Here is a 56,624-nt window from a genome sequence, read left to right as displayed (position 1 = left end):
CAAGAGCACATTGAAAGCCATTGTTCGGTCGACCCTGCAATGTTTCATCCTGCCGCAGATTACTTGTTGCGGGTTAATGGGATGAGCATGAAGAACATAGGGATCATGGATGGTGATCTACTTGCAGTACACCGTACTCAGGTTGTGAATAACGGGCAGGTTGTCGTTGCACGAGTTGAGGAAGATGTAACAGTTAAACGCTTTGAAAAGCTTGGTAAGAAAGTATACTTGCACGCTGAAAATGAAGACTTTTCTCCTATCGAAGTTGACTTAGAGCAACAGAATTTCTCTGTCGAAGGTTTGGCTGTCGGCGTGATACGCAGCGATATTTAAATATTTCCTACCGCCCGGCGTGATACATGCCGGGCGAATTTTACTTCTTGTAAACACTTATATGTAGCCACTCCAAGTGGTTCAGCGTATGAGTGACTCCTAACAAACAGCTATTTTTCAACTATTTCCCTACCCTAGAAAACAAAATCAGCGCCAGATAAAAACTTGCTAAACGGTTAAATTTTGACTAGTTGTTAAATGGTCGTGCAGTACGCATGGGTTTACCCAGGTGAAATGACAGTCATCCGATAATAAGAACCGTTGCTTCTCACTCCTGAGGCAATCGAGGGAGACGTCTAATGAAAATAGCGAAACTCATCACAGTTGCGATGTGTTTACTCCTCAGTACGCTCGTGTTCGCAAGCGACTACAATATGCGTACGGGGGTTACAGACATCAGTAACCAAGTTTATCAGTTACACATGACCATATTCTGGATCTGTTGCGTAATTGGGCTGATAGTATTTTCAGTCATGTTTTGGGCATTGATCCACCACCGGCGCTCTAAAGGTGCAGAGCCTGCACAATTTCATGAAAGTACTAAGGTCGAAATCCTTTGGACAGCCATTCCGTTTTTAATTTTGGTGGCCATGGCCGTGCCTGCAACAAAAACTTTGATTGCGATGGAAGACACTGACAAGGCAGACCTGACAATCAAAGTAACGGGGTCGCAGTGGAAATGGCATTACGAATATCTTGGCCATGACGTCGACTTTTACTCTCTGATGTCTACACCAAGAGCGCAGATAGACAATATGGAGAGTAAAACAGAGAACTATCTGCTTGAAGTCGACAAGCCGCTGGTCATCCCAACTGGCAAGAAAGTGCGGTTTTTACTTACATCTGACGACGTGATTCACTCCTGGTGGGTGCCCGATTTCGCGGTTAAAAAGGATGCCAATCCTGGGTTTATTAACGAAGCATGGACGAATGTGAATGAACCGGGAACATATCGAGGTCAATGCGCGGAACTGTGTGGCAAAGACCATGGCTTCATGCCTGTTGTCGTAGAAGCAAAGCCGGAAGCTGAGTTTCAGGCTTGGCTTGCTAACGAAAAGGCGCAAAGAGCGCTTGCTGCGCAGCAAGAAGCCGCACTATTAGATCAGACGCTTAGCAAAGAAGAGCTGATGGCAACTGGGGAGCGCGTCTATATGGCTTATTGTGCTGCTTGCCATCAGCCTACGGGCTTAGGTTTGCAGGGGGTGTTTCCTGCCTTGAAAGGCAGCGCTATGGTCACTGGAGACTTGCAAGCACACATAGCAATTATTATGGATGGGCGTCCAGGTACTGCGATGCAGGCTTTTGCCAAGCAACTCTCATTAAAAGAAGTAGCCGGAGTTATCACCTACAAAAGAAACAGCTGGGGGAATGATACCGGGGAAGTTATCCAACCCAGTCAAATACAAGCTTACCTTGACGGAAAACAGGAGGAAGCCAAATGACTTCGAGCACACAGCAAGCTGAACACGAGCACGATCATGCGCACCACGGTCCGGCAACCGGTATCAAGCGTTGGCTTTTCACAACGAATCATAAAGACATAGGGTCATTATATTTGCTGTTCTCTTTGTTGATGTTTCTGATCGGCGGTGGGATGGCTATGGTGATCCGGGCTGAGCTGTTCCAACCTGGGCTTCAGCTTGTAGATCCCCATTTCTTCAATCAAATGACCACAGTACATGGTTTGATCATGGTGTTTGGTGCCGTAATGCCAGCCTTTACGGGCCTGGCAAACTGGATGGTACCCATGATGATTGGTGCGCCCGATATGGCGCTACCACGGATGAATAACTGGAGCTTTTGGATCTTGCCATTTGCTTTTCTGATATTGCTGGCCTCGCTCTTTATGGAAGGCGGTGGCCCAGCGTTTGGCTGGACCTTCTATGCGCCTTTGTCCACCACTTACAGTAACGACAATACTGCTTTATTCGTTTTTGCTGTTCATATCATGGGTGTCAGCTCAATAATGGGGGCAATTAATGTCATCGTGACCATAGTCAATATGCGCGCGCCGGGAATGACATGGATGAAGTTACCTTTGTTTGTGTGGACCTGGCTGATCACCGCATTTCTGTTGATTGCGGTAATGCCTGTGCTGGCTGGAGCGGTAACTATGGTGTTGACGGATAAGTATTTTGGAACGAGCTTCTTTGATGCTGCCGGCGGGGGGGATCCCGTGATGTTCCAGCATATTTTCTGGTTCTTTGGTCATCCGGAAGTATACATCATGATATTACCGGCTTTTGGGGTGATCTCTACGATAGTGCCGACTTTCTCAAGGAAAAAGCTGTTTGGATATGCATCTATGGTATATGCCACCTCATCCATCGCCTTGTTGTCTTTTATAGTGTGGGCACATCATATGTTTACTACCGGTATGCCTTTGGCCGGTGAACTCTTTTTTATGTATGCGACTATGCTTATCTCTGTACCAACCGGCGTCAAAGTTTTTAACTGGGTAGCCACAATGTGGCGCGGTTCAATCAGTTTTGAAGTGCCGATGTTATTTGCTATCGCGTTTATTGTACTGTTTACGCTCGGGGGCTTTTCGGGCTTGATGCTGGCGATTACGCCTGCCGATTTTCAGTATCACGATACTTACTTTGTCGTTGCTCATTTCCATTACGTGCTAGTCACAGGGGCTGTCTTTTCGATTATGGCAGCAGCTTACTACTGGCTGCCTAAGTGGACGGGCTATATGTACAGCGAGATCTTGGCTAAATGGCACTTTTGGTTGTCATTGGTCAGCGTTAATATCTTATTCTTTCCGATGCATTTTGTTGGGCTCGCAGGAATGCCACGACGGATCCCCGATTACGCACTGCAATTCGCAGACTTCAATGCTTTGATAAGTATTGGCGGTTTTGCCTTTGGTTTATCTCAGCTGCTGTTTGTGGCTGTGGTATTCAAGTGCATAGCAGGCGGGCAGCGTGCGCCAGCCAAGGTGTGGGATGGTGCAGAAGGGTTGGAGTGGGATGTTGCGTCACCTGCACCTTATCATACTTTTAGTACACCTCCTGAGGTGAAGTAATGCATGCCCCGTTACTGAGAAAGCTTTTGTTATTGGTGCTGGGTATGTTTGCATTTGCGTTTGCCCTGGTGCCGCTTTACGACGTGTTCTGCGACATCACGGGGCTCAATGGCAAAGTAGAGCTGACAGCCGCGGAGGCAAGCGAAGAGCAAGATTTAGCGCGCAAAGTAGATGTGAGTTTCACAACGCATACGCAAGGACAGGCACCCTTTAAGGTGCAGGCCGAGACCTATCAAGTGACTGTTACGCCTGGCACGTTAACAGAAGTCAGTTTTACGGCCGAAAATCTGAGCGTTGATGCTCGCATAATGCAAGCTATTCCATCTGTTTCTCCTGGTATGGCGGCAAAGTATCTGCATAAGCTCGCTTGCTTTTGCTTTGATCAACAAAGTATGCAGGCAAGGCAGAAAATGTCTTTTACCTTACGGTTCTATGTCGACACAGAGCTACCTACTGACATTGCAGAGCTGACGCTCGCATACACGTTGTATGACATCACAGACAGAAATGCGGCTGTTTCTAGTATGCCTCAGTACCCAGCAATAAAGCAGTTTGATGATTTCGAGCGTGACGCGGTTGGTAAAGGGTACGTCTACAGTATACAAGCCGCTGTGTATCAACAAATACGAGGATTAAGTCATGGCTAGTGGTTACGAAAAATACTATGTACCTGAGCAAAGCCCTTGGCCCATAGTGGGGGCCGTAGCCCTGTTTGGAGTTGCTGTAGGGGGAGGGTTAACTGTAATGAAAAGCCCTGCTGGCCAGTTTATTTTATATGCCGGGATTGGCTTACTGTTGTTTATGTTAGCCGGGTGGTTTCGGCATGTTATTCGGGAGTCGCAAGGCGGTTTATATTCACAGCAAATGGATCGTTCATTTCGACAGGGGATGGCCTGGTTTATTTTTTCTGAAGTGATGTTTTTTGCTGCATTTTTTGGTGCTTTATTCTATGCGCGTATGTTTGCGGTGCCCTGGCTGGGTGGTGCAAGCAATAACGCTATGACACACGAGTTACTGTGGCCTAGCTTTGAAGCAGTATGGCCTTTACTGAACACACCAAGTGGTGACACAACACAAGCCATGGGGTGGCAAGGTCTGCCGCTGATAAACACCATCATTCTTTTGATTTCATCTGTCACCCTGCATTTTGCGCACGCTGCCATGGAGCAGGGCCAAAGAAACAAAGTAAAGGTGTTTTTAGGGCTAACTATTTTGCTGGGGTTTGCCTTTTTGGCTCTGCAAGTTGAGGAATATGTGTATGCCTATCAGGATTTGGGGCTTACTTTAGAGTCAGGTATTTATGGTAATACCTTCTTTATGCTGACTGGATTTCACGGTATGCATGTCACGCTTGGCGCTATTATTTTAGCAGTCGTTTGGCTGCGGGTAATGAAGGGGCATTTTAGCGCACATAACCATTTTGCATTTCAGGCAGGTGCCTGGTACTGGCATTTTGTTGATGTGGTCTGGCTGTGCTTGTTTGTGTTTGTTTATGTGTTGTAGCGCCCGGTGCTGGGTTGAAGTTAAGCCAGCCCAGTCCTTTCGCAATGAGAATAAGCAGCAAAACACTTGCTGAGAAAAACACTCTTTTACCCAACAGCCGAGACATTGACTCACCTGACTGAGTCCCTTTGAGCATGATGAACAAAGCTCGAAACAGGTTATAGATGATGCTGAAAAGCAAAACAATAATAATTAATTTGAGTAGCATGACATATGACGCAGGTAAACATAAGTAGATCAAAGGTTAGCGCATATTGCTCAGTTTTGGCAGTGGGTGTTGTGGTATGCACTTGCCTGGCTCTTTCTGTATGGCAGTGGCAAAGAGCGGCGCAAAAGACCCACCTGATTGAGAAGCGACAAAGCGATCAGTCACCGCTCGAGTTTAATGCGCTTGCTGACCTGCAAAACCCAAGTGCCCTGGAAGGAAAGCTGTTTAGGGTGAGGGGATATTTTGATACGTCACGTTTCTGGCTGCTCGACAATCAGATATTAAATGGCGCACCTGGCTATGATGTAGTTACCTTATTTCGTCCCGTTTACGGCGAATCTTGGTTGGTTGTCAATCTTGGCTTCATCCCGGCAACACACAGCCGTGCCGTTTTACCTGAGATTTCACTCCCCAGCGAATTACAAACCGTTGACGTAGAGTTCAAAATCGGTAAGTGGGCAGGTTTTACGTTAGCTGCGCAGCCTGATTTGAATGTGACCCAGCCCGAGCTGCTCCAGTACCTTGATCATGCCTTTTTTGTTGCGCAGACACGGCGTCCGATAGCATCTGCCTTAGCGTATGCTTCACGCCCAGTTGTGAGCAACATACAGCCCCACTATGAAGCGGTTGTTATGGGGCCAGAGAAACATCGGGCTTATGCACTGCAATGGCTGTTGTTGGCAGTTGCTGCAGTGGTTGTTCCCTATTTTGCTTATAAAAGGAAGAATGATGAATAAGGTAGCCGGATTATTTTTAGCCTGTTGTATGTTACCTCTGATCGCTGCATGGGTGGTGCTCTGGTCGGGTTGGCAACCAGATAGCACGACCAATCAGGGTAACTTTTTGAATCAGGAGGTTATCCTGGATGTGCCAGAGCAAGGCCACAAGGCCTGGTTTATCGCTTTGAATCAGCCAGCTAGTTGTGCTCAGTTATGTCAGAGCCAGATTGCTTTGATGGAGCAACTCACTGTTGCACTGGGTAAGCATCGTCAGCAAGTGGGCTTGCTCTTGTTGGGGGAGGGACAAAGCGAACAAGCGAGCGTGCTGCCAGAGGTTGCAAGTTTATCACCGGGGGCTTTTTATCTGGTCGATAAGCATGGTCTGGTGGTGCTGGAGTATTTGCCGCAGCCAGACCAAACCGCAAACAGGGTACTGCTGAAAGGCCTGCTGAAGGATTTAAAAAAGCTACTGTCTTACGAGCGAAGCAGTGCGGGAGGTAAGCAATGACGCAAGGGTTTAGAAGATTAGTATTCATGTCAGCCTTGCTGGCAGCATTGGTGGTCACTTTGGGGGCCTATACCCGATTGAGTAATGCCGGTCTTGGCTGCCCGGACTGGCCAGGTTGCTACGGCTTTTTAACGGTGCCTAACGAATCTCATGAATTAGTGTCGGCGCAGCAGAAGTTTCCCGGTGCAGAAGTACACCAAAAAAAAGCGTGGATCGAAATGATACACAGGTATTTTGCTGGCAGTTTAGGCTTGATAGTCGCAGCGATTTTTTTTATGGCACTGCGCCACTCAAGCGCCCACAAAAATGTAAAAGGGTTGTCGGGGTTATTGGTCGTATTAATCATATTTCAGGCACTGCTGGGTATGTGGACCGTGACGATGAACTTACAGCCTTTGGTGGTGATGGGGCACCTGCTGGGTGGGTTTACCATACTGAGCCTGTTGACGTTATTATGGCTCAAAGCCCGTCAGCCAGCTGCTGTCCCCATTGCTCATATTGCCGGTTTGAGGTTTTTGACCCTGGCTGTGTTGTTGATATTGATACTGCAAATTGCATTGGGCGGGTGGCTGGCTGCCAACTATGCTGCGCCTCATTGTCGTGGCTTGCCGTTATGTGAAAATGGCGAGCTGTTCTCACTGAGTAGTCTGTTTCAGTTGCCACATTCTTCCGCCAGTTATGAGTTCGGTGTACTACCGTTTGAAACCCGGCTTTCCATTCACCTGGTTCATCGGATTTGGGCCATGGTGACGCTGTGTGCCATCTTGTTGTTAAGCTGGCGTTTGTACCGGGGCATTCCCGACAAGCGTGTGCGACCTGTCATTATGTTGCCGGCTATCCTTGTATTATGCCAGGTGCTATTGGGCGGGGCGATTGTACATTGGCAGTTCCCGCTGTTGCTGACGCTATTTCACAATGTGATGGCGGCGCTTTTACTGCTGAGCATGGTTCGGGTGTGTTATCTGCTGTTTTATCAAACTAAGGAGTAAGTTATGGCTATGAGCGTACATCAACTCGGATCAGCACTGCCCGATTTCTACGCGGGTATCAAGCCCTATCTGGCGATCACCAAAGCTAAGGTGGTCATGATGCTGGTGCTTACTGCCTGGGTAGGCCTTGCGCTTGCACCGGATACAGGGCGCACTGTGGTACAACAACTAATGAGTTTACTGTCAATTGGTCTTATCTCTGCGGCGGCTGCGGCGGTTAATCATGTGGTTGACCGAAACAGAGACAGTAAAATGGCACGAACGCGCCACCGCCCCCTGGCGAGGCAACAACTTTGTGTATCAAAGGCGCTGTTGTTTGCCGCTTGTTTGGCTATTATCGGAACCACAGGTTTATTGGTGTTCAGTAATTGGCTATGCACCGTGTTAACCCTATTGGCTTTGCTCGGATATGCGGTTGTGTACACTATGTTCCTCAAGCATATGACGCCGCAAAATATCGTGATAGGTGGACTTGCAGGCGCCTTACCGCCGCTGCTGGGCTGGGTAAGCGAAACGGGCAGTATGGCGGCCGAGCCTTGGTTATTGGTGATGATCATTTTTGCCTGGACGCCTCCGCATTTTTGGGCGCTGGCGATAGCGCGCGAAGCGGATTATGCCAGAGCAGGCACACCTATGCTGCCTGTGACTCATGGGATCCAGTTCACTAAATTGTGTATCGTCGTATATACACTGTTGTTGTCAGTGACCTGCGTGCTTCCTTATCTGATAGGTATGGTGGGCTATGTGTATTTGGCCACGGCCAGTGTACTCAATGGATTGTTTATCTTTTTGGTTGTACGTTTGTATATTCATCATACAGGTCAACAGGCGATGGGGGTTTTTCGTTTTTCTATCTGGTATTTGCTGTTACTCTTTGTCTCACTATTCGTTGACAGAGCGCTGATATGAAAAAAATTTTTGTTCTTCTATGTACGACTGCACTGCTCCTTGGGTGCCAGCCTGCCCCCAAACTGTCAGAGTTTGCCGTACATTATGAACAGCCAAGGACGCTCAAGCCCTTTAAGCTGGAAGATCAACATGGCAGGCCGGTTACAACCGAGCAATTGAAAGGGCAATGGAGCTTGTTGTTTCTCGGTTACACACACTGCCCAGATATATGCCCAATGACTTTGGCCAAACTCACCAATATAGCTGAGCAGTTAAAGCCTTACCAAAATGTCAATGTCTGGTTTGTCGCGGTAGATCCACAGCGCGATACGCAAGAAAAACGAAAGCAATATATTGATTACTTTAATCCTGATTTTGTCGCAGCATCAGCCCCTCATAACATCTTGTTCCCATTTGTACGGGACATTGGTTTGATCTATGCCATTAATAACAGCGACCAGCCAGAGTATTATGTCGACCATAGTGCATCGATTGCATTAGTTAATCCGCAAGCGCAATTGGCCGCCATATTCAAGCCCGAGTTTAAGGCCGGTGAGGTGCCCGTGATTAATGAGTCTCAGCTGATTGAAGACTTTAAGGTGATAGTCCCAGGTCAGTAGTAGGCTGCGTAAAGTGACTGAATTTAATAATTAATTATTTCTTTTAAGTTATAAATATGGCAATTTCACGGTCACGGTCTAATCTATTCATATCAATAAGATTTGCAAGGAATGTGCAAGGCACATGATTAAACTTCCCCCGGAGCTGGTCATAAACCAGGTTGAAGAATTACATCAGCAGCTGGTGCTTGAGCTGGATGCAGGCCATGCGATTTCTTTAGACATCAGTGAGATTGTGCGTGCAGACACCGCTTCAATCCAACTGCTGTGCGCGTTGCAAAAATATTTGTTGGATATAGGGCAACACATTTCCTGGGTAGGCGAAAGTGCCGCGTTGTCTTCATCTGTTGAGAAACTAGGGTTAACCGAACTTTTATCTATCAGTAGTACGAATTAAGAGGTCATTATGAAAAAGATTTTAGCTGTGGATGATTCTGCTTCAATGCGTCAGATGGTTGGCTTTACATTAAAGAAAGCGGGCTTTGACGTGGTCGAGGCAAAGGATGGCAGTGAAGCACTCAATCTGGCTAAACAACAAGGGTTTGATGCAGTGATCTCGGATGTGAATATGCCCGTTATGGATGGTATTACCCTAATTCGAGAATTGAGAAACTTGCCTGATTACAAGTTTACCCCCTTGCTGATGCTCACCACCGAGTCGGGCCTGGATAAGAAAAGCGAAGGTAAAGCTGCGGGCGCTACGGGCTGGATTGTGAAACCATTTAACCCCGAACAATTGCTGGCTGTACTGAAAAAAGTCATTCGTTAATCCTCGCGAGGTGCTGCCATGAGTATCGACTTAAGTCAGTTTTTCGATGTGTTTTTTGAAGAAAGCTTCGAAGGGCTCGATGCGATGGAGTCTGAGTTACTGAACCTTGAACCAGGTAAAGAAGATCAGGAAACCATCAATACTATTTTTCGTGCTGCACATTCGATAAAAGGTGGAAGTGGAACTTTTGGCTTTACAGCAGTTTCTGACTTTACTCATGTGCTGGAGACTTTGTTAGACCAAATTCGCAACGGGCAACGTCAGCTTACTGCGGAGCATGTCAATCTGTTGCTCAAGGCCGTTGATTGTTTACGGGCTATGCTGACGGCTCTGCAGGCGCAGCAGGAGCCTGAACAACAAGAAGCAAATGAATTAAAACAACGCTTTGAAGCGATTCTCAATGGTGACAGTAGTACTGATGAGCAAGGGCTGGTGAGCAGCGCAACCGACAGTACATCCGAAGAGCAGACACACCTTCCCATCACATTTCAGATCGATTTTAAGCCTTTGCCCTATTTGTTTAAAACGGGCAATGAGCCCCTATACATGATTGCTGAGTTGTCTGAGCTCGGAGAGCTGGAAACCCGGGCTCTGCACGATGAGTTACCTAAGTTCAAACAGCTGACGCCCGATGATTGCTACCTCTATTGGCGATTTTTTCTGACCACCACACGTGGCGAGGCGGCAATTCGTGAGATCTTCGAGTGGGTTGAAGATGATGCCGAAATCACCATAGTGCAATGTGGCGGGTTGTTCGATGCGCCTGATGAACACACTGCGGAAGTCGATATGCTGCCTGGCGAGCAGGCTGAGCCCGAACTACCACTTGAGGTAAATGTCCCCCAAAAGCCGCTGCATGAAATTAAAAAGGAGCCATCGGCAGGTAAAGATGCGCGTAAAAATGCAGACCCCAGCACCACCTCTATTCGGGTCGGCATAGATAAGGTGGATTCGCTCATCAATATGGTGGGCGAGCTGGTCATTACACAGGCTATGCTCAGTCAGATAGGTGAGCAGGAAATTACCGAATCCAGTATCGCGGCGCTGCAAGAAGGTCTTGCGCAACTGGCGCACAATACCCGCGACCTGCAGGAAAATGTGATGCGTATTCGCATGCTGCCGATCAGTTTTGTATTCAGCCGCTTTCCACGCCTCGTGCGCGACATTTCACAAAAATTAAATAAGCAGGTAGAGCTTAAGCTGATTGGTGAACAAACCGAGCTGGATAAAACCGTCATGGAGAAGCTTTCTGATCCTATGGTGCACCTGGTACGCAACTCGTTGGATCACGGCCTAGAGACTCCTGAGCAGCGCATTGCTCAGGGTAAGGATCCGGTCGGAACAGTCACACTGAATGCATTTCATCAGGGTGGCAATATTGTGATTGAGATTATGGACGATGGCAAAGGGCTGGATACCGATAAAATTCGCAAAAAAGCCGTTCAAAATGGGCTCATCCAGGCGCAGGATGAACTCTCTGTTGACGAGATCAATGAGCTGATTTTTATGCCCGGCTTTTCGACCGCAGACAATGTCAGCGAAATATCCGGCCGGGGGGTTGGCATGGATGTGGTGCGTAAAAACATCCAGGCCTTAAACGGCTCAGTGGAAGTGAGTTCGGAAGCTGGCGTTGGGTCAACCTTTACTATCCGCTTGCCACTGACGTTGGCTATTTTGGATGGGCAACTGGTACAGGTTGCCGAGCATACTTATATCATTCCACTGATCTCGATTGTCGAATCGCTGCAAATTGATATTACCAAAGTCAGTAACGTTGGTAAGGGCTTACAGGTGCTGCGTTTGCGCGATGAGTACATTCCTATCCTTCGCTTGTATGACATTTTTAACCACAAAGGTGCGCGCGAAGAACTGGATAAGACCTTGCTGGTGGTGGTTGAAAATGACAATTACAAAGTGGGTATTTTGGTGGACGATTTACTGGCACAGCAACAGGTTGTAATAAAAAGTCTGGAAGCTAACTATCAACGTGTTGATGGCATTTCAGGGGCAACCATTTTAGGAGATGGCACGGTGTCTTTGATCATTGACATCAGCGGCCTGATTAAACTGAGCGGTTTAAGGCGGCCAGGCTCGTCTGAACTGCTCGTTGACCTGAAGACGGATGAGGGTATCCCGGCATGACAGAGCGCATGAACTTGAATCAGCAACTGGTGCTGGATGCCAATGCAGACGAGAAGCAGTTTCTGACGTTTATGATGGATGAAGAAGAGTACGGGATTGATATTTTAACGGTCCAGGAAATTCGTGGCTGGGAGCCTGTGACGGTGATCCCCAACTCTCCATCATTTGTTAAAGGTGCGATGAATCTGCGCGGGACGATAGTACCCATTATCGACCTGCGGCAGCGGTTTGGTATTACTCACATCGACTATGGCCCGCTTACTGTGGTGATAGTGGTGTCGGTAACCCTCAATGAGCAGAAAAAACTGATGGGCATTGTCGTAGATGCGGTGTCCGATGTGTATAGCATCTCAGAAGAGACCGCGAAGGATGTGCCCGACTTTCAGGACTCAGAAAATGCGCAGTTTGTTCATGGCCTGGTCAATGTAGGGGAAAAAATGGTGGTGTTATTAAATTTGAAGAAAGTGCTCGATTTACACGACAAGAGTTGTGTTAAGAGTAACGGGGGCTGAAATGAGTAGTCAGAGTATCCAAAGTAGTTTAAACAATAAAATCATAATCGCCGGTGTGATACTGGTTGTCAGCATCGTACTGGGGCTACAGCTCGGGGGCACAGCTTCTGAAAACATGAAGCTGGTGGCAGTGGCCTTGCCTTTGTTTGGGGTTGTCGTGGCTTTAGGATACCTGAGAATGGCGCTATCAGCGTTTAGTGACCAGCTGGGTTGCGTGTATCGCGTGTTGCCGCATGTATCGGTGGCAGATCAGGATGTGCTGCAGGGCATAGATCTAAGTGACTTTCCTGACTTGTTCAAAGCGTTAAAAGCCTCAGACGATGAGCAGGAGCAAAACGATTATACACAGAGCCTGCTGCTGGCACTGCAAGGGTGTCAGGCCAATATTATGGTGGCAGACGCCGATCTGAATATTGTTTATCTGAATGACTCCGTAAAATCTATGCTCAAAGTGAATGAGCAGCAATTACAGCAGGATTTACCGGGCTTTAGCGTTGCCGGCCTGATAGGCACCAATATTGATTCCTTCCATAAAAACCCAAGTCATCAGCGTAATATTCTGGCCAATTTGCGCGACACCTATCAAACCAGAATTAAGGTTGCGGGGCTGTCATTTGATCTCATTGCCACACCAGTCTTTGATGAGGGACATCGGATTGCGACACTGGTTGAATGGAAAGATCAGACGCAGTGGCTTGCGGCTGAAGAAAAGCACCGCAGCCTGGCGGAGAAAAATGCGCGAATTTCTCGTGCACTGGATGTTTGTCAGGCGAATGTGATGTTGGCCGACGAACACCTTAATATCGTCTATGTTAATGAGTCGGTACTGGCCATGCTCAGAGGCAATCAGGCCCAGCTTCGTACGGCATTGCCTAACTTTGATGTTGACTCTTTAATTGGTACCAACATCGATGTGTTTCATGAGAATCCGCAGCATCAGCGCAGTTTACTGAATAAGCTGTCGGATGTGTATAGCACCGATATTGTGGTTGCTGGATTTAATTTTGGTTTGATTGCGACGCCGGTCTTTGACCAAAAAGGGGCGCGCATTGGCACTGTAGTTGAGTGGGAAGATAAAACTGAGCGTTTGGCTGCTGAGCAAAAAGCATTACAGGCTGCGGGTGAAAACCTCAGGGTACGCCGTGCACTCGATAATGTGCAAACCAATACCATGATTGCTGACGCTAACAATACCATAGTGTATATGAATCAGGCGGTACTCGAGATGATGAGAAATGCCGAGTCTGATATCCGCAAAGACCTACCTAATTTCGACAGTAACCAACTGGTTGGGCAAAATATCGATGTATTCCATCGTAACCCTGCGCACCAGAGACGCCTGTTAGAGACCTTGTCTAAACCTTATCAAACCGAAATTAAGGTTGGCGGGCGTACCTTTGGCCTAGTTGCCAATCCCATCATCACGGATGCTGGCGAGCGTGCCGGTACTGTGGTCGAGTGGGAAGACAGAACTGGTGAAGTCGCAATCGAGCAGGAAGTGAATGCGGTGGTAGAGTCGGCTCGTGCGGGGAATTTGTCAGCGCGACTGGATGAAGGTGATAAACAGGGGTTTTATTTGCGTCTCACTCAGGGACTCAATGGGTTGCTTGAAAGTGTTGATAGTGCAGTGACCGACACGGGGAATATGTTAGATGCACTAGCCCGGGGCGATCTTACACAGCGCATTGAAGCCGACTATCAGGGGGCGTTCGACAAGCTGAAACAAGATGCGAACAGCACAGCCGACAAACTGACCAATGTGCTTGAACGGATCAGTGCGTCAGCCACTTTGGTCGCCAGTGGTGCAGAGGAAATATCGCAAGGTAACGCGGACTTAAGTCAGCGTACTGAAGAACAAGCCTCTTCGTTGGAAGAAACGGCGTCGAGTATGGAACAAATGACCAGCACGGTGCGTCAGAATGCGGACAATGCCAAGGTGGCTAACGAGCTGGCTGAAGAAACCAGCGAAAAAGCAACGCGCGGCGGTGAGGTGGTCAATCGTGCGGTCGAAAGCATGTCAGCAATCAACGACTCGAGTAAAAAAATCGCCGATATCATTAGTGTAATAGATGAAATTGCTTTCCAGACCAATTTACTGGCGTTGAATGCCGCGGTAGAGGCAGCCCGGGCCGGTGAGCAGGGGCGCGGTTTTGCCGTGGTGGCAGGCGAAGTACGAAACCTGGCTCAGCGCTCAGCAGGTGCGGCAAAAGAGATTAAAGATTTGATCCGGGACAGTGTTAGCAAAGTTGAAGATGGTACGCTGTTGGTTAATGAGTCAGGTGAAACACTCAAGGAAATTGTGGCATCCGTCAGACGTGTTACCAATATGATATCCGATATTGCGGATGCCTCGGTGGAACAAAGTTCCGGGATTGAACAGGTAAATAAAGCCGTTACTCAGATGGATGAAATGACCCAGCAAAATGCAGCGCTGGTGGAGCAAGCGTCCGCTGCGGGTGAGTCTATGGCAGAACAGGCAAATGATATGCGCAATATGCTCAACTTCTTTAAAGTTGGAGACGCGCCAGTTGCCCGCCAGGCTATCCCGAATAAACCTCAGGCGCCAAATGGTCAGGCTCGCTCGCCTGCCATTGGTTTGTCGGCGCCTGAAAATCGCACTACGCGAGCGCCTTTGGAAACCAAAGCCAACCGTTTTGCGGACGACTCTGAGGAATGGGAAGAGTTTTAACAGTTCTGGTTTGTTTGCACCGCTGTGCAGCGGTGCCGCGCACTTCGCATCAGCTTCGTGACAGTGACACGTCTTAACCCACCGGAATTATCACATACCGAGTGCACGTAACAATGCATGATTCGGGCGCTCGGGCTCATGGTGCTTGGGTGAGGAGGGATATGAAAGAGTTTTTGATGACGGATGAGGACTTCAGCAGTATATCTCGGCGAGTTTACGAGACCTGTGGTATCGTACTTGGCCCTCATAAACGTGACATGGTGTACTCGCGGCTGGCGCGCAGAGTGCGGGCCAATGGATTAAGCTCATTTGCAGATTATCTGGCATTTCTGAATGAAGAACCCGATGCCGAGTTTAGTCACTTTATTAATGCCATCACAACGAACCTTACCTCCTTCTTTCGCGAAGCGCATCATTTTGACTTTTTACACCAACAGGTGATCCCTGAGCTAAAGCTCAAACATAAAACAGATAAACGGGTGCGGATCTGGTCCGCAGGCTGCTCGACCGGTGAAGAGGCCTATAGTATTGCGATGACCATAGGCAACGCATTTCCAGCTGACTGGGACGTGAAGGTACTAGCCACGGATCTGGACTCGAACGTATTACACAAAGGGCAGGAAGGTATCTATAACAGTGCATCGGTGACAGGTCTGAATAGCGAGCATCTGAAAAAGTGGTTTATGGGCAGCCCTGATGGCACTCAGTACAAAGTAAAAGAAACACTGCGCTCGAGCGTGTACTTTAAGCGCCTTAATTTGCTTGAACCGTGGCCAATGAAAGGGCCTTTTGATGTGATTTTTTGCCGTAATGTGCTGATCTACTTTGACAAAACAACCAAAGACAGATTGTTTGAAAACTTTTATCAACTGCTGGCAGAACAAGGCTATTTATTTATCGGTCATTCGGAAACGATGGGTAAAGAGCATTTGGAGTTTAAAAACCTGGGGAGAACCATGTATCAAAAGGCGGCGCAGATATGAATCATTTTAAACCCGTGTTGCATGGCTTCGAACATGTAAAACGATTCTGGGATTCTGGGCGTGGTGCTGTTGTCGCAAAAGTGTTACCCGGAGAGTTTTATGTATCAAAGAATGATGAGCTGATCTCCACGGTATTGGGCTCCTGTATTGCGGCGTGTATTTATGACGAACACCAACGGGTGGGCGGTATGAACCACTTTATGCTGCCGGGTGTAAAAGGGACGACCGCCATTCATGCCGACGATCTTAATTGTCGCTATGGTAACTGGGCGATGGAATACCTGATCAATGAAGTGATTAAAAACGGGGCCAGACGAGAGAATCTAAAAATAAAGCTGTTTGGCGGCGGGAAAATCATTAGCTCGATGACTGATATAGGTATTGGCAATATTCGCTTTGCAGAAGCCTATGTAGAGGAAGAGAATCTCACTCTTATCTCCCATGATGTCGGTGGGCCCTGGCCGCGTAAAGTGGTGTTTCACCCTCAAACGGGTAAAGCTCAGGTGAAGAAGCTGCGTCAGATGCACAACGACACCATTGAAAAACGCGAGGTCAAGTATCTGCATGATATTGAAGAGCAAGGCAAACAAACTGATATTGAGTTGTTTTAGAGAGATCGCATGATTAAGGTACTGATAGTTGATGATTCCCCTTCGCTTAGAGCGATACTGACCAAGGTTCTGGAGCTTGCCCAGGATATCCAAGTGGTCGGGGCGGCCGAAGACCCCTATGAAGCGCGTGAGATGATTAAGAAGCTCAACCCCGACGTGTTAACCCTGGATATTGAAATGCCGAGGATGAACGGGCTGAGCTTTCTCAAAAACCTCATGCGCCTGCGCCCGATGCCTGTGATCATGCTATCAACCTTAACGCAGCAGGGGTCGCCTGCAACGCTCGAGGCGCTGGAACTGGGTGCCATTGACTTCATCGCCAAGCCAACCTCAAACGTGGCTGCCCAGCTGCATGCTTACGCAGAGACGTTACATCAGAAGATCCGTATTGCCCGCCAGGCCAACCTGTATGCCCTTCGTACCGAAAAAGATGTGCAACAGGCACCTGTATCGCAGCATACCCAGTTCAAAACTAGCGCTGTGTTGGCGTTAGGAGCTTCTACCGGTGGCACCGAAGCATTACGTGAGGTTTTGGTCCGGTTACCCCAGCATTGCCCGCCCGTGGTAATTGCGCAGCATATCCCTCCGGTATTTAGCACGTCGTTTGCGCAGCGTATGGACCGTATTTGTGATGTATCGGTTAAAGAAGCCGAAGATGGGGATGTGCTTATGCCCGGGCAGGTGTTTATTGCCCCAGGAGACAGGCACCTTAAAGTGGTTCAAAAAGGAGGGCGCCTGCTGTGTCAGCTGTGCCAGAGTGAGAAAGTTAACCGCCATCGCCCCTCAGTGGATGTGTTGTTCGACTCTCTATTGCCATGGGCAAAGCAGGTCAGTGCGGCTTTACTGACTGGCATGGGCAGTGATGGGGCTCCAGCGTTGCTGCGTCTCAGAGAGGCTGGAGCAAAAACGCTGGCGCAAGATGAGGCGACCTCAGTGGTGTGGGGCATGCCCCGGGCCGCCGTTGAAATGCAGGCGGCCGAGAAAGTGGTGCCTCTGTCCAAGGTAACAATGGAGCTGCTTAGTGCTGTGAAGCGTCCATGATCACCCAAGGTTGCGAGTACCAGTAAAATTGTCCACTTTGTTTTTTAGAAGGTGCCGTACAGTTATAGCGAGAACGCCCATTCGATAAGGGTTTTGGTGTTGTGATCGTCACTGTTTTATCATTCTGCCAGGTCAGCTCTGCTTTGCCTGCGCCCGATACAAAGCAGGCGAACTGACTCTGGTAAAAATCCATCTCTTTAAAGGTCAAGGTAATCGAGGGGGTGCGGTTATCCGTGACCGAATCCTGATATTTAGCCTGAGCCAGTGAAAACGGCAGTGAATAAAGTTTGGTATTTAAGGTTTTCAGGTTGGCATAGATGCCTGAAGCGGGAAAACGTGGCAGACGGGTAAAGTCTGAGTCTGGTCCAACGGCGCCAGAATGTTGGCCAATCCCTACCAGGTTCAGCTCGGTGACTAACGCCTGTAAAGGGCGGTTAAACTCGCCATAGGGATAAGCGATATACGGTAAATCATGGCCCACCTCAGCTTTGATCCGCGCTTGTGACCAAAGCAGATCCTCACGGATCCGGTTACGCCACTGAGCCTGGCTTTCTCCGGCTAGCTTATGATGCAGGTAGTCGTGCTGAGCGCTGTGGTTGGCAATTAATGCCCCGCGTTTTGCCAGCTGGCGTAGCTGCTCCCAGCTCATTACATAGCCTTTTTTCTCATCAATCAGTTTAGGGTTAACAAAAATCGTATAGGGGTAACCAAATTGCTCAAGCAGTGGTGCTGCCGCTTCCATGTTGTTCAGGTAACCATCGTCAAAGGTAATGGCGACGGTTTTTGCAGGCAGTGCGTTACCTGCCTGCAGTTGCGTGATCAGCGTATCCAGTGCAATCACATTAAACTGCTCTGTTTTGAGAAAGGTCAGGTGCTCAAGAAAAGTGGCTTCACTGACGCTGGTAACGGCCGGCAGTTTTTCACTGACATGATGATACTGTAGAATGACCGCGGCCAGACCTGCCCGGGTATTGAATAAAACGAGTATAAGAACTAAAACATGAAACCACTTAATCGCGCGCATACTTCCCACCATTTTCAGTTGCTTGCTATTGCTGCTCCGATGATTTTATCAAATATCTCGGTGCCCCTGTTAGGATTAGTTGATACGGCGGTCATCGGTCATCTGAGTGAAGCCTATTACCTTGCCGGTATTGCGCTAGGTTCCGGCAGCATTGCCTTGCTGTTCTGGCTGGCCAGTTTTTTGCGCATGAGCACCACCGGGGAAATTGCCCAGGCAAATGGCCAGCAAGACGCTGGACGGGCGCTTCAGTCGTTGTCGGCCAGTATGAGCTTTGCGGTGTTGTTTGCTCTGTTGTTGATAGCGAGTACGCCCTGGTTACTTGACCTGATCGCGGCGCTATCCGCGGCCACGCCAGAAGTTTTTGAACAAGCGGCGATATACTTTTCCATTCGTATCTTCAGTGCGCCCGCTGCCATGCTGAATCTGGTGATGCTCGGATTTATGCTGGGGATGCAATACGGACGTGGTCCTTTCTATGTGGTGCTGTTTACTAACATCGTTAATATAGTACTGGATGTCCTGTTTGTGGTGGTGCTGGACTTTGCCGTTGCAGGTGCGGCCTGGGCATCTGTGATTGCTGATTATTCCGCGCTGGTGTTGTCTTGTTATTTGCTACGTGGGGTGCTTGAGCGGGCAGGCTGGCAGTGGCAGTTGAAAGTACCACACAAAGAGGAGATGCAACGTTTGTTGCATCTTAACCGCGATATCTTTATTCGTTCTCTCATGCTGCAGCTGTGTTTTAGCTTTATGACTTTTTATGGTGCAAGGCTGGGCGAGGATATTCTGGCCGCCAACGCGGTGCTGCTGAATTTTCTGATGCTGGTGAGCTTTGCGATGGATGGCATCGCGTATGCTGTGGAAGCCAAAGTCGGGCAGGCCAAAGGTGCACGCGACTTAGCTATGTTAAGACGTTGGGTGCGGCTGAGTTGCTTCTGGGCTGGTTGCTTTGCCCTGGTATATACCCTGGTGTTTGCTTTGTTTGGTCCTGCGGTGATTGGCTTACTCACCGACATTCCGGTGGTCATTGATACCGCACTGGTGTATTTGCCCTGGCTGGTGGTGCTGCCTGTGATAGCAACCAGCTGCTTTTTGTTTGATGGCGTTTTCGTCGGTCTGACCCGGGCGAAGGAAATGCGCAACAGTATGTTACTGTCTGCTGTGCTTGGGTTCTTTGTGCCGTTTTTGCTGGCTCAGCAATGGGGGAATCATGGATTATGGTTTGCCATGAGTTGTTTTATGGGATTAAGAGGGCTGACACTGATTGTGAAATATCAGCAGCTGAGTGCCAGGCAGCAGTTACTGGATTAAATCAACCAGCGGTGTGCGCCAAAAGGCGCTGATGGCTTATTTCCATTCATCAAAGGCCTTTTTGGCCTCGGCTTTAGCGGCGTCACGTGCCGATAGTACCTGAGAAAAGCGATTGGCGAAGATCCCCAGATAGCCATAGCCGGCCACACCCAGTGCGAGCGCCAGTATGACTAAGCCGGGCAGCTGGAGCCAGGCTTGATAGAAATAACCCAGCGCAATCAGCGCCGCGCTGAGTGCAAACAACGCGAGCCCGCAGAGGAAAAACCGCAGACTCCGCTTAGGGTGAGCCCCTAAGCGGTAAATCAAACGTCGCATACCCAATTAATAGTATGAGTGATCGCCTCGTGAGTGCTCGGTGATATCACGTACCCCTGTGATCTCTTCGAACTTGGCGATCATTTCTTTTTCGATGCCTTCTTTAAGCGTGACATCAATCATTGAGCAGCCGTTACAGCCACCACCGAATTGCAATACCGCAACACCTTCAGCCGTGATTTCGACCAGGCTAACCTGACCACCGTGGTTGGCCAACTGAGGGTTTACTTCGGTAACCAGCATGTGTTCAACGCGCTCTTCCAAAGAGGCATTGTTGCTGAGCTTTTTGGCTTTTGCATTCGGTGCTTTCAGGGTGAGCTGACTGCCCATTTTATCGGTGACAAAGTCAATTTCAGCTTCTTCCAGGAAAGGCGCGCTTTCTGCGTCGACGACGGCATCAAATCCATTAAAGGGCAGGCGAATATCGCTGTCTTCAACGGCATCGGCTGGGCAATACGACACACCACACTCCGCCTGAGCGGTACCTGGGTTGACGACGAATACGCGAATGTTAGTTCCATCGGCCTGATCGGCCAATAACTTGGCAAAATGTGACTGAGCTGTCTCTGAAATTGTGATCATAATCTACGCTATACTTGACTAAATTACTCGGTTAATCCCTATGATACTCCCCTCATCTTGTTGTAGCTAGTGTTGGGCGTAAAAATTTGCAGCAACTGGAATCTGATTGCTAGCGTACTGGCTGGTTAAAAATTGCCAGAGTAAACGGAGTATTTATGCATCGCCTGTTATTATTGCTGTGTGTGTTGAGTTTGCAGCTCAGCGCCAGGCCCCTGAGTTTTTATTTTGATGACACCAGCCAGTTCGACCCTAACATCCCAAAGCCGCATGAGGTGATAGGCTATGACGTGGGCGAGTGGCATGTGCGCCCCGAACAGTTGGTGCAATACTTAAACGTGCTGGCAGAGGCCAGTCCCAGAGTATCGATAAAAACAATAGGGTATAGCCATGAGCGGCGACCTTTGGTGTTACTGACGATCACAGAGCAGGCACGACAGAACAATATTGCGGCTGTCAAAAGCGCCCATTTAGCCGCGCTTGAGCAGCCGCTGCCTCGCAAAGATGCCCCGGCGGTTACCTGGCTTGGCTACAGTGTGCATGGTAATGAACCTTCGGGTAGCAACACCGCTATGCTGGTGGCATACTATCTGGCCGCGGCACAGGGCGAGAAGATTGACGCCCTGTTACGCGATACTGTAATACTGCTGGACCCGTCACTCAATCCAGACGGATTGGCTCGCTTTGCCAGCTGGGCGAACAGCCATCGGGGAGCAGTGTTATCCAGCGATCCAGAGCACAGAGAGCACGTAGAAAGGTGGCCGTCTGGCAGAACAAATCACTACTGGTTTGATTTAAACCGCGACTGGCTGCTGTTGCAGCACCCAGAATCACGCGCCCGGATCGCCGCTTTCCATGACTGGAAACCAAATGTACTGGCCGATTTCCACGAGATGGGCCCGAACTCCAGTTACTTCTTCCAGCCGGGGATCCCGTCACGCACGCATCCGCTGACACCAGAGCGTAACCAGAGTTTAACGGCGGCGATTGGCCAGTTTCATGCTGATGCGTTGGATCAGGCCGGGCAGCTGTATTTTACTAAGGAGAGCTTTGACGATTTTTACTACGGCAAAGGCTCGACCTATCCGGACATCAACGGCTCAGTCGGTATTCTATTTGAACAGGCCAGCAGTCGTGGCCATATGCAGCAAACCATCAATGGCTTGCTGACTTTCCCGCAGACCATTAAGAACCAGTTGATCACCTCGTTATCTACTTTGCAAGGTGCGGCGGCTAACCGTCAGGCACTGCTTGACTATCAGCAGCACTTTTATCTCAGTGCTGAAAAGGAAGCCAAGCAGCAGGACTATCAGGGTTATGTGGTATCGGCAGGCCAGGACCCCTATCGTCTGGAGCAATTTGTGGCGTTGCTTAGACAGCATCAGATCACAGTAAAAGAGCTCGAAAAATCGCTGAAAGTAAAAGATCAGCAGTTTAAAAAGGGCGACCTTTACATACCGCTGGCACAGCCGCAAGTACGCCTGATCAAAGCCATGTTTAGCGAGCAAACACACTTTAAAGACAATACCTTTTACGATGTTTCGGGCTGGACACTGCCCTATGCCTACGATCTGGACTTTGCCCGGGTCACCAGCAGCTGGGGGCTTAAAGTGAGCGAGTCAGGCTGGCAAGCGCGCAGCCTTGCGGCGCAAACGCCTGATGATGCGGCCTATGCCTACGCCTTTTCCTGGCAGCACTATCTGGCACCTAAGTTACTCAACCGCTTGCTGACAGACGGCATTGAAGCGCGCGTTGCATTGCAGCCGTTCACGGCCAAGCTCACCCAGGGAGAACAACAGTTTGAGGCGGGCACTGTGGTGATCCCGGCTGGTTTACAAGATCAGGACAACTGGCGAACTGTACTGGCCGAACAGGCTGTGAAACTGGGTATTGAACTGAAGGCTATTAGCTCTGGTCTGACGCCTGAGGGGATTGATTTGGGCTCACGCCGGATGATGCCGCTGCACAAGCCACAGGTGTTACTGGTTGGCGGGCTGGGCACCAGTCAGTATGAGGTCGGCGAGATCTGGTATCACCTCGACAGGCATGTGGGGATTGCGCCCAGCATCATAGAGCTGGACCGCCTTGAACGGGTTGACTTGAGCCGTTACAGCCACCTGATTCTGGCCGATGGACGCTATTCGGCGCTGAGTAAAAAAGCACAGGCAGCCATTATCAGCTGGGTCCAAAAAGGAGGCGTGATCTGGGGACACAAACGCGGTGCCCAATGGCTGATTGAACATCAGTTGCTCAAGGCTGAGATCATCAGCACGAAAGAGCTGCGCGCGACCTTCGACACTCAGGGGCTGCGTTTCAAAGACAAGGAGCAGCTGGCCGCCCAGCAGCGTATAGCAGGTGCCATTTTTGGCACTCAGCTGGACCTTTCTCATCCACTGGCATTTGGTTTTGACAACGCCATGCTACCCGTATTTAAAAACAGCGCCTGGGTGTTGCAGGCGAGCGAGGTCCCTTTTCGGGATGTGGCGGTATATCAGCCGCAGCCTTTGCTGGCGGGGTATGCAGATGAAAGAAATGTCTCGCAGATAGCGAAATCCTCAGCACTGATGGCTGATACCTATGGTAAAGGGGTGGTCATCGCCATGCCGGATAATCCGGTGTTTCGCGGTTTCTGGTATGGCAGCAGCCGCTTGTTTAATAATGCACTGTTTTTCTCGCAGGCCGTTCATTAAGCGGGCGTCAGGCAGGTTGCACAGGCCCAGATCTGAGTCGCACCCGCGCGTCGACAGAGCTGGGCTGCGGCATTTATCGTCGCGCCTGTGGTGATCACGTCATCAACCAACAGGATACGCTTGCCTGTAAGGGAGCCTGCCAGGCTAAACGCCTGACTCTGATTGTGTAACCGTGCCCGACGATTTAAGGTTTGTTGTGCACGCGTCATGCGTTTCGACAAAACCGGCAGGATAGGCAACTGCCCGTTGAGCACGTAGCCCCAGGTTTGCATCACCTGATTAAAGCCTCGATTGATCAACCGCTGCTTGGGCAAAGGGATGGCGATGGCGGCATCCACTTGTGGCACTTGCTCGAAGCAATAGTGTTGCCACTGATAGGCGATAACCTGGCGCAGTAAACGGGCGGCATGGCGTCGCTGGTGCAGCTTTAACTCACATAACCAGCGTTTGAGTACCCCATGATACCAGCCACAGGCGATCAGCCCGTCGCAATCAGGCAAACTGAACTGGGCTCGGATATCTGCACGCAATAACAGGTTTCCCTCCTCAGGGAGAAACAGTGGCAGCGCCTCTAAGCAGGGCGTGCATAAGCCAGCATGAGCAACCGGGCTCTGGCAACACGCACAGTAGCGGGGAAACAGCGCCTGTGCGAGTACGTGGGACAATGACATTGCTTTCCATCCTTGAATCGCTATCATAGCGACAAGTTTGGTTGGAGAAGTGAATTAATGCAAAGCGAAATAGTCCTATTGCACGGCTGGGGGATGAATAAACAGGTATGGCAGCTGAGCATGGAACAGCTTCAGCAGGCACAGCCTTTGGCGGTGCGTGCAGTCAATTTACCCGGCTTTGGCGGGGCTGCATTCCCGCAGCACATCTCTACGTTAGACGATCTTGCGGATGAGATTGCACGCGAACTCAGTGAGCACTCTGTATTAGTTGGCTGGTCTTTGGGTGGACTTGTGGCGATTAACCTGGCGCATCGCTACCCGGATAAAGTTGCCAAACTGGTGCTGGTGGCATCGAACCCGTGCTTTGTTGAGTCGCCAGAGTGGCCGGGGATCAAGCCAAAAGTGCTGGCGGGGTTCAAGCAAGCACTGGCCGATGACAGTGCCAAAACCATAGAGCGATTTCTTGCGATCCAGGCCATGGGCAGTGAACATGCCCGGGATGATATTAAACAGCTGCGCAAACTATTAGGTCAGCTACCAGTTGCGCACCCTAAGGCGCTGAGTCTGGGGTTGGATGCATTACAAAGCTGTGATTACCGTGCTCAATTTAGCGCGCTCAGCCAGCCTGTATTTGGTCTATTTGGCCGTCTTGATGCGCTGGTACCGAGCGAGGTAATAGAGCGAATGGCGGTACTCAATCCTCAATTTAAAGCATTCATCTTTGCCAAAGCGTCCCATGCGCCGTTTATCTCCCATAAAGATGAGTTTGTTACTCATTTAAAATCAATTCTTTAGTTTTGCGCAACGAAAAAGCGGCAATTTTTTGCCGCCCTTACTTTATTTTGTTTATAAATTAAGCAATAATTAGGTAGAGAATTTTTAACTTTAGGGCGAGATATGGCAGTCAATGATATCCTTAGTACAGGTGTTCAGGGTTTTGAGTTTGCCCGCCAAAGTGCCGAGCAAGCCGCAGCCGATATCAATAAGGCAACGCTGGACCAGCAAAGTGAACAACAGGTAGCACAGCAACGTCAGCTTCAGGGCGCGTCCAGTAATGAAGGCGTCACAGCACCTGTGGGACAAACACCCAGGCTGGACGAAGCCGTGGTCGACCTGAAAGTAGCAGAGTTTAACGCAAAAGCGAATGCGCAAACCATTCGCACAGCAGACGAAGTATTGGGTACTTTGATTGATATTAAAGTGTAATGAACATAGTAACGCCACCCCCGGCGATGAACTTAAACACGGCGAACGTCTACACTGAGACGGCGCAACGTGACAACCAGCTTCGTGAGGTTATACCAAAACCCGCGCCAGTCTCCCCTGCGTTTACCGAAAACAAACCACTGTCTGATGGCGAAAAGCAAAAGTCATACTCCGCAGATGATTCTGGCCTGTATGACAGCAAAGGTCAGCTCAAAGAGGGTAAAACCATTGAGGAGCGTCGGGAAGGCGAACAAGGCGAGCAAGGGGAACAAAAGGATCAGCAAGATCCGCAGGAATTAAGTGAGCGCGAACAAGCTGAGCAGGAAGCTGAACAGGCTCAGCTGCAGGAGTTAAAAGACCGCGACCGGGAAGTGCGTCTGCACGAGGAAGCCCATGCCAGAGTGGGTGGTCAGTATGCGGGTTCACCAAGCTATGAGTACCAACGTGGGCCGGACGGCAATAATTACGCCGTCGGCGGCGAAGTCATGATTGATGTTGCGCCGACCGGAGATCCGCGTGAAACCATAGATAAGATGCAAACGGTTCGAGCGGCTGCTTTAGCACCAGCAGAGCCATCAGGTGCAGACAGAGCCATTGCAGCAGATGCAACCGCTAAGATTGCTGAGGCGCAGGCGGAGCTGGCCAAGCAGTCTATCAGTGGTGAAGAGGTACAAGAAAACAACCGTGTTGTCGGCTATCAAACCCGTCGCCTGAGTGAAGATGAGCTCAGCGAGCAACAACCTGAGTCAGCCCGGCTGGAAGAAGATGTGGACCCGTTTGCTGTGGCCTTACCCATCGAGCGGGATCCTGAAATTGCATCCCGGGCACTGAGAATAGAAGGCTTTTATGGTGAGGTGGCTAAACCCAAAGAAGCGTCTCAGCTATCCGTGGTGATATAACTCCAGTGTGTAACTTCAGTCAGTTAAACGAAACAGGCCCGCATTTGCGGGCCTGTTTCTTTGTTGCTATAGCAATTACTTTTTCAGTTTAGCAAAAGCTTCGGCAAAAGCATTACCCATTGCGGCATTGCCATTGTCGCGTCGATTGTCTCGGCGACTATCTTTGCGTTGTGCTGGTCGCTGAGATTTGCCGCCTGGCTTTTGCGCGGTCGGCTTAGTTTGCTTTTGTCCTGTATTTGCCGGGATCTCGTCGTTCAGGCGCATAGTAAAGCTGATCCGTTTGCGGGCAACGTCCACTTCTATGACTTTGACTTTCACTATGTCACCGGCTTTGACCACTTCACGTGGATCTGAAATGAACTTATCGGTCAATGCTGAGATATGGACCAGGCCATCCTGATGCACACCAACATCGACAAAGGCACCAAAGTTTGCCACGTTCGACACCACGCCTTCCAGGGTCATACCGACTTTCAGGTCAGCAATGGTTTCGACGCCGGCTTTAAATTGTGCCGTCTTAAATTCAGGGCGCGGGTCACGGCCCGGTTTGTCCAGCTCGCCCAGGATATCTGTGATGGTTGGTACCCCAAACTTATCGTCAACATACTCGGCGGGATCCAATTTGCTCAGCACATCGCTGTTGCCAATCAACGCGGTGACATCGAGCGACTTGCTGCTGCAGATCTTTTTCACAACCGGGTAGGCTTCCGGGTGAACCGCAGAGGCATCCAATGGATCCTCACCATTGGCAATACGCAGGAATCCGGCTGCCTGCTCAAAGGCTTTTGGTCCCAGACGCTCTACCTGCTTCAGCTGTTTACGGTTGCTGAATGAACCATTGGTATCACGGAATTTAACAATGTTGGTCGCCAGAGTTTTATTCAGCCCGGATACGCGTGTCAGCAGCGGGACAGAAGCGGTATTGACGTCTACCCCAACCGAGTTTACACAGTCTTCTACCACTGTGGTCAGCGTCTGACCCAGCTGGCTTTGTGATACATCGTGCTGATATTGACCCACACCAATAGATTTGGGCTCAATTTTCACAAGCTCTGCCAGCGGATCCTGCAGTCGACGTGCAATTGACACGGCGCCACGCAGTGATACGTCCAGGTCAGGGAACTCATTAGCGGCAAACTCAGAAGCAGAATACACCGAAGCACCGGCTTCACTGACCATCACTTTCGTCAGCTTCAGCTCGCTGGCGGCTTTAAGCAGCTCGGCGGCCAGTTTGTCGGTTTCGCGAGACGCGGTCCCATTACCGATAGCAATCAGCTCAACTTTGTGCTGACGACATTGTTGTTCCAGCGTGCGCAGTGACTTATCCCAGTGGTTCTGTGGCGCATGTGGGTAAATGGTGCTGGTCGCCAGTAACTTACCGGTTTTATCGACAACTGCGATTTTACAACCGGTTCTGAGGCCTGGGTCAATGCCCATAGTTACGCGCGGACCTGCCGGGGCTGCCATCAGCAGATCTTTGAGGTTTTTGGCAAAGACATCTATCGCGCCCTGCTCAGCATTCTCACGCGTGGCACCTAGCATTTCGTTTTCAAGGTGGGTGGCCAGCTTGATTTTCCAGGCCCATTGCACCACCGTCATTAACCAGCCGCTTGCCGCGCTACCCGACACGTCCAGACCGTAATGATCCGCTATCATCTGTGCACAGTATTGCTGTGGATCCTCGGCCTGCGGCTCGGGGTTAATCGAGAGCTGTAAAATCCCCTCGTTACGTGCTCTGAGCATGGCCAGAGCACGGTGAGAGGGGACGCTCGCCAGCTTTTCATCGTGTTCAAAGTAGTCGCGATATTTACTGCCCGCTTCTTCTTGCCCTGGAACAACACGGCTTTGTAAATAACCATGCTGTTTCAGCTGGTTTCTGAATTTGCTCAGCAGTTTTGCGTCTTCAGCGAAGCGCTCCATCAGAATAAACTTGGCGCCATCGAGTGCCGCTTTGCAATCTTCAATGCCTTTGTCGGCATTGATAAACGCTTCTGCCGCCAGCTCGGGTGTCTGACTCGGATCAGAGAACAGCAGATCGGCCAGTGGCTCAAGCCCAGCCTCTATGGCTATCTGGCCTTTGGTGCGGCGTTTAGGTTTGTAGGGCAGGTATAGGTCTTCCAGTTCGGTTTTGCTTTGCACCTGATTTAGCTCTGATGCTAACTGCTCAGTAAGCTTGCCCTGCTCATCAATGGTTTTGATGATAAAAGCGCGGCGCTCCTCCAGTTCCCGTAGGTAGCCAAGGCGCTGCTCGAGTAATCGCAGCTGAGTATCATCCAGGCCACCGGTTACTTCTTTACGGTAACGGGCAATAAACGGAACGGTCGCACCTTCATCCAGTAGTGCGGTGGCAGCATTCACTTGCTGTTGTGATGCGTTTAGCTCAGCAGCTAAACGGGCTGAGATATTGCTCATGCAAAATCCTTATATAGTTCAATTGGCTAGGCCAGTTTCTGGGCCTGCGTATGCGCTCATCATATCATATCTGTAACGGATGTGTTCAGGCCGTGTAGTCGATCTTATTAACGTACCAGAGCATCTCACCTTGCGGGGTTTTGACACTGTATTCTTCATCGACCGATTTTCCAAGTAATGCCCGCGCCATGGGGGAGTCGATGGAGATGTAATCGTTCCGCTCGTAGATTTCATCGGGACCGACGATACGAAAACGTTTTACCTCGCCATCGTCATTTTCGATTTCGACCCAGGCACCAAAATACACCTTGCCTTGTTGCTGCGGTGAGTACTCAACAATTTTTAAGTCTGGCAGACGCTTTCGTAGGTAGCGTACACGGCGGTCTATTTGTCGTAACAGGCGCTTGTTAAAAGTATAGTCGGCGTTTTCTGAGCGATCGCCCAAACTTGCCGCCCAGTTTACGATTTTGGTCACTTCCGGGCGCTTTTCAAACCACAGGTGATCGTGCTCCTGTTGCAGCTTGCGATAGCCCTCTGGGGTAATTAGGTTGGTTTTCATCTGGTTGCTTATTATCTCGGAACAACTACATGTGTCTAGTGTAATGCGGATCCCGGTCGATACCAATCTCACAGTGCCTGAGAGTCGCCGGTTCAGGTCATGGCATATCACGCCCGCCACTTGTAACGTTCGGTAACAATCTTATTCACTGTTTATGGTGTCTAAGCGTTTTAATTTCAATTATATTTAGGGTCAACTAAAGAAAAAATAAGAAGAATGCCCATGGGGAATGAAACCACCAAAGTGTTAGTCGTTGACGATGATATGCGTTTGCGCAGCCTGCTGGAGCGATACCTGGTCGAGCAGGGGTTTATCGTTCGCAGTGCAGCCAATTCAGAGCAAATGGACAGATTACTGGAGCGTGAAAATTTTCATCTGATGGTATTGGATCTGATGTTACCCGGTGAGGATGGTTTGTCTATTTGTCGCCGTCTCAGACAGAAAGAAAATGAAATTCCCATTGTGATGTTAACGGCCAAAGGGGATGAAGTGGACCGGATCATCGGACTGGAGCTGGGGGCGGATGATTACCTGCCCAAGCCATTTAACCCGCGCGAATTATTAGCACGGATCAAGGCGGTGTTACGTCGCCGCGCCAAAGAGGTGCCGGGCGCACCTGCCGCTGAAGAAAATGAAGTCGAGTTTGGTGCTTTCAAACTTAATCTGGCAACCCGGGAAATGCAAAAAGGCGAGGAAACCATTGCTTTGACCAGTGGTGAATTTGCGGTACTGAAGGCATTGGTGAGTCATCCCCGTGAACCGCTGAGCCGAGACAAGTTAATGAATCTGGCCCGTGGCAGAGACTACAGTGCACTGGAGCGCAGCATTGATGTGCAGGTATCGCGGTTACGCAGAATGATAGAAGAAGATGCGTCTAACCCGCGTTATATCCAGACCGTTTGGGGTCTGGGCTATGTGTTTGTGCCAGATGGCGAAAAATAAATGAGTATCCTGCCGCGCAGCGCATTTGGGCAAACGGTCTTTTTTGTCGGTGCGCTGCTTCTGATCAATCAGATAGTCTCCTACATTACCGTCACTCTGTATGTGTTCAAGCCGACTTTTGAACAGGTTAACCTGATGCTGGCCAAGCAGGTTAAGACGGTTTTCATTGACTGGGAAGAAGGGGTGGAGATTGACTCCGGCCTGTCGGAAAAGTTTTTTGAGATCACTGGCATTGAGGTGATGAGCCAGCGAGAGGCCTATCGCAACGGGCTGGGGGATGCGAAAGAGTATACCTTGTTGTCGCGTAGCATGTCGGAGCAGCTCAATGGTTCAGCTCGGGTGCGGATCAGTCAGGGCGATCCTGTAGTGTACTGGGTCGAAGCGCCTCAGGCACCGGGTTATTGGGTACGGGTGCCACTCACTGGCTTTTCAGAAACCAAAATGGAATTTTTGGTGTTTTACCTCTCCAGTATCGGTTTTTTAAGCGTGCTCGGCGGCTGGCTGTTTGCCCGACACCTGAACCGGCCACTTAAGGCATTGCAAATTGCGGCCAGCCGGGTGGGAGTTGGAGACTTCTCGACCCGCCTGGTTGAACATGGCTCTACCGAAGTCATTGAGGTGACCCGGGCGTTCAATAAAATGTCCAAGGGGATCGCTGAGCTGGAGAATGACAGACGTTTATTAATGGCGGGCGTATCCCACGATTTAAGGACGCCGCTTACCCGGATCCGGCTGGCCACGGAAATGATGTCGGATGAAGAGGCCTATCTCAAAGAGGGCATTATCGACGATATTGAAGACATGAATGCCATTATCGATCAGTTTATTGAATACCTCAGGCATCACAATAGTGGTGAAATGGTGCTGGATGATGTGAATGCCGTTGTCGAGGAAGTGGTTCATGCAGAGCAGCAGCATCAGCGCGAAATTGTACTGACGACAGCCGCCAATGTCCCCGCCGTGATGATGAACCATGTGGCACTGAAACGCGTGGTAACCAATATGATAGAGAATGCTATTCGTTATTCAGACGAGCGGATAGACGTGGTGACAGAATTTAGTGCTCGCCATAAGGCGGTATTTATTAAGGTTAAAGACAGGGGACCGGGGATCCCTGAAGAGGAACTGGAGACGCTGTTTGAGCCCTTTAAGCAGGGCGACCTGGCGCGGGGCAGCGAGGGCAGTGGATTGGGCCTTGCGATCATCAAACGCATTGTCTCTACGCATGGTGGCAAAGTCCGTTTGCGCAATCGCAGCGAGGGTGGACTCAGTGCTGAGGTGATGCTGCCTGTGGCGAAAAAATTCACTCCCGTGACCCCTTCATCTGAGCCTAAGCCCAGTGAATAAACGCGACTTAACTTATCAGAGCGGTTGTCTCAATAATGCAGCCAGAGCGCAGCTGTTGTCTATTATCGGGCAGTGCTTTGAGGGGATTGAGCCTGAAGCCTATTTTGCTTACTACTTTGAGCAAGACGGACCCATCGTCCGGCGGTTGCGCTTGTATTATACGCAGGCAGGTGAGCTGGCAGGTTACTGCTTGCTCACCTTTGACGACAGCCATCAGGCATTTTGTGTGATCGGCGCATCGGCCGGTTTTTTGCCGCAGTTTCGCGGTAAGAACAACACCTTTTCTTTTTCCATTGCTGAGGTCACCAAAGCATATCTGCGTCGTCCCTGGCGTACTTTGTTATATGCCGATACCATGCTGAGTCCCGCGATGTTCCGGGCCATGGCGAAGAATATCGCCACTGTTTACCCAACAGCATCAGGCTCTGATACTGAGTCACAGCTTTATCTGACATTAAATCCCACCGGACTAACGTGTGCTGTAAATGGTCTGCTGTGTCTCAAAACGGTGGGGCGAAAAACGCGTTATTCAGCCGAGGAAGTGGCTCAGTTTAAGGCCAGCAGCAAACCCGAAATTGCCCATTATTGTGCCCTGAACCCTAATTTTGATAACGGGGTTGCATTGCTTACCGTGATCCCGGTTACTTTAAGACAGCTCCTCGCCACAGCCTGGAAACAGCTCAAAAATAAACTCTAGTTTTTCGTTGAACACTAAACTTCAGGCACAAAAAAACGCCCAACGAGGGGCGCTTTTGATAAAGGAATCTGATTCTAAATCAGCTTAGCCGCGAGGACCTGCTGATTTGATGGCTTCAGAGACATCGTATTTTGCGAAGTTCGCTTCGAAGTCTGCAGCCAGCTTAGACGCATACTCAGCATATTTTGCTTTGTCTTCCCAGGTGTTGATTGGGTTAAGCAGTTTGCTGTCTACGCCTGGTACAGCAACCGGTACGTCCAGGTTTAGCGCGTCAATGTGTTGTGTTTCTACGCCTTCCAGTGTGTCGTTAACGATAGCATCAATCACAGCACGTGTGGTCGGGATATCGAAACGCTTACCAATGCCGTAAGGACCGCCAGTCCAGCCAGTGTTAACCAGGTAAACTTTTGAGTTGAACTCACGTACACGCTTCATCAGAAGCTCAGCGTAAACGCCTGCCGGACGTGGGAAGAAAGGTGCGCCGAAACAAGTCGAGAAAGTTGACTCGATGTCTGACGTGGAACCAATTTCTGTTGAGCCTACTTTAGCCGTATAACCACTCAGGAAGTGATAAGCTGCTGCTTCTTCAGACAGAATAGACACAGGCGGTAGTACGCCGCTCACGTCACACGTCAGGAAGACTACTGCACGTGGCTCACCGGCACGGTTTTCTACTTTACGCTTTTCAACGTGCTCAAGCGGGTAAGCTGCACGGGTGTTTTGTGTCAGGCTGGTGTCATTGAAATCAGGTACGCGAGTTTCGTCCAGTACCACGTTCTCAAGGATGGTGCCGAACTTGATTGCGTTCCAGATAACCGGCTCGTTCTTTTGTGACAGGTCGATACATTTTGCGTAACAACCGCCTTCGATGTTGAATACACTGCCAGGTGCCCAGCCGTGCTCGTCATCACCGATCAGGAAGCGTTTAGGATCTGCCGACAAAGTTGTTTTACCTGTGCCAGACAAACCGAAGAATAATGTGGTGTCGCCTGCTTCGCCTACGTTTGCACTACAGTGCATTGGCAGTACGCCCTTCGCTGGTAGCAGGAAGTTCTGTACAGAGAACATAGACTTTTTCATTTCACCGGCGTAATGCATACCTGCGATAAGCACTTTGCGTTCTGCAAAGTTGATGATGACTGTACCGTCACTGTTTGTTCCGTCGCGCTCTGGGTCGCAAACGAAAGAAGGTACGTTCATTACCTGCCATTGGGGTAAATCAGCTGCATTGTATTTTTCAGGCTCGATAAACATGTTCTTGGCAAAAATATGGTGCCAGGCTGTTTCTGTTGTTACAACAACGGGTAGATAGTGCTCAGGATCTGAACCCACTTCAAGGTGAGAGACGAAGTGGTCGTTGCTGTTCACGTGTGCTTCTACACGGGCCCACAGCGCGTTGAATTTGTCAGCATCGAATGGGCGATTAACGTTACCCCATTGGATGTCGTTTTCTGTGCTTGGCTCTTTAACGATAAAACGGTCGTTAGGCGAACGCCCGGTGCGGCGGCCAGTTTTTGCTACAAAAGCTCCATTTGCGGCCAAAGTCCCTTCACCACGGCGGATGGCGTGTTCGACAAGTTCAGCTGCAGTTAAATCGACAAAACGAGTAGCGCTTGAAGTCATGTTTATACCTAAATGTGAGAATTGAACGGGATAGCTCTGGAGAAGTTTCACCAAAAGCTGAAATTATAGTAACAGATGAAATTCAGATATTCGAGCCCTGAAAGCGGGTAAAACGCCATAAATTTGTCAAAAAAACTGAATAATTTCAATGATACCGGTGTCATAAAATGTGACCTTTTAATGACACCGGTATCAATTTTTAGCGACAAAAAAGCCGCCAAAATGGCGGCTAGTGTTCAATTTGCTAAAAACAGCGTGGCTAATTAAAAATTGCCTTAATATCCTGTTCTTCAAATCGGTAATTTTTAAGGCAGTAGTGACAGCTGATGTTGATCTCACCCTGCTTCTGTACATCTTCCAGCAGCGCTTCACGGCCGATATTGACCAACGCGCTGATGGTTTTATCGCGGCTGCAGCCACAGACAAAATTAATTTCCTGTGGCTCGAACAACTGTGGGTTATCTTCGTGATATAAGCGTGTCAGGACTGTTTGTGCGTCAAGTTCCAGCAGCTCTTCATCTTTAATGGTGTTGCTCAGTGCTTCTAAATGCGCAAAATCTTCTTCCGATTTGGCTTTGTCTACCGGCAGTACCTGCAAAAACAGGCCAGCAGCCTTAGCACGCTCGCCACTGACATCGGTGGCAAACCATAAGCGGGTCTTCAGCTGTTCTGATTGAACAAAATAGTCTTCCAGACACGCGGCCAAGGTTTCGCCGCTTAAAGGGACCACGCCCTGATAGCGCTCACCTTTATCTGGGGTAATGGTGATCACCATGTAGCCTTTGCCCATCAGGTCCTGAACACTGCCGCCTGTGATCTCACCTTGTAGGCGGGCAATACCGCGCATATTCTGCTTATGATCGCCATTGATCGCGGCGTATTTAACCGGCCCATCACCTTGTAATTGTACCGTGATGTCGCCTTCAAACTTTAATGTGGCAGTCAGCAGGCTAGACGCAAGTAGCAACTCACCTAATAAAGTTTGTACTTCCTTCGGGTAGTCATGGCCGCTAATAATGTCATTAAAAGTGTGTTCAATTTGTACGAGCTCACCACGTACATCAAGTTGATCGAAAATATATCGGTGAAGTAAATCTTGTTGCATCAATTCAGATCCTAGCTAGATTTCAATTTAAGCAGTTCGCGACGCTGCTTTTTGTCTGGTTTATGCTCCGGCCGCGGGGCAAAAAAGCTATTGTTTTTGCGCGCAATGGCATTTTGTGCCCGTTTTTCAAGGCTGGCGGCGGACTCCTCGTAGAGTGTCTGGGCAATGGGGGCACTTTGACGCTTTTCCATAATTTGCAGCACGGTGACTTCCTTTTCATCAAAGCCCTGTGCCAGTTTAATGGTGGCACCGACCTCAACCATTCGGCTGGGTTTACAGCGCTGGCCGTTGTAGTGTACCTTGCCACCTTGGATCATCTCACGGGCAATGGTACGGGTTTTATAAAAGCGTGCCGCCCAGAGCCATTTGTCCAGGCGTACTTTCACTTCGCTTAGGTTGTTTTCTTGATTGACTTTTGTCACAATTCGTTAACTAATGCCCAAAGCTAATATAATCGGTGAAATTTAACACATTTGATGAGGCAAAAAAAGCATCTGAACACGCTCTGATGTGGTTACATCTCAGCCACAGACACTGTTAATACTGTGTTCAGTTAGGTATCCTAAGTTGTACCTATTTACTTTAAAGTTTCATATACGCGTGCTTGTTGAATCGAATTCGAGGCGGTACACTGAGGCGCTCAACAGAATAAGAATATGACATATGGAATTACAGCTACAACAGTTGCAAAAATTATTACATAACTTACCCCATGCGAAGCTTAGCCGCCTGGTGGTGTATTTGGCTGTTGTGTATATCGCATTTCTTTTTGCTAAGTTATTTTGGCTGCTTTGGCCAGTACCTCAGACCCAGCCTTTGCCAACCCAATCTCAAGTTTATGCGCAGAATTCAGCAGCCGTCAGTAGCCGCTCAATCTTAGGCCATAATGTTTTTGGCAAGGCCAATGAAAAGCCTGTGGTTGAAGCTCCCAAGCCGGTTATCTCTGATGCACCTGAAACACAATTAAATGTGCGCCTGACGGGAATTGTTGCGGTCAGCCAAGATGATGCAGCCGGACTGGCGATTATCGAATCTCAGGGCCGCCAGGAAACCTATCTGGTTCAGGATGCAATTAAGGGGACACGCGCAAAATTGGCTCAGGTCTTGCCCGATAGGGTGATCCTGGACGTCAGTGGTCGGTTTGAGACCCTGATGCTGGATGGTATAGAGTTCAGCCGTCAGGTTGCTACACCGGTGCAGTCACGCCGTGCCACCGCCGCTAAGCCAAACAGAATGAGTGATAAGGCCCGTGAGGAGCTTAAGCAACGCCGTGACGAGTTGCTTGCTGAGCCGGGTAAACTGTTTGATTACATTCGCATTTCGCCTGAAAGGCGCAATGGTCAACTGGTTGGCTATCGCTTGCGTCCGGGCAAAGACCCTGAGCTGTTTAAAAAAATGGGTCTTAAAAATAACGATCTCGCCATTGCTATTAATGGCTTCCAACTCACGGATATGAAACAGGCTATGTCAGCGATGAACGAGCTGAGAAATAGCACTGACGCCAGTATCACGATTGAACGTGACGGCCAGACTGTCGATGTGCAATTTAGCCTGTAAAGACAATAATTTTGGAGTTATAAAAATCATGGGTAGAAAGCTACACCTCACAAAAATCAAAAAAGGGTTAGCTAAGTATGCAGCTCTGTTATTTGCGGCTGGATTGTCCTTGTCTGTTTCTGCGGTTGAGTATGCGGCCAACTTTAAAGGCACTGATATTAACGAGTTCATTAATATCATCAGTAAAAATCTCAACAAAACCATCATCATTGACCCGAATGTGCGCGGTAACATCAACGTTCGTAGCTATGAGTTAATGGATGAGGCGCTCTACTATCAGTTTTTCCTCAATGTCCTTGAAGTTTACGGCTACGCGGTCGTTGAAATGGAAACCGGGGTACTGAAGGTTGTTCGCAGCTCGGATGGTAAAAAAGCCAATGTCCCTTTGGTCGGAGACGGTAGCGACAACAACGGGGATGTGATGATCACCCGCGTTGTAGAAGTGAAAAACGTCAGCGTGCAGGAGCTGGGTCCGTTGATCCGTCAGTTCAGTGACCAAAAAGACGGTGGCCACGTAACGAACTTCAACTCAGCCAACGTGATGATGCTGACGGGTCATGCTGCGTCGGTAAATCGTTTGGTCAATATTATTCAGTCAGTGGACCAGGCGGGTGACCAGCGTGTCGATATCGTGCGCCTAAAACATGCGACGGCCGATGATGTCGTCCAGGTGGTTGAGAAAATTTATAAAGATGGGGGTAAGAACCAGGTCCCTGAGTTTTTGATCCCTAAAATTGTCTCGGATAATCGTACCAACAGCGTTGTGGTCAGTGGCGAAGTGCAAGCGCGTACCCGTGCTATTGAATTGATCAAGCGTTTAGATGAAGAGCTCGAAAATCAGGGCAATACTCAGGTGTTTTACCTGAATTACGCGAAAGCGGAAGAGCTAGTTAAAGTGCTGCAAGGTGTGAGCAAAACATTGCAAGAAGAAGCACAGGGCGGGAGCAAAACGCGCACCCGAAGCAGTCAGAATGAAACCAGCATAGAAGCACACGAAGATTCGAACTCTTTGGTTATCACCGCGCAGCCAGATACCATGCGCTCATTAGCCAGTGTTATCGAAAAGCTTGATGTTCGTCGTGCTCAGGTACTGGTTGAGGCCATTGTGGTAGAAGTACAAGAAGGTGACGGTATCAACTTTGGTTTGCAATGGATCACCGAAAAAGGCGGCATGTTGCAGTTTAACAATGGTACAACTGTACCTGTGGGTTCATTGGCTGTGGCAGCCGAACAGGCCCGTGATAAAACGGTTACTAAGAATGTAATTGGCACCGAATCAGGAAAGGGGACTGAGTACGAAGAAACCATCGAAGGTGATTTAGGACCTCTGGGTTCCTTGCTAGGCGGAATCAATGGCCTGGCGATGGGAGTGGTGAAAAACGACTGGGGTGCGATCATTCAGGCTGTTTCGACTGATACCAATTCAAACATTCTTGCGACACCGTCGATCACCACCATGGATAACGAAGAAGCGTCCATGATTGTGGGTCAGGAAGTGCCTATCATCACAGGCTCCACGGCCAGCGAAAATAACTCTAATCCTTTCCAGACGGTCGATCGTCAGGAAGTGGGTGTGAAATTAAAAGTCACGCCACAAATTAATGATGGCACTGCGGTACAGCTGACCATTGAGCAGGAAGTTTCCAGCGTCAGTGGTGCAACCGCGGTCGATATCTCAGTGAACAAGCGTGCGATTAACACCACGGTTATTGCCGATGATGGCGGGATGGTGATCCTGGGTGGTTTGATCGATGAAGACGTGCAGGAAAGTGTCTCTAAAGTACCCCTACTGGGCGATATTCCGGTGCTGGGCCACCTGTTTAAGTCAACTAATACCACCAAACGTAAGCGTAACCTGCTGGTATTTATTCGTCCGACGATTGTCCGTGACAGCCGTAGTATGAATGAGCTGAGCCATGCTAAATATAAGTTTATCCGTGGTGAGCAGTTCAAGCAGCGTGAAGATGGTATTGATCTGATGCCACTACAAGATGCACCAATTCTACCTCAGTGGGATGATGCGATGGTGTTGCCACCAACGTATGAAGAGTTTCTGAGCGAGCAAAACGAGAAGAAAGATGACTGAAGCAATACAGGAACTGATTGACGGTCATGACGAGACGGCGCTAGCGCTGGACGAATCAATGGAAGCAGAGCCTGCACCCCATGTGCGTCTGCCCTTTGCTTATGCCAGACGTCAGAGCTTGTTGTTAAGTCAGCAGCCGGACGGGCTGAAAGTTTACTATAAAGGCCAGCCTTCATTAGATGCCTTACTTGAAGTACGGCGCATTGCTCAGGATGGTTTTACTCTGGAGCAGCTGGACGAGGACAAGTTTGAGTTGCTGCTGGAGGCCTCGTATCAGCGTGACAGCTCAGAAACACAGCAAATGATGGAAGACATCGGCAACGAGGTCGACTTATTCTCGCTGGCTGAAGAAATGCCGCAAACAGAAGACTTGCTTGCCGCCGATGACGATGCGCCGATCATTAAACTGATCAATGCCATGCTCAGTGAAGCAATCAAAGAAGGGGCCTCGGATATTCACATCGAGACCTTCGAGCAGGAGCTGGTGATCCGGTTCCGGGTCGACGGCGTGCTAAAAGAAGTGCTTAAGCCAAATCGTAAACTGGCGTCGCTGCTGGTTTCGCGGATCAAGGTTATGGCTAAACTGGACATCGCAGAAAAGCGGGTGCCACAGGATGGCCGGATCAGTTTGCGGATCGCCGGTCGCGCCGTTGATGTGCGGGTATCGACCATGCCATCAAGCTTTGGTGAGCGGGTAGTACTGCGTCTGCTGGATAAGAACAACGCGCGTCTGAACCTGGAAGATTTGGGGATGACCGAGCGCAACCGCGAGCTGTTTGCCGAGATCATTGCCAAACCTCACGGTATTATTCTGGTCACCGGTCCAACGGGTTCTGGTAAAAGTACCACTTTGTATGCCGGTATGACGCAGATCAACTCCAGAGATCGCAACATACTGACGGTTGAAGATCCGATTGAATATGAAATTCCGGGCATTGGTCAGACTCAGGTTAACCCGAAAGTAGATATGACCTTCGCCCGTGGCCTGCGTGCAATCCTGCGTCAGGATCCAGATGTGGTGATGGTCGGTGAGATCCGGGATCTCGAAACCGCACAGATTGGTGTACAGGCATCACTGACCGGCCACTTGGTGATGTCAACGCTGCACACCAATACGGCTGCCGGTGCGATTACCCGGATGGAAGACATGGGGGTTGAGCCTTTCTTATTGTCATCCTCCTTGCTGGGTGTGTTGTCACAGCGACTGGTACGAACCTTATGCCCGAATTGTAAAGAAGCGCACCTGGCGGACGAGCGTGAATGCGAGTTGCTGGGTGTTGAAAAAGGTTCGCAAACGACGATTTATCGTGCCGTTGGTTGTGAAGAGTGTAACTTCAATGGCTATAAGGGTCGTACCGGTATTCATGAATTACTGATTGTAGACGAGCACATTCGCGAACTGATCCACAATGGTAAAGGTGAGCAGTCGGTTGAAAAATACATTCGTACCTTTAGCCCCAGTATTCGTCAGGACGGTTGTGCCCGAGTGCTGAAAGGCCTGACAACACTGGAAGAGGTGATGCGGGTCACCCGTGAGGAAGGCTAATGGCTGCGTTTGAGTATCGTGCTTTAGACGGCAAGGGAAAAGAGAAAAAAGGCATACTGGAAGCGGATACCGCCAAACAGGTTCGCCAGATGCTGCGCGAAAAAGCCATGATGCCGCTGGAAGTCTCGCCCGCTGCGGAAAAAGAAAAATCCGCCAGCTCAGGTGGTTTCAGTCTGACGCGAGGTTATAAGCCCTCAGTCTCTGATATTGCCCTGATCACACGTCAGCTTGCGACCCTGATCCAATCTTCTCTACCGGTAGAGGCAGCGGTGATGGCCGTTGCAGAGCAATGCGAAAAGCCGCGCCTTAAGCGCATGCTGATGGCGGTGCGCTCTAAAGTGGTGGAAGGCTATACGCTGGCCGATGGCATGTCCGAGTTTCCGCACGTGTTCGACAATCTTTACCGGGCCATGGTAGCAGCTGGTGAAAAGTCGGGTCATTTGGATCAAGTATTAAATCGTCTGGCGGATTACACCGAACAACGACAGCACATGCGCAGTCAGATCACCCAGGCGATGGTGTATCCGACCATATTGGTGATTTTTGCCATTGCGATTGTGTCGGTTTTGCTCGGTACTGTGGTGCCTAAAATATTAAAGACGTTCGAGAAATCTAAACAAGTTCTGCCCTGGACAACGGAATGGGTTATGGCGGCCAGTAATTTTGTGCAGGCATACTGGATGATTTCGTTGGTTGTTATATTCGGTGGTGTCTTTTTGATCAAACAAGCACTGAAACGGCCTAAAGTCCGTTTTTGGTACGATGCGAAGCTGTTGCAGCTTCCGGGGATAGGTAAAATCAGCCGAGGCATTAATACCGCGCGCTTTGCCCGTACTTTGAGTATTTTGTCTTCCAGTTCTGTTCCTTTGCTGGAAGGAATGAAAATTTCCGGTCAGGTACTGGAAAATGAAAAAATAAAAGCGGCCGTGACAGAAGCGGCAACCCGTGTCAGTGAAGGGGCAAGCCTGCGCGCCGCACTAGCACAAACAAAGTTATTTCCGCCCATGATGCTTCATATGATTGCAAGTGGTGAAAAGTCCGGTGAATTGGAGCAGATGCTTGAGCGTGCTGCCAACAACCAGGACAGGGAATTTGAAAGTATGGTCAGCGTTTCGTTAAAACTGCTCGAACCCGCCATGATTGCAAGCATGGCCGTGATCGTGCTGTTTATCGTAATGGCTATCCTACAGCCAATCATGGCGATGAACAAAGCAATTGGTCTGTAGTCAAATTAATTGCATGTACAACATCTGCGTGTCGGTCTGACGCCGCACGCTAATAGCATTGAGGTAATCAACGTGAATAAACAATCCGGCTTTTCATTGTTAGAAGTAATGGTCGTTCTGGTGATCATTGGTATGATCATGTCTATCGTGGCACCCAACATTATGGGTCAACAAGAAGAAGCAGCAAAAGAAAAAGCGATGCTGGACATTCGTCAGATTGAAGACGCAATGAAAATGTATAAGCTTAAAAACAAAAAGTACCCAACCACAGAGCAAGGCCTGGAAGCTTTGGTAACACAAACTACCATAGATCCAGTGCCTAAGCGCTTCCCTGAAGGCGGCTTCATTTCAAAGCTTCCGGAAGATCCCTGGGGTAACCCTTACCAGCTGGTGAGCCCGGGTGAAATGGGTAAAATCGACATCTTCTCTATGGGCCCTGACGGCGAAGTCGGCACCGAAGATGACCTGGGCAACTGGGACAGCGAACAAGACCGTTAATCCTTATGCACGCAGCAGTCAATGTTCAGTCGGGCGTGCATCAGGCACGCCTACCTAAATCCACTCGCCAGAGTGGCTTTAGCCTTATCGAAATCCTGATGGTGCTGGTGATCATTGGCTTTTCTGTCAACCTGGTCACTTATACGCTGTCCGACGATATGGAAGAAGAGCTGGAGCGTGAAGCGCTCCGACTGCACAGTGTGATCAACATGGCTTCTGAGTTTGCCATTCTCAATCAAATCGAGTTGGGATTTCATCTGGATAAGAAGAAGCTGGAATTCCTGGTCTTTGATGGTGAGAAATGGACGACTTTCGATGCCGAAGAGCTCTACCAGGCGGTAGAGTACTCTGACGAGTATAAAATTGAACTCAGCACAGAGGATTTGGCCTGGGCACAGGATAATATGCTGGAGCAGGCAAACTGGCGTGAGTTGATGGGCAGTGGAGACGAAGAGAGTCTGCTGGAGCTGAAAAAGCTGAAAATTCCCCAGGTGCTGTTGTTGTCATCGGGAGAAGTCAGTGCTTTTCAGCTCAGCCTGGAGCTCGAAGAACAGAGCGAGCCTGTGTATTTTATTGAGGGCGAGTTTATGGCGCCGGTGAATTTGCGCAAGGAGCCGGAAGATTCATGAGTGGTTTGATTGCACGGACAAAACAAGCTGGCTTTACGCTCCTTGAAGTCATGGTGGCGCTCAGTATCTGTGCTGTGGCGGGTATTGCCGCGATGCAGGCAACCGGCGAACACATCAATCACATCAGCACTTTGGAACAGCAAGCTTATGCCTCCTGGGTGGCCGAAAATCGCCTTGTGATGATGCGTGCGGGTGCCAAAGAAGGTGCCGTACGAAATGGCCTGAAGGGCGATGAGGAAATGGGCGGGGTGACCTGGTACTGGTCCCAGTCGACTCTGGCAACGGCCGATCCTACTTTTGTAAAGGTGACGATAGAAGTGTTTTCCGATGAGAAGCGTGAACACTCAGTGTATGACCTGACCACCTTTATCTACAAAAAAGGGAAGCGATAATGCACGCGCATATCTCCTCCCGTCAGGGTGGTTTTACCCTGATTGAAGTACTGCTGGCACTGGCTATTCTGGCTATGGTGGTGACTGCAACTCATCAGATCCTGGATACCACGCTCAGAGCCAAAGAGGCATCTGAAGAAACGGTGGCTGAGCTGGAATCATTGCAAACCATGTTTCGCCTGATGGATCAGGATTTCAATCAGATGACCAAGCGGGAAGTGCGTAACGAAGCGGGCGATTTTAGCCCGACTTATATTATCCATGGTCGCTATAATCTCAGCAGCCAGTACGACGGCATTGCGTTTGTGCGCGACGGCTGGACCAACCCTATCAGCTTGTTGCCACGCTCTGAGCTGCAAGCCGTTGGATATCGGGTGGTGGATGACAATCTGGAGCGTATATACCGAATTTATGTTGATCAGCTGGATGGTACAGAGCCCCGCAGCCAGGTGATCCTGGAAAACGTTGAAGAGCTCAAGTTTGAGTTTCTGGATGACAAGCAGAAATGGCAAAATAGCTGGGATATTAAAGCATTACCTCTGGCGGTTGCCGTCACGATACAGCAAAAAGAGGCTGACCCCATCCGTCGGATATTTCTGACCCCAGGCGATGGCAAAGTGAAGCAGGCCAGCAGCGATGACGATAATCGCAATGGCAATGACAATAACAACAATACCGATCAGGATAACAATGATGGACAAAGGAGGGGCTAGCGTGAAATCTCAACGTGGTGCTGCGTTAGTCATCGTTTTGTTTATTGTGGCGCTGGCTGCGACTATCGCAACTGAAATGACCATGAGTCTGATGGTGCAGGTACAAAAAGCTACCAATTTGCAGACCCATCAGCAGGCCAAGTGGTACAGTTATGGGGCGGAGGAATTGGTTAAAAAGGTGCTGCTCGACAGCCGCAAAGACGAGCCCGATAAAGTCCATCTGGGCCAGCCATGGGCGCTGGAAGAAGTGCCTTATCCGGTTGATCATGGCACACTAAGTGGCCAGATCACCGATTTGCAGGCATGTTTAAACCTCAATGCGTTACGCAATAAACCGCAACAAAATAGCGGTGGCCGGAATGACACCAACCCGGCACACAAGGCGCTGCTTGAGCTGTTAAAGAACATCGAAGACTTGCCCAGTGAGGAAAGCGAAGAGGCCATGGCAGACAGCGTGTATGACTGGCTGGATGACGACAGCATCACCTTCCGCTCTGGTGCAGAAGAAGACGAATATATGTCGCTCAGAACCCCGTACCTGACGGCAAATAATTTGTTTGCCTCGGTCAGTGAGCTGAGGATCATCAAGGGGTTCAACCCACTGGTAATGGAAAAACTCTTGCCTTATGTGTGTGTTATCCCGGGCAGCACTGAGCTGGCTATCAATGTTAATACGATTCAGCCCGAGCAGGCGTTGCTACTGAGCGCATTGATGGAAGGGCTGAGTCAGTCGGGTGCTGAGGCGATTATTTCGGCCAGACCGGAAAAGGGCTTCGACTCAGTGCAGGATTTTTACACAGAGGCGGCAAATCAGGGCGCCTCTGATAAGCAAAAAAACGATAAAATTTTTACTATTTCAAGCAATTATTTTAAGTTACGAGCAAAGGCTCAGTTCGATGAGCGTTTGTTTCGCCTGACCTCAATAATCGAAATAAAAGATGGTCGGGCGAGCATCCTAGCGCGTAAATTTGGAGGCGTTTAGTGTCAGAAAAATTGATGATCCGTGTGGGTCACTCACAACAAGAGCCGGTTCACTGGTTAGTCTGGTCGGCGCAAGACGCGCAGATCATTGCCAGTGGTGAGCTGGAGCATGCCGGACTACTCGGTGAGCTTAGTGAAAAAGCACAAAACCGCTCGGTAGCCGTGTTGCTGCCTGCCTCTAGTGTGCAATTAAAAACGATTGATTTACCGGCAAAGTGGAACCGCAAGCTGGAACAGGCTTTGCCTTTTATGTTGGAAGAGCATATTGCCTGCGACATTGACAAGGCGTTTATCGCGGTTGGCAAAGCGGGACAGCGGGATGAACAGCACACCATAGATGTAGCCCTGTGTGATAAAGCCTGGCTCACCGGCTGGATGGCTTTATTCGAGGATTTTGATATCAGCGTTCAGCGCTTGTTACCGGATGCCTTATTGCTACCGGAACCTGCACAAAATGCCATCAGCGCTATAGAGCTGGGCACCCAGTGGTTGTTCCGTACGGCTGACTGGCAGGTGAGTGGCGTTGAACCGGACTGGTTGGCAGGTTATCTGAGCTTGTTGCCAGCTGAGCGTATTCAGCATTACAGCCCGGGTGAAACCTTGGGGTCGGCCAAATCGCTGGAAGCGATGGAAAGTGAGTATGACTTACCACTGGCGCTGTTCGCAAAGCAGCTGGAGCAGCAGAGCTTTAACCTGCGCCAGGGCAAATTTGCCGCCAAGAAAAAGCAGCCTCAGTGGTGGCGCGACTGGCAAAGTGGCTTGATTGCAGCATCTGTCGCATTGGTATGCTTTGTTGCAGTTAAATCCACGCAACTGCTCGTATTGCAAAATCAGGCAGACGAACTCAGTGCTCAGGCGATTGCCAGCTATAAACAAGCGTTTCCGAACAAGGTGGTGCGTCCACACTTGCTGAAAAAACAGATCCAGAACGAACTGAACAGTTTGTCGGGCGATCAGCAAGGCGGTTTCTTGGAGCTGACTAACCACTTTGTCACTGTGTTCGATGAGGTAAAGGACTTCGAGCCGGAGACACTGCGTTATGATCAACGCCGTAATGAGCTACGGATCCGGGCTAAAGCCAATGGCTTCCAGGTCTTTGGTCAGGTGAAGAGTATTCTGGAACAGCGCGGTATGACGGTGCAGCAAGGCGCACTCAACAATGACGGCGACTACGTGATCGGTGAGATCCGCATTCGAGGTGCAGCATGAAACAGCAAGTGATTAACTATTGGCAATCTTTGAAAGAGCAGGAGCAAAAGCTGCTGATCATTGCAGGCGTTGTCTTCTGTATTTTTGTGCTGGTGATGGGCGTGATAAGGCCGCTAAACAGCGCGGTGGAAAAAGCCGCCAAAGAAGTCGACAAACAACAGGCGCTGGTGTCCTGGGTGGGCAAAAGTGTGACGCAACTAAAGAGCCAGGGGGCAGGCCGTGCCGCTGCGGCTAATGTGAACCTGACGCAACTGGTCAACCGCACGCGTGGTAAATATAAAATTGCCATCAGCAAAATGCAGCCAAGCGACAATTCACTGCGTGTGAATATCGACAATGTGGAGTTTAACCAGTTGATTGCCTGGCTGGACGAGCTGACCAATCAGCATGGTGTTAAAGTGGCTAACCTGGATCTTGGGAAGGAAGATGCCCCCGGATATGTTCGCGTTAGCCGTCTGGTATTAGAGAATTAAGTATGAAGAAGATCATCAGTTTAGCGCTGGTTTTTTTGCTGGCCTTTGGCGTATTTACAGCCATTAGTATGCCAGCGAGCATTGTTTTGCAGCTATCACAGGGCTCTTTGCCCAGAGCGCTGGCCATTGGTGCTGTGTCGGGATCTGTTTGGGAAGGACGGATCAGTGAAGTTCGTTACGAAAATGTCCAGCTTAATGATGTCACCTGGCAGCTGAATGGCTGGGGACTGCTGACCGGACAGTTACAGGGTAAAGTACGGTTTGGCTCTCCCAGAGCGCTTGACGAAATCTCTGGCAACAGCAATTTCTCAGTGTCTTTGCTGGATCAGGCGGCAAAGCTGGACGACGCCGTACTGCGTTTTAGCGTTGAGCAGGCAATGCAGCAGGTGACTCTGCCGCTGCCCGTAGATGCCAAGGGGCGGGTGATCCTGAATATTGATAAGTACCATACCGGACAGCCTTATTGCGATGCGCTGAGTGGTGAGATAAGCAGCCCCAATATTGATATTAAAGGCCTTACAGGCTGGTTTAGTATCGGGGACATGAGTGGCACCTTGAGTTGTAAATCCGGCGATATCGCCGTGACCGTCGACCCGGAAAACCGACTAGGGCTGCATGCCGATGCGACCTTGGCGGCCAATATGCAATTCCGTGTTGCGGGGAACATCAAGCCAGAGGCTTCATTACCCAAAGAAGTACACGATGCGGTTAAGTTCCTGGGGCGTCCGGACAGTGAAGGGCGTTACCCAGTCAATTTATAAGCTATGATGAACTTCAATTACGAAACGCAGCACCAGCAGGCGCTGACTGATTACCTGACAAAACGACCTGGGGCTTTGAGCTTACGTGGTGTAGAAGGCTACTTGTTTGCACTCATTTGTAGCCCGGATGGCATCGAGCCAGAACAATGGCTGAGTGAGCTCACTCTGAATGATGAGGCGCTTGAAGAGCACACTGTGTTTGCCTTTTTGGCGCTGCACCATCATATCAGCGAGCAGGTGTTCTCTGATCAATTCTCACTGCCTGTGGAGGCGGGCTCTGCCTGGGCTGAAAAGCAGCAGTGGAGTCAGGGGTTTTTGCTGGCCAGCCAGCATTACTATGAGCGCCTGATGAGCGCTGCCAGTGTGTCGCAAGAATTACATCAGGCGTTGCAAATGGCCACAGAGCAGCTGGCGTTTTTCAGCCTGCAGGAGCAGCAGGTTGCGCAATTTTGTCAGCAATCAGGGCAGGATATGGCAGCGTTTTGTGCAGAGCAGCTGGCGTTAGCCAATGACTTTGCACAAGGATATGCCGCCTTGATAGAGCAGGTCGCCCTGGCGAGCGGCCAGTATAACGAGTAACTCGGTCGAGTAACTCAGTTACATCAGATCCAGTTCGATGTGGGTGCAGCCTTTTGCGCAGTGTGCACTGCCCTTGGCACCCTCGGCGACCTTCAGATCAAGCTGAACAGGCTGGTTACAGTGCTTACATAACACCGTCTGACCTTTACTCAGCTTCTTGAGCAGTGCCTTTTGTTCGTTAAAGGATTTTGCGCTGGCTTTATTCAGGTGTGAAAAGTCCATTACAGACCCGCCTCACGCAGCGAGCCGGCCGCAATCTCACACACCGTCAGTAGTTTTGGGCCATAGAAATACATATTGAGCTCGTTACCTTCACAAAACTTCAAGTGAAACACCTTCATTTTTTCATTGGTCGACAGGGCAGACATAATGTAATCCTGCTCGGACTCGGTCAACGTCAGCTCCTTGTTGATCTGCTGACGTGCCAGTTTGGCCGCCAGGCTGTACTGGGCTTTACTGGTGTCGCCTAGCAGGTCAACGCCGTACTGGATCATTTGCTCGCGTGGTTCTTTGATCTTCGGATGATCTATGGTGAACAACGCGAGGATCACCACCACTAAAATCAGATACTTTTTCATAACTGCAACTACTTTGATCTAAACAGCCAAAAGATGTCGCCAGTGTAATAAAATGACGGAATTAAAAGCAAGTTTAGCGCTCAGAATTTTTTATTACCTGGTTTTATCTCAATGCTGTTTTATGTCGGCTTTTCCCTTTAAAATGAGCAAGATCTAATCCAGATTGATATACTAGACATATAAAATAGAGGTCACTGTAGCAAGTACCTGTCCCAGGCGCGTAAGGAGCTGTGATGGACAAACAAATTAAGGTCAAGAACATCCCCGTCGATGTCAAAATCCATAAACCCGACGATTTACAACCAGACAGGTTTAATCCCCGTAACCGCATCTATGTCAGGGCCGTTACCGGGTTGCATCAGAAACTCCGAAAGCAGATTGGCTTTATAGGTATGCTGGCATTCATGCTGTTGCCCTGGATTAATTTCAATGGCGAGCAGGCGGTGCTGTTCGATATCTTTGAGCAAAAGTTCAATATTTTTGGCCTCACCCTGTGGCCACAGGATCTCACCATTCTGGCCTTTATTTTGATGATTGCGGCCTTCGCGCTGTTTTTGGTGACCACCTTTTATGGCCGGGTGTGGTGTGGATATACCTGCCCGCAAACGGTCTGGACTTTTATTTTTATCTGGTTTGAAGAAAAGTTAGAGGGTACAGCCAATCAGCGTAAGAAGCTTGATCAGCGGCCGATGGACTTTGATAAGTTCTGGCGCAAATCTGCCAAGCACCTCAGCTGGATGTTATTTTCTCTGTACACGGCCATCTCTTTTGTGGGTTATTTTACGCCCATCCGCGAGTTACTCCCTGATCTGCTGATGTTCTCGGCGTCTGGTTATGCGGCGTTGAGTGTGCTGGTCTTCACCTTATGTACTTATGGTAATGCCGGCTGGATGCGGGAGATCATGTGTCTGCATATTTGTCCTTACTCACGTTTCCAGTCAGCGATGTTCGACAAAGATACCTTTACGGTGAGCTATGACAGCGAGCGCGGTGAGAGCCGCGGACCACGCGGACGTAAGGAAGATCCAAAAGCCCTGGGACTGGGGGATTGTATCGACTGTAAGTTGTGTGTGCAGGTTTGCCCGACCGGCATCGATATCCGTAACGGCCTGCAATACGAGTGTATTAATTGTGGCGCCTGTATTGATGCCTGCGATGGCGTGATGGATAAAATGAACTACCCCAGAGGCCTCATCTCCTACACAACTGAGCGCAACCTGGAAAGTGGTAGCGAAAAAACCAAAGCGGTGCGCGGTAAGCTCATCGGCTATCTACTGATCCTGATCGTGCTCAGTGGTGCGCTGGTTGCTAACGTTGCGATGCGCAAGACGTTGGATCTGGATATTATTCGGGACAGAAACCAGCTTTACCGGGTGAATGTCGAAGGGCTGGTCGAAAACACCTATACGCTGAAGATGATCAACAAGGCACAGGTGCCCCAGACCTTTATGATCAGTATCCGTGGTTTATCTGACTTTACCATTATCGGTAAACAGGAAATTGAACTAGCAGCCGGTTCGACGGTCGATCAGCCACTGTCTGTGGTCATTGACCCATATGATCTGACACTGCCCGTGACCGAGTTTGAGTTTGTCATTACAGTAAAAGATGAGCCCACAGAGTTTATTGCACAACCAACGAACTTTTTTAAAGGTCGTTAGCAGAGATAAGGTACAATGAGGCAACTCATATACATCACAAAAGCGGGTTAGCCCGCTTTTTTGTTACTTGGCCCACCACCACAGAGGTGCCGGGTTGTGAAAGGTAAAGACTATGACTGATTTCAGCTTTCAGAATTTAACCCCAGATCTGATCCTCGATGCCATAGAAAGCGTAGGGATTTATCCTGAGTCCGGGTTGCTCCCGCTCAATAGTTATGAGAATCGGGTTTACCAGTTTCGTGCTGACGATAACCGCCGTTACGTCGCTAAGTTCTATCGTCCGGAGCGCTGGCACTCTGAGCAGATCCAGGAAGAGCATGATTTCACACTCGCCTTGCAGCAAGCCGAAGTGCCCGTTGTCGCGCCTTTACGTGTTGACGGACAAAGCTTGTTTGAGCATCAGGGCTATCGCTTTTGCCTGTTTCCAAGTGTTGGCGGTCGTCAGTTTGAGATGGATAACCTGGATCATCTGGAAATGCTCGGGCGCTATATTGGGCGCTTGCACAGCGTTGCCATACAGGGGGAGTTTGCGCATCGTCCGGCGATTGATGTAGCCAGCTATCTGCATCAACCGCGTGAGGATATTCTTGCCTCTGACTGCCTGCCCGATACATTACGACTGGCGTTTAGCACCGTGCTTGATCAGGTAATTAACAAGGCAGAAGAAAAATTTACACCATTCCAGCAGATCCGTTTGCATGGTGATTGCCATGCTGGCAATATTCTATGGTCTCAGGAACAGTTAATGATTGTGGACCTTGATGATTGTCGTCGGGGCCCTGCTGTTCAGGATCTCTGGATGATGCTAAGTGGTGACAGGCAAAATCAGGTGATGCAACTTGATACCCTGTTATCCGGCTATGAAGAGTTTGCATCATTTGACACCCGAGAGCTTGCGCTGATTGAGCCGCTCAGGGCTATGCGTATGGTGCATTACATGGGATGGCTGGCCAAGCGTTGGCATGATCCGGCGTTTCCCCGGAACTTTTCGTGGTTTGCAACAGACAAATACTGGGAACAACAGATCCTGGCGTTAAAAGAACAACTTGCCGCACTGGATGAAGCGGCGATCAGTCTTTATCCATAAAAATTTAGAGAGAATAGTAATGTTAAAATCGATTAAGGTTGCGCTAATTGCGTTGTGTATGCCTGTGTTGGCGATGGCAGCCGATTTCACGGATGGTAAACACTATCAGACATTAACGACAGCAAAGAGCGACTCGGCCAAAGTCACTGAGTTTTTTTCCTACTACTGCCCGCATTGCTTCCAGTTTGAGCCTGTTGCCAAAGCGCTAGAAAAAAACCTGCCAGCGGGTGCGGTATTTGAAAAAAGCCATGTTAACTTCCTGGGTGGCTTGTCACCGCAAGTACAGAGCTACCTGAGCTATGCCTACATCATTGCCAAACACCATGGTAAAGCACAACAGGTGAGCGATCAGATCTTCAACACCATTCATGTGCAGCAAGTACAACTTAAAGATCTTAAAGACATCAAAAAGTTGCTGGAAGCCAATGGGATCAGTGGCGAACAGTTCGATGCAGCCATGGCCAGCATGCCGGTGATCAGCGCTGAAAAAGCCATGGTTGAAAAGCAAGAGACCTTCAGCAAAGCGGGTGCTCTGACCGGCGTACCGACTTTTATTGTGAACGACAAATATAAAATTAACCTGAGAGAGCTGAGCAGCCAGGCTGAGCTGGATGAGCTGGTTAAACACTTACTAGAAAAATAAGGGAGCAGTCTATGTTCAAATCAATTTATGCCGCCGCTTTGGCGCTGTTACTGCCTGTGATGGCCCAAGCTGCTAACTTTCAGGAAGGCAAGCACTATGAGGTAGTCGCAGAGCGTGGCACCAAGAAGCCAGAAGTCACAGAATACTTCTCTTTTTACTGCCCGGCCTGTAACAATTTTGAGTCGCTGATCGGTGAGTTCAAACCTAAGCTGGACGAGGACGTGAAATTCAAAAAAAGCCACGTTGACTTCGTAGGCGTGCGTGACCCTGAAATTCAGCAGATGATGAGCAATGCGCTTGCCACGGCGTCGGTACTGCCGCAAAAAGACAAGATTGTTGCGGCGATGTTTGCCCACTTGCATGGCAAGCGTGGTAAGTTCAATGAACTGGCAGACATTAAAGACTTGTTTGTGGCGCAGGGCGTGCCTGCCGAGAAATTTGATAAACTGTACAAAAGTTTCTCGGTTCGTACCAAAGCAAAGAAAATGAAACGTTCACAAGAGCTGATGCAGGATAAAGGTGCCCTGACTGGCGTACCTACGTTTATCGTTAATGGTAAATACAAGCTGATCCTATCGCGTGAATCTGGTGTGACTTCACCGGACGACATTGCTGCTTTGATCAACTACCTTGCTAAGAAATAGTAAGTTTTAAATGATAAAAAACCCGCGATGAACGCGGGTTTTTTTATGTCTGCAGCCAGCTATTATTTTCTGGTCAGAAAAACGCCTGACTCCACATGGTGGGTATAAGGGAACTGATCGAAGATAGCAATACGCGAAACCTGGTGGGTGTTGCACAGCATGTCTAAATCGCGCTCCAGCGTATCCGGGTTGCAGGAAATATAAATGATGTTGTCGTACTGACTGACCAGCTTACAGGTCAGCTCGTCCATACCAGCACGGGGCGGATCGACCAAAATGGTCTGGCAGTTGTAACTTTGCAGATCTATGCCTTTAAGGCGGGAGAACTGCTTTTCACCTTTCATGGCTGCCGTGAACTCTTCACTCGACATACGAATGATATCCAGGTTATCCACCTTATTGGCTGCAATATTGTATTGTGCCGAATGAACAGACGATTTAGAGATCTCTGTGGCGAGTACTCGGTTAAATTGCCCGGCCAGGGCAATAGAGAAGTTACCATTACCACAGTACAGCTCCAGCAAATCATTTTGCAGCGGCGCGCACAGGTCTTGTGCCCAGGCCAACATCTTTTCATTTACTGCCGCATTAGGCTGAGTGAAACTGTTTTCAACCTGCTGGTAAGTGTACTGTTTACCATTAACGGTCAGCTGTTCAGTTACAAAGTCATCGCCAAACACCACTTTTTGTTTTCTGGCACGACCTATAAAGTCAACTTTATAATTTTGTTGTAGCTCCTGACGCAAAACCTGCATAGCCTCTTGCCAGGCGTCGTCCAGTGCTTTGTGATAAAGCAGGCTGATCAGCACCTCACCGCTAAGGGTGGTGAGATAATCAATCTGGAATAATTTACGGCGCAGGATCTCGTTGTGGCGCAGCTTATCCATCATGACCTGCATCATCTCGTTTACCAGCGGTGCGCCCGGATCGAATTGATCAACGCGGATCTTCTCCTTGGTTTGTTGATCGAACATGATATGGAACAGATCGTCCCCATCATGCCAAACGCGGAATTCGCAACGCTGGCGATAGTGGCTTTTGGGGGAGTCGTACACTTCCAGTTGTGGCGCATCGAAGCGGGCAAATTGCGCACTGATCCGCTGTTGTTTTTCTGTCAACTGTTGCTCGTAGGTCGAAGTGTCAATCGTGATCACCGCCATATTAAAACCACCATAGTTAATGCAAAGAGGCGCTATTTTAGGATGCACTTTTGATTTGTCCAGCAAAGAGCAAAATATTTTGCTCTTTTATTGTACAATAGACTTAAGCTTAAGACGTTTTGGCCGATAACCAACTATCAAGTAAAGCGGAGAGCAGACATGAAAATCGGACAGTTGAATCAGCTGTTGAATCCGGCGATGCAGCATAAGGCGGGTAAAGCCAAATCGCTTATCCCTAATATGTCAATTAATACGGATAGTTACCACGGAAACAAATCCCAGGCAGCAGCAAAAGTACTCGATGACAAACTGGCGCAGGCGCTGGGTATCGAGAAAAAAGAAGAAAAAAACAAACCTTTTTTTGATTTTGAAGAAATTGTCAAAAATGTCTTGGGTTTTGTTCAGGGGGCGGTAAAAAAAGCCAAGGCCGCTGGTGAAGACGACGATACACTCAAGAGTATGCTTGAGCAGGCACGCAAGGGCGTGCAGATGGGGATTGATGAAGCGTCCGAAGAGTTAAAAGGTACAGGCCTGTTTAATGATGAAATCGAGGAAGGCATAGATAAATCCCGCGAAGGCATTTTTAAAGGTCTGGACGAGTTTGAAAAAGAGCTGTTCGATCCTAAACCGCAGCAAGTATCTGTCAGTGCTGCCCAGTTTGCCAGCCTGTCAAATCAGGCTGAATATGCTTTTACCACAGCTGAAGGCGACGAAGTGGTGATCTCCTTTAGTGATGCGATGAGTCAGTCGAAAGCGGCAAGTTACGCGCGTAATGGCGACGGTGAAGGGTTTGCGTATGGCGAGCAAAGCAGTCATGAGCTGAATTTTTCCATCAGTGTGAATGGTGACCTCAACGAAGATGAGCAGGCTGCGATCAATGACATGATGAAGGACATTCGTGATGTCAGCGACACTTTTTTTGCCGGTGATTACGATGATGCCTTTGCCAAAGTCCAGGAGCTGGGGATCAATAGCGAGCAAATCGTCAATTTCACCATGGATTTACGCCAGACCAAAACGTCGGCTGCAATTGCTCAGTATCAGCAGAGCAATCCGATGAAAGACCTGGAAAAAGCACTACAGCCACTGGATCAGCGTCTGGAAGGGATCCACGATGAAGCGAAAGGGCTGGGGATAGAGGCACAATTGCCGGATATTATGGCCTGGATCAACCAAGGCCAGGCTCGTCTGAATGAGTTTTTGGATTATGCTGAAGGTTTCTTTAGTGCCTTAGAATCACGTCAGTCAGATAAGCAAGATCAACAGGTTTAGTTATAACAGGGTCTGCATGAATTGCAGGTTCAGGTAAGTATTTATTTTATATCCTGACCGTGGCACACTGCGCGCGAACTGTAAATAAGGAGCGCATGTGCCACACATTCTTGTTTTTGATTCTGGTATTGGCGGAACCAGCGTACTCACGCACATTCGTAACGCTTTGCCGCATGCCGACTACAGTTATGTGATGGATAATCAGCTGTTGCCTTATGGCTTGCAGTCCCAGCAGACGATCCAGCAGCGTTTGGCTGCGCTGATCAAGTGGAGTGATCGTGAGCTGCGTCCTGTCGATATTATAGTGATTGCGTGTAATACCGCCTCAACCTATGCGTTGGAGTCGACTCGCCAGTTAACCTCAGTTCCAATTGTTGGCGTAGTCCCAGCAATTAAGCCCGCGGCGTTAGCCAGTCGCGCAAAGCACATTGGCTTACTGGCGACACCAGCAACCTCCCGGAATATTTATACGCAGCAACTGATCCAGCAATTCGCTAATGAATGTCGGGTTGATCTTTATCAGTCGACTAAGTTGGTCGAACTGGCCGAGCAGTTTTACTGGTCTGGTGAGATTGACCATAGACAGCTGGTCGCTGAGATCAACCTGCTTAAACTCGCATCTGAGCTAGATCATCTGGTACTTGGCTGCACGCACTTTCCCATCATTGCGAAACCCCTGAGTGAGTCTATCCCTGAGTCGGTAACTCTGATTGATTCAGGGGCTGCGATTGCGAGGCGGGTGTGTACCTTACTTGCACAAGATAGTGTTGTTAAGGAAGATACGGGTCAGGCTCATTGCTTGGCAATAAAGCAGGGGACAATGAACTGGTATGCAACGGCACAACAGGCACATCCGGTTGAGCGGCCTGAAATCACACTGATCAATCTTGCTCATGAATAACTGAAGCATTTGGTTGGCGGGCGTATTTGTGCATACTCTGATCCAAGATCAGCAAATAAGTGCGGCAATAAAAAAGGGGTGGTAGCCTAACTGGCACCACCCCTGTTTGTGTGTACAACGAGCTGTTATAAAATAAAAGATCAGTCCTGATCGTTAGTAGTCAGCGATTCTTGTTTTTGTTTCGCCTCTCTGACTTTTAACGTACGTTGCTGAAATTCAGATTCATTGAGTTCGTTGATGGCTTTGAGGGCGTCAGGCTCTGGCATTTCGACAAACCCAAACCCCCGGCGTTTACCTGTGTTCTTATCTTTAAGCAAGCGGACTGAAAAAACGCGTCCCTTTTTTTCGAACAAATCCCGGACGACTTGCTCATTTGCTCGGTAAGGTAAATTGCCAACATACAGTGTGGTTGTCTCCACCGAGGTACTGTTGTCACTACCTGTATTTCCTGTTGAGGAAGCAAAAGCAGATGCCACCCCTCCGATTACGATGCCCAGCGCCAGCAATAAGGCGGGATCAATTTGACTGTTTACAAGCACGAAGTGGCCGAGCGCATAACTCAGTATGGCCAGGAGAAGTACAGTAAACAGTGTCTTACGATCGAGAATATTCATAAGGATCTACCAAAAAACGTTGAATACACATTAATTTAACAAGAAAGGTTGCTATATTAACGACTTAATCAAATATCGCAATAATTAAATATAGAACCTGTTGAAAAGATTGCACCTTCTTGTTGGATTTCCCGTCAGTATTGAAGGTTTAAAGATAAAAGATCAAAAAGATCCAAAAAAATGAAAAAAGGGGTTGCATCGTTTTTCGATTTCCCTATAATGCGCATCCACCGACACGGGGCACAACGCTGAAAAGCAACGAGCCAAGTGAAGGAAAAGCCAAACGGAAAGCTTAATTAAGAAAAATTAAATTTTCTAGTTGACTTTAAAAGTGAAGCGGTTAATATGGCGCTCCACTTCGCAGCAAGGCTGCGGTAACTAACCAAGGTTGGTTATTTTGTTCTTTAAAAATATGAAGCAATCATCTGTGTGGGCACTCGTACAGATTGAGTTCTAACAGCGGATTTCAGTTTACTGAATGACGCACAAAA

The 56,624-nt window shown here is 49.3% G+C and carries 58 protein-coding genes and 1 pseudogene (1 of these 59 running past the window's edge); 45 read left to right on the top strand and 14 right to left on the bottom strand.

All coding sequences use genetic code 11. The features are described from left to right. From lexA to C3B51_RS18425, 5 genes and pseudogenes are all read left to right on the top strand, one after another. On the top strand, positions 1 to 333 hold the 3' portion of the coding sequence (gene lexA, locus C3B51_RS18445; RefSeq protein ID WP_046007083.1) for a transcriptional repressor LexA. Its footprint begins 276 nt before the window's first position; only the last 333 of its 609 coding nucleotides appear in the window; its start codon lies beyond the left edge, outside the window; it ends in the stop codon at positions 331 to 333. A 329-nt stretch (positions 334 to 662) separates the two neighbouring features. Beyond that, positions 663 to 1,775, top strand: a complete 1,113-nt coding sequence (gene coxB, locus C3B51_RS18440; protein WP_240701927.1) for a cytochrome c oxidase subunit II — start codon at positions 663 to 665, stop codon at positions 1,773 to 1,775. Continuing rightward, on the top strand, positions 1,772 to 3,364 hold the full coding sequence (ctaD, locus tag C3B51_RS18435; protein ID WP_130245994.1) for a cytochrome c oxidase subunit I: 1,593 nt from the start codon (positions 1,772 to 1,774) through the stop codon (positions 3,362 to 3,364). The genes coxB and ctaD overlap by 4 nt, the downstream gene beginning before the upstream one ends. Next, positions 3,364 to 3,879: pseudogene (locus tag C3B51_RS18430) on the top strand (cytochrome c oxidase assembly protein); the annotation flags it as partial. The gene ctaD and the pseudogene C3B51_RS18430, both read left to right, overlap by 1 nt. A 124-nt stretch (positions 3,880 to 4,003) precedes the next feature. Beyond that, positions 4,004 to 4,867: a cytochrome c oxidase subunit 3 gene (locus C3B51_RS18425; RefSeq protein ID WP_130245992.1), complete on the top strand. Its 864-nt coding sequence runs from the start codon at positions 4,004 to 4,006 to the stop codon at positions 4,865 to 4,867. Here the strand turns inward: C3B51_RS18425 and C3B51_RS18420 are convergent. Further along, positions 4,767 to 5,075, bottom strand: coding sequence for a DUF2909 domain-containing protein (locus C3B51_RS18420; protein WP_130245991.1), 309 nt, complete (start codon positions 5,073 to 5,075; stop codon positions 4,767 to 4,769). The genes C3B51_RS18425 and C3B51_RS18420 overlap by 101 nt on opposite strands. A gap of 62 nt (positions 5,076 to 5,137) precedes the next feature. On the opposite strand from C3B51_RS18420, the gene C3B51_RS18415 reads away from it, so the two are divergent. The 13 genes from C3B51_RS18415 (at position 5,138) to C3B51_RS18355 (ending at position 17,546) form a co-directional block, all read left to right on the top strand. After that, complete coding sequence (locus C3B51_RS18415; protein ID WP_240701926.1) at positions 5,138 to 5,812, top strand: SURF1 family protein; 675 nt, start codon at positions 5,138 to 5,140, stop codon at positions 5,810 to 5,812. Further along, positions 5,802 to 6,302, top strand: coding sequence for a transmembrane cytochrome oxidase associated protein (locus tag C3B51_RS18410; RefSeq protein WP_130245989.1), 501 nt, complete (start codon positions 5,802 to 5,804; stop codon positions 6,300 to 6,302). The genes C3B51_RS18415 and C3B51_RS18410 overlap by 11 nt, the downstream gene beginning before the upstream one ends. After that, complete coding sequence (locus C3B51_RS18405) at positions 6,299 to 7,291, top strand: COX15/CtaA family protein (protein ID WP_130245988.1); 993 nt, start codon at positions 6,299 to 6,301, stop codon at positions 7,289 to 7,291. Before C3B51_RS18410 ends, C3B51_RS18405 begins: the two co-directional genes overlap by 4 nt. A gap of 3 nt (positions 7,292 to 7,294) precedes the next feature. Next, positions 7,295 to 8,200 (top strand): heme o synthase, encoded by a 906-nt coding sequence (gene cyoE, locus C3B51_RS18400; RefSeq protein WP_125721768.1) that lies wholly within the window; start codon positions 7,295 to 7,297, stop codon positions 8,198 to 8,200. Then, a complete protein-coding gene (locus C3B51_RS18395) occupies positions 8,197 to 8,799 on the top strand; it encodes an SCO family protein (RefSeq protein WP_125784456.1) in 603 nt (200 codons plus the stop codon). Before cyoE ends, C3B51_RS18395 begins: the two co-directional genes overlap by 4 nt. 124 nt (positions 8,800 to 8,923) lie before the next feature. After that, on the top strand, positions 8,924 to 9,196 hold the full coding sequence (locus C3B51_RS18390; RefSeq protein ID WP_046007073.1) for an STAS domain-containing protein: 273 nt from the start codon (positions 8,924 to 8,926) through the stop codon (positions 9,194 to 9,196). A gap of 9 nt (positions 9,197 to 9,205) precedes the next feature. Then, the gene (locus C3B51_RS18385; RefSeq protein ID WP_046007072.1) at positions 9,206 to 9,568 is read left to right on the top strand and encodes a response regulator; all 363 of its coding nucleotides are present in this window, start codon (positions 9,206 to 9,208) and stop codon (positions 9,566 to 9,568) included. 18 nt (positions 9,569 to 9,586) lie between these two features. Further along, positions 9,587 to 11,710, top strand: coding sequence for a chemotaxis protein CheA (locus C3B51_RS18380; protein WP_130245987.1), 2,124 nt, complete (start codon positions 9,587 to 9,589; stop codon positions 11,708 to 11,710). Then, complete coding sequence (locus tag C3B51_RS18375; protein WP_125721762.1) at positions 11,707 to 12,222, top strand: chemotaxis protein CheW; 516 nt, start codon at positions 11,707 to 11,709, stop codon at positions 12,220 to 12,222. The genes C3B51_RS18380 and C3B51_RS18375 overlap by 4 nt, the downstream gene beginning before the upstream one ends. A gap of 1 nt (position 12,223) precedes the next feature. Next, positions 12,224 to 14,911 carry a methyl-accepting chemotaxis protein gene (locus C3B51_RS18370; RefSeq protein WP_130245986.1) on the top strand — a complete coding sequence of 896 codons (2,688 nt, stop codon included), beginning with the start codon at positions 12,224 to 12,226 and terminating at the stop codon, positions 14,909 to 14,911. 161 nt (positions 14,912 to 15,072) lie between these two features. Next, positions 15,073 to 15,894, top strand: a complete 822-nt coding sequence (locus C3B51_RS18365; protein WP_125721758.1) for a CheR family methyltransferase — start codon at positions 15,073 to 15,075, stop codon at positions 15,892 to 15,894. Continuing rightward, positions 15,891 to 16,505: a chemoreceptor glutamine deamidase CheD gene (gene cheD, locus C3B51_RS18360; RefSeq protein WP_125721756.1), complete on the top strand. Its 615-nt coding sequence runs from the start codon at positions 15,891 to 15,893 to the stop codon at positions 16,503 to 16,505. The genes C3B51_RS18365 and cheD overlap by 4 nt, the downstream gene beginning before the upstream one ends. Positions 16,506 to 16,514: 9 nt before the next feature. Beyond that, positions 16,515 to 17,546 carry a protein-glutamate methylesterase/protein-glutamine glutaminase gene (locus C3B51_RS18355; protein WP_130245985.1) on the top strand — a complete coding sequence of 344 codons (1,032 nt, stop codon included), beginning with the start codon at positions 16,515 to 16,517 and terminating at the stop codon, positions 17,544 to 17,546. Here C3B51_RS18355 and C3B51_RS18350 read toward each other — a convergent pair. Next, positions 17,524 to 18,570 carry a polysaccharide deacetylase family protein gene (locus C3B51_RS18350; protein WP_130245984.1) on the bottom strand — a complete coding sequence of 349 codons (1,047 nt, stop codon included), beginning with the start codon at positions 18,568 to 18,570 and terminating at the stop codon, positions 17,524 to 17,526. The two genes, C3B51_RS18355 and C3B51_RS18350, sit on opposite strands and share 23 nt — an antisense overlap. Here C3B51_RS18350 and dinF point away from each other — a divergent pair. After that, the gene (gene dinF / locus C3B51_RS18345) at positions 18,547 to 19,878 is read left to right on the top strand and encodes an MATE family efflux transporter DinF (protein ID WP_125721750.1); all 1,332 of its coding nucleotides are present in this window, start codon (positions 18,547 to 18,549) and stop codon (positions 19,876 to 19,878) included. The two genes, C3B51_RS18350 and dinF, sit on opposite strands and share 24 nt — an antisense overlap. Positions 19,879 to 19,914: 36 nt before the next feature. Here the strand turns inward: dinF and C3B51_RS18340 are convergent, their stop codons facing one another. Together C3B51_RS18340 and nfuA are read right to left on the bottom strand one after the other, a co-directional pair. Further along, on the bottom strand, positions 19,915 to 20,193 hold the full coding sequence (locus C3B51_RS18340; RefSeq protein ID WP_130245983.1) for a hypothetical protein: 279 nt from the start codon (positions 20,191 to 20,193) through the stop codon (positions 19,915 to 19,917). Between the two features lie 6 nt (positions 20,194 to 20,199). Then, positions 20,200 to 20,775, bottom strand: a complete 576-nt coding sequence (gene nfuA / locus C3B51_RS18335) for a Fe-S biogenesis protein NfuA (protein ID WP_125721746.1) — start codon at positions 20,773 to 20,775, stop codon at positions 20,200 to 20,202. Between the two features lie 155 nt (positions 20,776 to 20,930). Here nfuA and C3B51_RS18330 point away from each other — a divergent pair, with 155 nt between their 5' ends. Further along, entirely contained in the window at positions 20,931 to 23,462 is a 2,532-nt protein-coding gene (locus C3B51_RS18330) for a M14 metallopeptidase family protein (RefSeq protein WP_130245982.1), read from the top strand. Here the strand turns inward: C3B51_RS18330 and C3B51_RS18325 are convergent. Next, on the bottom strand, positions 23,459 to 24,133 hold the full coding sequence (locus tag C3B51_RS18325) for a ComF family protein (protein WP_165389193.1): 675 nt from the start codon (positions 24,131 to 24,133) through the stop codon (positions 23,459 to 23,461). The two genes, C3B51_RS18330 and C3B51_RS18325, sit on opposite strands and share 4 nt — an antisense overlap. A gap of 57 nt (positions 24,134 to 24,190) precedes the next feature. Here C3B51_RS18325 and bioH point away from each other — a divergent pair, with 57 nt between their 5' ends. The 3 genes from bioH (at position 24,191) to C3B51_RS18310 (ending at position 26,238) form a co-directional block, all read left to right on the top strand. Next, positions 24,191 to 24,928: a pimeloyl-ACP methyl ester esterase BioH gene (gene bioH / locus C3B51_RS18320; protein ID WP_130245980.1), complete on the top strand. Its 738-nt coding sequence runs from the start codon at positions 24,191 to 24,193 to the stop codon at positions 24,926 to 24,928. A 102-nt stretch (positions 24,929 to 25,030) separates the two neighbouring features. Beyond that, positions 25,031 to 25,339: a hypothetical protein gene (locus C3B51_RS18315; RefSeq protein ID WP_125721737.1), complete on the top strand. Its 309-nt coding sequence runs from the start codon at positions 25,031 to 25,033 to the stop codon at positions 25,337 to 25,339. Continuing rightward, positions 25,339 to 26,238, top strand: coding sequence for a putative metalloprotease CJM1_0395 family protein (locus tag C3B51_RS18310; protein WP_130245979.1), 900 nt, complete (start codon positions 25,339 to 25,341; stop codon positions 26,236 to 26,238). Before C3B51_RS18315 ends, C3B51_RS18310 begins: the two co-directional genes overlap by 1 nt. A 75-nt stretch (positions 26,239 to 26,313) precedes the next feature. Here C3B51_RS18310 and C3B51_RS18305 read toward each other — a convergent pair whose 3' ends face one another. Continuing rightward, positions 26,314 to 28,650, bottom strand: coding sequence for a Tex family protein (locus C3B51_RS18305; protein WP_130245978.1), 2,337 nt, complete (start codon positions 28,648 to 28,650; stop codon positions 26,314 to 26,316). 85 nt (positions 28,651 to 28,735) lie between these two features. Beyond that, positions 28,736 to 29,209: a transcription elongation factor GreB gene (gene greB / locus C3B51_RS18300; protein WP_046007056.1), complete on the bottom strand. Its 474-nt coding sequence runs from the start codon at positions 29,207 to 29,209 to the stop codon at positions 28,736 to 28,738. A 222-nt stretch (positions 29,210 to 29,431) separates the two neighbouring features. Here greB and ompR point away from each other — a divergent pair, with 222 nt between their 5' ends. From ompR to C3B51_RS18285, 3 genes are read left to right on the top strand one after another with little or no spacing between them, the layout of a single operon-like run. Next, positions 29,432 to 30,151, top strand: coding sequence for an osmolarity response regulator transcription factor OmpR (gene ompR, locus C3B51_RS18295; protein ID WP_125721729.1), 720 nt, complete (start codon positions 29,432 to 29,434; stop codon positions 30,149 to 30,151). Continuing rightward, positions 30,152 to 31,498, top strand: a complete 1,347-nt coding sequence (gene envZ / locus C3B51_RS18290) for a two-component system sensor histidine kinase EnvZ (RefSeq protein ID WP_125721727.1) — start codon at positions 30,152 to 30,154, stop codon at positions 31,496 to 31,498. Next, positions 31,491 to 32,195: a hypothetical protein gene (locus tag C3B51_RS18285; RefSeq protein WP_240657473.1), complete on the top strand. Its 705-nt coding sequence runs from the start codon at positions 31,491 to 31,493 to the stop codon at positions 32,193 to 32,195. Before envZ ends, C3B51_RS18285 begins: the two co-directional genes overlap by 8 nt. 84 nt (positions 32,196 to 32,279) lie before the next feature. Here the strand turns inward: C3B51_RS18285 and C3B51_RS18280 are convergent, their stop codons facing one another. The 3 genes from C3B51_RS18280 to hslR form a co-directional block, all read right to left on the bottom strand. Then, positions 32,280 to 33,818: a phosphoenolpyruvate carboxykinase gene (locus tag C3B51_RS18280; RefSeq protein WP_130245977.1), complete on the bottom strand. Its 1,539-nt coding sequence runs from the start codon at positions 33,816 to 33,818 to the stop codon at positions 32,280 to 32,282. Positions 33,819 to 34,077: 259 nt separating this feature from the next. Beyond that, entirely contained in the window at positions 34,078 to 34,923 is an 846-nt protein-coding gene (gene hslO, locus C3B51_RS18275) for an Hsp33 family molecular chaperone HslO (protein ID WP_130245976.1), read from the bottom strand. Between the two features lie 11 nt (positions 34,924 to 34,934). Further along, positions 34,935 to 35,345 (bottom strand): ribosome-associated heat shock protein Hsp15, encoded by a 411-nt coding sequence (gene hslR, locus C3B51_RS18270; protein WP_046007050.1) that lies wholly within the window; start codon positions 35,343 to 35,345, stop codon positions 34,935 to 34,937. A 241-nt stretch (positions 35,346 to 35,586) separates the two neighbouring features. Here hslR and gspC point away from each other — a divergent pair, with 241 nt between their 5' ends. From gspC to C3B51_RS18205, 13 genes are all read left to right on the top strand, one after another. Then, positions 35,587 to 36,480 (top strand): type II secretion system protein GspC, encoded by an 894-nt coding sequence (gene gspC / locus C3B51_RS18265; RefSeq protein ID WP_130245975.1) that lies wholly within the window; start codon positions 35,587 to 35,589, stop codon positions 36,478 to 36,480. A 28-nt stretch (positions 36,481 to 36,508) separates the two neighbouring features. Then, entirely contained in the window at positions 36,509 to 38,566 is a 2,058-nt protein-coding gene (gspD, locus tag C3B51_RS18260) for a type II secretion system secretin GspD (protein WP_125721719.1), read from the top strand. Next, positions 38,559 to 40,112, top strand: a complete 1,554-nt coding sequence (gspE, locus tag C3B51_RS18255) for a type II secretion system ATPase GspE (RefSeq protein WP_430929779.1) — start codon at positions 38,559 to 38,561, stop codon at positions 40,110 to 40,112. The genes gspD and gspE overlap by 8 nt, the downstream gene beginning before the upstream one ends. After that, positions 40,112 to 41,338: a type II secretion system inner membrane protein GspF gene (gene gspF / locus C3B51_RS18250; RefSeq protein ID WP_125721717.1), complete on the top strand. Its 1,227-nt coding sequence runs from the start codon at positions 40,112 to 40,114 to the stop codon at positions 41,336 to 41,338. Before gspE ends, gspF begins: the two co-directional genes overlap by 1 nt. Before the next feature lie 72 nt (positions 41,339 to 41,410). Continuing rightward, positions 41,411 to 41,836 (top strand): type II secretion system major pseudopilin GspG, encoded by a 426-nt coding sequence (gene gspG, locus C3B51_RS18245; RefSeq protein ID WP_125721715.1) that lies wholly within the window; start codon positions 41,411 to 41,413, stop codon positions 41,834 to 41,836. A gap of 5 nt (positions 41,837 to 41,841) precedes the next feature. Continuing rightward, positions 41,842 to 42,465 (top strand): prepilin-type N-terminal cleavage/methylation domain-containing protein, encoded by a 624-nt coding sequence (locus C3B51_RS18240; protein ID WP_276312575.1) that lies wholly within the window; start codon positions 41,842 to 41,844, stop codon positions 42,463 to 42,465. After that, positions 42,462 to 42,857, top strand: a complete 396-nt coding sequence (gspI, locus tag C3B51_RS18235) for a type II secretion system minor pseudopilin GspI (protein WP_130245974.1) — start codon at positions 42,462 to 42,464, stop codon at positions 42,855 to 42,857. The genes C3B51_RS18240 and gspI overlap by 4 nt, the downstream gene beginning before the upstream one ends. Continuing rightward, positions 42,857 to 43,570 carry a type II secretion system minor pseudopilin GspJ gene (gspJ, locus tag C3B51_RS18230; protein WP_130245973.1) on the top strand — a complete coding sequence of 238 codons (714 nt, stop codon included), beginning with the start codon at positions 42,857 to 42,859 and terminating at the stop codon, positions 43,568 to 43,570. The genes gspI and gspJ overlap by 1 nt, the downstream gene beginning before the upstream one ends. Then, positions 43,551 to 44,552, top strand: a complete 1,002-nt coding sequence (gspK, locus tag C3B51_RS18225; RefSeq protein ID WP_125721783.1) for a type II secretion system minor pseudopilin GspK — start codon at positions 43,551 to 43,553, stop codon at positions 44,550 to 44,552. Before gspJ ends, gspK begins: the two co-directional genes overlap by 20 nt. Further along, the gene (gspL, locus tag C3B51_RS18220; protein ID WP_130245972.1) at positions 44,552 to 45,760 is read left to right on the top strand and encodes a type II secretion system protein GspL; all 1,209 of its coding nucleotides are present in this window, start codon (positions 44,552 to 44,554) and stop codon (positions 45,758 to 45,760) included. Before gspK ends, gspL begins: the two co-directional genes overlap by 1 nt. After that, positions 45,757 to 46,233, top strand: coding sequence for a type II secretion system protein GspM (gene gspM, locus C3B51_RS18215; RefSeq protein ID WP_125721709.1), 477 nt, complete (start codon positions 45,757 to 45,759; stop codon positions 46,231 to 46,233). Before gspL ends, gspM begins: the two co-directional genes overlap by 4 nt. Before the next feature lie 2 nt (positions 46,234 to 46,235). Then, the gene (locus C3B51_RS18210; RefSeq protein WP_125721707.1) at positions 46,236 to 46,994 is read left to right on the top strand and encodes a type II secretion system protein N; all 759 of its coding nucleotides are present in this window, start codon (positions 46,236 to 46,238) and stop codon (positions 46,992 to 46,994) included. A 3-nt stretch (positions 46,995 to 46,997) separates the two neighbouring features. Beyond that, entirely contained in the window at positions 46,998 to 47,573 is a 576-nt protein-coding gene (locus C3B51_RS18205; protein WP_125721705.1) for a UPF0149 family protein, read from the top strand. Between the two features lie 18 nt (positions 47,574 to 47,591). Here the strand turns inward: C3B51_RS18205 and C3B51_RS18200 are convergent, their stop codons facing one another. Then, positions 47,592 to 47,795, bottom strand: coding sequence for a hypothetical protein (locus tag C3B51_RS18200; RefSeq protein ID WP_125721703.1), 204 nt, complete (start codon positions 47,793 to 47,795; stop codon positions 47,592 to 47,594). Further along, entirely contained in the window at positions 47,795 to 48,151 is a 357-nt protein-coding gene (locus tag C3B51_RS18195; RefSeq protein ID WP_046007038.1) for a hypothetical protein, read from the bottom strand. The genes C3B51_RS18200 and C3B51_RS18195 overlap by 1 nt, the downstream gene beginning before the upstream one ends. Positions 48,152 to 48,384: 233 nt before the next feature. Here C3B51_RS18195 and ccoG point away from each other — a divergent pair, with 233 nt between their 5' ends. From ccoG to C3B51_RS18175, 4 genes are all read left to right on the top strand, one after another. Further along, complete coding sequence (gene ccoG, locus C3B51_RS18190; RefSeq protein WP_125721701.1) at positions 48,385 to 49,812, top strand: cytochrome c oxidase accessory protein CcoG; 1,428 nt, start codon at positions 48,385 to 48,387, stop codon at positions 49,810 to 49,812. Positions 49,813 to 49,924: 112 nt separating this feature from the next. Then, the gene (locus tag C3B51_RS18185) at positions 49,925 to 50,899 is read left to right on the top strand and encodes a serine/threonine protein kinase (RefSeq protein ID WP_125721699.1); all 975 of its coding nucleotides are present in this window, start codon (positions 49,925 to 49,927) and stop codon (positions 50,897 to 50,899) included. Between the two features lie 19 nt (positions 50,900 to 50,918). Then, a complete protein-coding gene (locus C3B51_RS18180; RefSeq protein ID WP_125721697.1) occupies positions 50,919 to 51,542 on the top strand; it encodes a thiol:disulfide interchange protein DsbA/DsbL in 624 nt (207 codons plus the stop codon). Positions 51,543 to 51,553: 11 nt separating this feature from the next. Then, on the top strand, positions 51,554 to 52,186 hold the full coding sequence (locus C3B51_RS18175; RefSeq protein WP_130245971.1) for a thiol:disulfide interchange protein DsbA/DsbL: 633 nt from the start codon (positions 51,554 to 51,556) through the stop codon (positions 52,184 to 52,186). Between the two features lie 62 nt (positions 52,187 to 52,248). On the opposite strand, the gene trmA is transcribed toward C3B51_RS18175, so the two are convergent. Further along, positions 52,249 to 53,346, bottom strand: coding sequence for a tRNA (uridine(54)-C5)-methyltransferase TrmA (gene trmA, locus C3B51_RS18170; RefSeq protein ID WP_125721693.1), 1,098 nt, complete (start codon positions 53,344 to 53,346; stop codon positions 52,249 to 52,251). A gap of 159 nt (positions 53,347 to 53,505) precedes the next feature. On the opposite strand from trmA, the gene C3B51_RS18165 reads away from it, so the two are divergent. After that, complete coding sequence (locus C3B51_RS18165) at positions 53,506 to 54,618, top strand: DUF5610 domain-containing protein (protein WP_125721691.1); 1,113 nt, start codon at positions 53,506 to 53,508, stop codon at positions 54,616 to 54,618. 97 nt (positions 54,619 to 54,715) lie between these two features. Next, on the top strand, positions 54,716 to 55,519 hold the full coding sequence (gene murI, locus C3B51_RS18160) for a glutamate racemase (RefSeq protein WP_130245970.1): 804 nt from the start codon (positions 54,716 to 54,718) through the stop codon (positions 55,517 to 55,519). 140 nt (positions 55,520 to 55,659) lie between these two features. On the opposite strand, the gene C3B51_RS18155 is transcribed toward murI, so the two are convergent. Then, positions 55,660 to 56,133, bottom strand: coding sequence for an RNA recognition motif domain-containing protein (locus C3B51_RS18155; protein ID WP_125721687.1), 474 nt, complete (start codon positions 56,131 to 56,133; stop codon positions 55,660 to 55,662). Positions 56,134 to 56,624: the final 491 nt, after the last annotated feature.

The organism is Pseudoalteromonas rubra (assembly GCF_004212645.1).
GTDB lineage: Bacteria > Pseudomonadota > Gammaproteobacteria > Enterobacterales > Alteromonadaceae > Pseudoalteromonas > Pseudoalteromonas rubra_G.
The sequence above is the reverse complement of the archived record's forward strand: the minus strand, read 5'-3'. Positions and strand labels throughout refer to the sequence as shown.

Bases quoted from the DNA above. Each gene is read 5' to 3' on its own strand.
- coxB (WP_240701927.1), top strand. From the start codon at position 663: ATGTGTTTACTCCTCAGTACGCTCGTGTTCGCAAGCGACTACAATATG.
- ctaD (WP_130245994.1), top strand. From the start codon at position 1,772: ATGACTTCGAGCACACAGCAAGCTGAACACGAGCACGATCATGCGCAC.
- C3B51_RS18425 (WP_130245992.1), top strand. From the start codon at position 4,004: ATGGCTAGTGGTTACGAAAAATACTATGTACCTGAGCAAAGCCCTTGG.
- C3B51_RS18420 (WP_130245991.1), bottom strand. From the start codon at position 5,075: ATGCTACTCAAATTAATTATTATTGTTTTGCTTTTCAGCATCATCTAT.
- C3B51_RS18410 (WP_130245989.1), top strand. From the start codon at position 5,802: ATGATGAATAAGGTAGCCGGATTATTTTTAGCCTGTTGTATGTTACCT.
- C3B51_RS18405 (WP_130245988.1), top strand. From the start codon at position 6,299: ATGACGCAAGGGTTTAGAAGATTAGTATTCATGTCAGCCTTGCTGGCA.
- cyoE (WP_125721768.1), top strand. From the start codon at position 7,295: ATGGCTATGAGCGTACATCAACTCGGATCAGCACTGCCCGATTTCTAC.
- C3B51_RS18395 (WP_125784456.1), top strand. From the start codon at position 8,197: ATGAAAAAAATTTTTGTTCTTCTATGTACGACTGCACTGCTCCTTGGG.
- C3B51_RS18390 (WP_046007073.1), top strand. From the start codon at position 8,924: ATGATTAAACTTCCCCCGGAGCTGGTCATAAACCAGGTTGAAGAATTA.
- C3B51_RS18385 (WP_046007072.1), top strand. From the start codon at position 9,206: ATGAAAAAGATTTTAGCTGTGGATGATTCTGCTTCAATGCGTCAGATG.
- C3B51_RS18380 (WP_130245987.1), top strand. From the start codon at position 9,587: ATGAGTATCGACTTAAGTCAGTTTTTCGATGTGTTTTTTGAAGAAAGC.
- C3B51_RS18375 (WP_125721762.1), top strand. From the start codon at position 11,707: ATGACAGAGCGCATGAACTTGAATCAGCAACTGGTGCTGGATGCCAAT.
- C3B51_RS18370 (WP_130245986.1), top strand. From the start codon at position 12,224: ATGAGTAGTCAGAGTATCCAAAGTAGTTTAAACAATAAAATCATAATC.
- C3B51_RS18365 (WP_125721758.1), top strand. From the start codon at position 15,073: ATGAAAGAGTTTTTGATGACGGATGAGGACTTCAGCAGTATATCTCGG.
- cheD (WP_125721756.1), top strand. From the start codon at position 15,891: ATGAATCATTTTAAACCCGTGTTGCATGGCTTCGAACATGTAAAACGA.
- C3B51_RS18355 (WP_130245985.1), top strand. From the start codon at position 16,515: ATGATTAAGGTACTGATAGTTGATGATTCCCCTTCGCTTAGAGCGATA.
- dinF (WP_125721750.1), top strand. From the start codon at position 18,547: ATGAAACCACTTAATCGCGCGCATACTTCCCACCATTTTCAGTTGCTT.
- C3B51_RS18350 (WP_130245984.1), bottom strand. From the start codon at position 18,570: ATGCGCGCGATTAAGTGGTTTCATGTTTTAGTTCTTATACTCGTTTTA.
- C3B51_RS18340 (WP_130245983.1), bottom strand. From the start codon at position 20,193: ATGCGACGTTTGATTTACCGCTTAGGGGCTCACCCTAAGCGGAGTCTG.
- nfuA (WP_125721746.1), bottom strand. From the start codon at position 20,775: ATGATCACAATTTCAGAGACAGCTCAGTCACATTTTGCCAAGTTATTG.
- C3B51_RS18330 (WP_130245982.1), top strand. From the start codon at position 20,931: ATGCATCGCCTGTTATTATTGCTGTGTGTGTTGAGTTTGCAGCTCAGC.
- C3B51_RS18325 (WP_165389193.1), bottom strand. From the start codon at position 24,133: ATGTCATTGTCCCACGTACTCGCACAGGCGCTGTTTCCCCGCTACTGT.
- bioH (WP_130245980.1), top strand. From the start codon at position 24,191: ATGCAAAGCGAAATAGTCCTATTGCACGGCTGGGGGATGAATAAACAG.
- C3B51_RS18315 (WP_125721737.1), top strand. From the start codon at position 25,031: ATGGCAGTCAATGATATCCTTAGTACAGGTGTTCAGGGTTTTGAGTTT.
- C3B51_RS18310 (WP_130245979.1), top strand. From the start codon at position 25,339: ATGAACATAGTAACGCCACCCCCGGCGATGAACTTAAACACGGCGAAC.
- C3B51_RS18305 (WP_130245978.1), bottom strand. From the start codon at position 28,650: ATGAGCAATATCTCAGCCCGTTTAGCTGCTGAGCTAAACGCATCACAA.
- greB (WP_046007056.1), bottom strand. From the start codon at position 29,209: ATGAAAACCAACCTAATTACCCCAGAGGGCTATCGCAAGCTGCAACAG.
- ompR (WP_125721729.1), top strand. From the start codon at position 29,432: ATGGGGAATGAAACCACCAAAGTGTTAGTCGTTGACGATGATATGCGT.
- envZ (WP_125721727.1), top strand. From the start codon at position 30,152: ATGAGTATCCTGCCGCGCAGCGCATTTGGGCAAACGGTCTTTTTTGTC.
- C3B51_RS18280 (WP_130245977.1), bottom strand. From the start codon at position 33,818: ATGACTTCAAGCGCTACTCGTTTTGTCGATTTAACTGCAGCTGAACTT.
- hslO (WP_130245976.1), bottom strand. From the start codon at position 34,923: ATGCAACAAGATTTACTTCACCGATATATTTTCGATCAACTTGATGTA.
- gspC (WP_130245975.1), top strand. From the start codon at position 35,587: ATGGAATTACAGCTACAACAGTTGCAAAAATTATTACATAACTTACCC.
- gspD (WP_125721719.1), top strand. From the start codon at position 36,509: ATGGGTAGAAAGCTACACCTCACAAAAATCAAAAAAGGGTTAGCTAAG.
- gspE (WP_430929779.1), top strand. From the start codon at position 38,559: ATGACTGAAGCAATACAGGAACTGATTGACGGTCATGACGAGACGGCG.
- gspF (WP_125721717.1), top strand. From the start codon at position 40,112: ATGGCTGCGTTTGAGTATCGTGCTTTAGACGGCAAGGGAAAAGAGAAA.
- C3B51_RS18240 (WP_276312575.1), top strand. From the start codon at position 41,842: ATGCACGCAGCAGTCAATGTTCAGTCGGGCGTGCATCAGGCACGCCTA.
- gspI (WP_130245974.1), top strand. From the start codon at position 42,462: ATGAGTGGTTTGATTGCACGGACAAAACAAGCTGGCTTTACGCTCCTT.
- gspJ (WP_130245973.1), top strand. From the start codon at position 42,857: ATGCACGCGCATATCTCCTCCCGTCAGGGTGGTTTTACCCTGATTGAA.
- gspK (WP_125721783.1), top strand. From the start codon at position 43,551: ATGGACAAAGGAGGGGCTAGCGTGAAATCTCAACGTGGTGCTGCGTTA.
- gspM (WP_125721709.1), top strand. From the start codon at position 45,757: ATGAAACAGCAAGTGATTAACTATTGGCAATCTTTGAAAGAGCAGGAG.
- C3B51_RS18210 (WP_125721707.1), top strand. From the start codon at position 46,236: ATGAAGAAGATCATCAGTTTAGCGCTGGTTTTTTTGCTGGCCTTTGGC.
- C3B51_RS18205 (WP_125721705.1), top strand. From the start codon at position 46,998: ATGATGAACTTCAATTACGAAACGCAGCACCAGCAGGCGCTGACTGAT.
- C3B51_RS18200 (WP_125721703.1), bottom strand. From the start codon at position 47,795: ATGGACTTTTCACACCTGAATAAAGCCAGCGCAAAATCCTTTAACGAA.
- C3B51_RS18195 (WP_046007038.1), bottom strand. From the start codon at position 48,151: ATGAAAAAGTATCTGATTTTAGTGGTGGTGATCCTCGCGTTGTTCACC.
- ccoG (WP_125721701.1), top strand. From the start codon at position 48,385: ATGGACAAACAAATTAAGGTCAAGAACATCCCCGTCGATGTCAAAATC.
- C3B51_RS18185 (WP_125721699.1), top strand. From the start codon at position 49,925: ATGACTGATTTCAGCTTTCAGAATTTAACCCCAGATCTGATCCTCGAT.
- C3B51_RS18180 (WP_125721697.1), top strand. From the start codon at position 50,919: ATGTTAAAATCGATTAAGGTTGCGCTAATTGCGTTGTGTATGCCTGTG.
- C3B51_RS18175 (WP_130245971.1), top strand. From the start codon at position 51,554: ATGTTCAAATCAATTTATGCCGCCGCTTTGGCGCTGTTACTGCCTGTG.
- trmA (WP_125721693.1), bottom strand. From the start codon at position 53,346: ATGGCGGTGATCACGATTGACACTTCGACCTACGAGCAACAGTTGACA.
- C3B51_RS18165 (WP_125721691.1), top strand. From the start codon at position 53,506: ATGAAAATCGGACAGTTGAATCAGCTGTTGAATCCGGCGATGCAGCAT.
- C3B51_RS18155 (WP_125721687.1), bottom strand. From the start codon at position 56,133: ATGAATATTCTCGATCGTAAGACACTGTTTACTGTACTTCTCCTGGCC.